Source organism: Mesorhizobium sp. P2_A12 (assembly GCF_056405075.1).
In genome coordinates, this window is record NZ_JBFUCU010000006.1 from 115,344 (window position 1) to 170,147 (window position 54,804).

The 54,804-nt window shown below is 63.2% G+C and carries 60 protein-coding genes and 1 tRNA gene (2 of these 61 running past the window's edge); 22 read left to right on the forward strand and 39 right to left on the reverse strand.

Annotation, left to right across the window (positions count from 1 at the left end; translation table 11 throughout):
- Window positions 1–662 carry the 3' portion of an aldo/keto reductase family oxidoreductase gene (locus AC1DZU_RS16125; protein ID WP_477286232.1) on the forward strand. 211 nt of this gene lie to the left of the window's left edge, so the window shows 662 of its 873 coding nt (coding positions 212–873); its start codon lies off the left edge, out of view; the stop codon is at window positions 660–662.
- A gap of 98 nt (window positions 663–760) precedes the next feature.
- Here AC1DZU_RS16125 and AC1DZU_RS16130 read toward each other — a convergent pair whose 3' ends face one another.
- Together AC1DZU_RS16130 and AC1DZU_RS16135 are read right to left on the reverse strand one after the other, a co-directional pair.
- Window positions 761–1,819: a glycerophosphodiester phosphodiesterase family protein gene (locus tag AC1DZU_RS16130; protein ID WP_477286234.1), complete on the reverse strand. Its 1,059-nt coding sequence runs from the start codon at window positions 1,817–1,819 to the stop codon at window positions 761–763.
- A 140-nt stretch (window positions 1,820–1,959) separates the two neighbouring features.
- Complete coding sequence (locus AC1DZU_RS16135; protein ID WP_477286236.1) at window positions 1,960–3,168, reverse strand: acyltransferase family protein; 1,209 nt, start codon at window positions 3,166–3,168, stop codon at window positions 1,960–1,962.
- A gap of 124 nt (window positions 3,169–3,292) precedes the next feature.
- Here AC1DZU_RS16135 and speB point away from each other — a divergent pair, with 124 nt between their 5' ends.
- The 4 genes from speB to AC1DZU_RS16155 all read left to right on the forward strand — a co-directional run bounded on the left by speB (window position 3,293) and on the right by AC1DZU_RS16155 (window position 6,504).
- Window positions 3,293–4,300: an agmatinase gene (speB, locus tag AC1DZU_RS16140; protein WP_477286238.1), complete on the forward strand. Its 1,008-nt coding sequence runs from the start codon at window positions 3,293–3,295 to the stop codon at window positions 4,298–4,300.
- 31 nt (window positions 4,301–4,331) lie between these two features.
- Window positions 4,332–5,258 carry an N-acetyl-gamma-glutamyl-phosphate reductase gene (argC, locus tag AC1DZU_RS16145; protein ID WP_477286240.1) on the forward strand — a complete coding sequence of 309 codons (927 nt, stop codon included), beginning with the start codon at window positions 4,332–4,334 and terminating at the stop codon, window positions 5,256–5,258.
- Window positions 5,255–6,097 (forward strand): aminoglycoside phosphotransferase family protein, encoded by an 843-nt coding sequence (locus tag AC1DZU_RS16150; RefSeq protein ID WP_477286486.1) that lies wholly within the window; start codon window positions 5,255–5,257, stop codon window positions 6,095–6,097. Before argC ends, AC1DZU_RS16150 begins: the two co-directional genes overlap by 4 nt.
- An 83-nt stretch (window positions 6,098–6,180) precedes the next feature.
- On the forward strand, window positions 6,181–6,504 hold the full coding sequence (locus AC1DZU_RS16155) for a hypothetical protein (RefSeq protein WP_477286242.1): 324 nt from the start codon (window positions 6,181–6,183) through the stop codon (window positions 6,502–6,504).
- Window positions 6,505–6,523: 19 nt separating this feature from the next.
- Here AC1DZU_RS16155 and AC1DZU_RS16160 read toward each other — a convergent pair whose 3' ends face one another.
- Window positions 6,524–7,615: a COX15/CtaA family protein gene (locus AC1DZU_RS16160; RefSeq protein WP_477286244.1), complete on the reverse strand. Its 1,092-nt coding sequence runs from the start codon at window positions 7,613–7,615 to the stop codon at window positions 6,524–6,526.
- Window positions 7,616–7,800: 185 nt separating this feature from the next.
- Here AC1DZU_RS16160 and AC1DZU_RS16165 point away from each other — a divergent pair, with 185 nt between their 5' ends.
- Window positions 7,801–8,016 carry a DUF2842 domain-containing protein gene (locus tag AC1DZU_RS16165; protein WP_457152663.1) on the forward strand — a complete coding sequence of 72 codons (216 nt, stop codon included), beginning with the start codon at window positions 7,801–7,803 and terminating at the stop codon, window positions 8,014–8,016.
- Between the two features lie 23 nt (window positions 8,017–8,039).
- Here AC1DZU_RS16165 and AC1DZU_RS16170 read toward each other — a convergent pair whose 3' ends face one another.
- Window positions 8,040–9,098, reverse strand: a complete 1,059-nt coding sequence (locus AC1DZU_RS16170; RefSeq protein ID WP_477286246.1) for a polysaccharide deacetylase family protein — start codon at window positions 9,096–9,098, stop codon at window positions 8,040–8,042.
- 91 nt (window positions 9,099–9,189) lie between these two features.
- Here AC1DZU_RS16170 and AC1DZU_RS16175 point away from each other — a divergent pair, with 91 nt between their 5' ends.
- Window positions 9,190–10,419 carry a GNAT family N-acetyltransferase gene (locus AC1DZU_RS16175; protein WP_477286248.1) on the forward strand — a complete coding sequence of 410 codons (1,230 nt, stop codon included), beginning with the start codon at window positions 9,190–9,192 and terminating at the stop codon, window positions 10,417–10,419.
- A 2-nt stretch (window positions 10,420–10,421) separates the two neighbouring features.
- Here the strand turns inward: AC1DZU_RS16175 and AC1DZU_RS16180 are convergent, their stop codons facing one another.
- On the reverse strand, window positions 10,422–11,135 hold the full coding sequence (locus tag AC1DZU_RS16180; RefSeq protein WP_477286250.1) for a GntR family transcriptional regulator: 714 nt from the start codon (window positions 11,133–11,135) through the stop codon (window positions 10,422–10,424).
- Between the two features lie 264 nt (window positions 11,136–11,399).
- On the opposite strand from AC1DZU_RS16180, the gene AC1DZU_RS16185 reads away from it, so the two are divergent.
- The 6 genes from AC1DZU_RS16185 to AC1DZU_RS16210 all read left to right on the forward strand — a co-directional run bounded on the left by AC1DZU_RS16185 (window position 11,400) and on the right by AC1DZU_RS16210 (window position 17,382).
- Window positions 11,400–12,488, forward strand: a complete 1,089-nt coding sequence (locus tag AC1DZU_RS16185) for an ABC transporter ATP-binding protein (RefSeq protein ID WP_477286252.1) — start codon at window positions 11,400–11,402, stop codon at window positions 12,486–12,488.
- 34 nt (window positions 12,489–12,522) lie between these two features.
- Window positions 12,523–13,812, forward strand: coding sequence for an ABC transporter substrate-binding protein (locus AC1DZU_RS16190; RefSeq protein WP_477286254.1), 1,290 nt, complete (start codon window positions 12,523–12,525; stop codon window positions 13,810–13,812).
- A gap of 247 nt (window positions 13,813–14,059) precedes the next feature.
- Window positions 14,060–14,971, forward strand: coding sequence for an ABC transporter permease (locus AC1DZU_RS16195; protein ID WP_477286256.1), 912 nt, complete (start codon window positions 14,060–14,062; stop codon window positions 14,969–14,971).
- Window position 14,972: 1 nt separating this feature from the next.
- Complete coding sequence (locus AC1DZU_RS16200) at window positions 14,973–15,791, forward strand: ABC transporter permease (RefSeq protein ID WP_477286259.1); 819 nt, start codon at window positions 14,973–14,975, stop codon at window positions 15,789–15,791.
- A gap of 2 nt (window positions 15,792–15,793) precedes the next feature.
- Window positions 15,794–16,540: an aspartate/glutamate racemase family protein gene (locus AC1DZU_RS16205; protein WP_477286261.1), complete on the forward strand. Its 747-nt coding sequence runs from the start codon at window positions 15,794–15,796 to the stop codon at window positions 16,538–16,540.
- Window positions 16,541–16,545: 5 nt separating this feature from the next.
- Entirely contained in the window at window positions 16,546–17,382 is an 837-nt protein-coding gene (locus AC1DZU_RS16210) for a GNAT family N-acetyltransferase (RefSeq protein ID WP_477286263.1), read from the forward strand.
- A gap of 45 nt (window positions 17,383–17,427) precedes the next feature.
- On the opposite strand, the gene AC1DZU_RS16215 is transcribed toward AC1DZU_RS16210, so the two are convergent.
- Window positions 17,428–19,737: a Wzz/FepE/Etk N-terminal domain-containing protein gene (locus AC1DZU_RS16215; protein ID WP_477286265.1), complete on the reverse strand. Its 2,310-nt coding sequence runs from the start codon at window positions 19,735–19,737 to the stop codon at window positions 17,428–17,430.
- 258 nt (window positions 19,738–19,995) lie between these two features.
- On the opposite strand from AC1DZU_RS16215, the gene AC1DZU_RS16220 reads away from it, so the two are divergent.
- From AC1DZU_RS16220 to AC1DZU_RS16235, 4 genes are all read left to right on the forward strand, one after another.
- Window positions 19,996–20,559, forward strand: a complete 564-nt coding sequence (locus AC1DZU_RS16220; RefSeq protein WP_023810258.1) for a polysaccharide biosynthesis/export family protein — start codon at window positions 19,996–19,998, stop codon at window positions 20,557–20,559.
- Window positions 20,560–20,567: 8 nt separating this feature from the next.
- Window positions 20,568–21,698 carry a glycosyltransferase family 4 protein gene (locus AC1DZU_RS16225; RefSeq protein WP_477286268.1) on the forward strand — a complete coding sequence of 377 codons (1,131 nt, stop codon included), beginning with the start codon at window positions 20,568–20,570 and terminating at the stop codon, window positions 21,696–21,698.
- Window positions 21,699–21,893: 195 nt separating this feature from the next.
- A complete protein-coding gene (locus AC1DZU_RS16230) occupies window positions 21,894–23,429 on the forward strand; it encodes an undecaprenyl-phosphate glucose phosphotransferase (RefSeq protein ID WP_477286270.1) in 1,536 nt (511 codons plus the stop codon).
- The gene (locus AC1DZU_RS16235) at window positions 23,426–24,733 is read left to right on the forward strand and encodes an O-antigen ligase family protein (protein ID WP_477286272.1); all 1,308 of its coding nucleotides are present in this window, start codon (window positions 23,426–23,428) and stop codon (window positions 24,731–24,733) included. The genes AC1DZU_RS16230 and AC1DZU_RS16235 overlap by 4 nt, the downstream gene beginning before the upstream one ends.
- On the opposite strand, the gene AC1DZU_RS16240 is transcribed toward AC1DZU_RS16235, so the two are convergent.
- From AC1DZU_RS16240 to AC1DZU_RS16260, 5 genes are all read right to left on the reverse strand, one after another.
- A complete protein-coding gene (locus tag AC1DZU_RS16240; RefSeq protein ID WP_477228830.1) occupies window positions 24,711–24,977 on the reverse strand; it encodes a hypothetical protein in 267 nt (88 codons plus the stop codon). The genes AC1DZU_RS16235 and AC1DZU_RS16240 overlap by 23 nt on opposite strands.
- A 123-nt stretch (window positions 24,978–25,100) precedes the next feature.
- Window positions 25,101–25,283 carry a hypothetical protein gene (locus AC1DZU_RS16245; RefSeq protein WP_477286275.1) on the reverse strand — a complete coding sequence of 61 codons (183 nt, stop codon included), beginning with the start codon at window positions 25,281–25,283 and terminating at the stop codon, window positions 25,101–25,103.
- Window positions 25,284–25,534: 251 nt separating this feature from the next.
- Window positions 25,535–25,611 (reverse strand) — tRNA-Pro (locus AC1DZU_RS16250).
- Window positions 25,612–25,707: 96 nt separating this feature from the next.
- Window positions 25,708–26,169, reverse strand: coding sequence for a YbaK/EbsC family protein (locus AC1DZU_RS16255; RefSeq protein WP_477286277.1), 462 nt, complete (start codon window positions 26,167–26,169; stop codon window positions 25,708–25,710).
- Window positions 26,170–26,342: 173 nt separating this feature from the next.
- Entirely contained in the window at window positions 26,343–26,627 is a 285-nt protein-coding gene (locus AC1DZU_RS16260; RefSeq protein WP_477286279.1) for a helix-turn-helix domain-containing protein, read from the reverse strand.
- A 284-nt stretch (window positions 26,628–26,911) separates the two neighbouring features.
- On the opposite strand from AC1DZU_RS16260, the gene AC1DZU_RS16265 reads away from it, so the two are divergent.
- Both AC1DZU_RS16265 and AC1DZU_RS16270 read left to right on the forward strand, forming a co-directional pair.
- The gene (locus AC1DZU_RS16265; RefSeq protein WP_477286281.1) at window positions 26,912–27,526 is read left to right on the forward strand and encodes a hypothetical protein; all 615 of its coding nucleotides are present in this window, start codon (window positions 26,912–26,914) and stop codon (window positions 27,524–27,526) included.
- 191 nt (window positions 27,527–27,717) lie between these two features.
- Entirely contained in the window at window positions 27,718–27,924 is a 207-nt protein-coding gene (locus tag AC1DZU_RS16270) for a hypothetical protein (protein WP_477286283.1), read from the forward strand.
- Window positions 27,925–28,002: 78 nt separating this feature from the next.
- Here the strand turns inward: AC1DZU_RS16270 and AC1DZU_RS16275 are convergent, their stop codons facing one another.
- The 7 genes from AC1DZU_RS16275 to AC1DZU_RS16305 form a co-directional block, all read right to left on the reverse strand.
- Window positions 28,003–28,305 carry a hypothetical protein gene (locus AC1DZU_RS16275; protein ID WP_477286285.1) on the reverse strand — a complete coding sequence of 101 codons (303 nt, stop codon included), beginning with the start codon at window positions 28,303–28,305 and terminating at the stop codon, window positions 28,003–28,005.
- A 91-nt stretch (window positions 28,306–28,396) separates the two neighbouring features.
- Complete coding sequence (locus AC1DZU_RS16280; protein ID WP_477286287.1) at window positions 28,397–28,936, reverse strand: MerR family transcriptional regulator; 540 nt, start codon at window positions 28,934–28,936, stop codon at window positions 28,397–28,399.
- Between the two features lie 131 nt (window positions 28,937–29,067).
- Window positions 29,068–29,391: an integration host factor subunit alpha gene (locus AC1DZU_RS16285; RefSeq protein ID WP_111545727.1), complete on the reverse strand. Its 324-nt coding sequence runs from the start codon at window positions 29,389–29,391 to the stop codon at window positions 29,068–29,070.
- Window positions 29,392–29,494: 103 nt separating this feature from the next.
- The gene (locus tag AC1DZU_RS16290) at window positions 29,495–30,466 is read right to left on the reverse strand and encodes a beta-ketoacyl-ACP synthase III (RefSeq protein WP_477286289.1); all 972 of its coding nucleotides are present in this window, start codon (window positions 30,464–30,466) and stop codon (window positions 29,495–29,497) included.
- Window positions 30,467–30,475: 9 nt separating this feature from the next.
- A complete protein-coding gene (plsX, locus tag AC1DZU_RS16295) occupies window positions 30,476–31,546 on the reverse strand; it encodes a phosphate acyltransferase PlsX (protein WP_095081177.1) in 1,071 nt (356 codons plus the stop codon).
- Window positions 31,547–31,659: 113 nt separating this feature from the next.
- The gene (locus AC1DZU_RS16300; RefSeq protein ID WP_477286292.1) at window positions 31,660–32,208 is read right to left on the reverse strand and encodes a YceD family protein; all 549 of its coding nucleotides are present in this window, start codon (window positions 32,206–32,208) and stop codon (window positions 31,660–31,662) included.
- Window positions 32,209–32,211: 3 nt separating this feature from the next.
- Window positions 32,212–32,754: a ubiquinol-cytochrome C chaperone family protein gene (locus AC1DZU_RS16305; protein WP_477286294.1), complete on the reverse strand. Its 543-nt coding sequence runs from the start codon at window positions 32,752–32,754 to the stop codon at window positions 32,212–32,214.
- A gap of 114 nt (window positions 32,755–32,868) precedes the next feature.
- On the opposite strand from AC1DZU_RS16305, the gene AC1DZU_RS16310 reads away from it, so the two are divergent.
- Window positions 32,869–33,384, forward strand: a complete 516-nt coding sequence (locus tag AC1DZU_RS16310) for an outer membrane protein assembly factor BamE (RefSeq protein ID WP_457152675.1) — start codon at window positions 32,869–32,871, stop codon at window positions 33,382–33,384.
- A gap of 213 nt (window positions 33,385–33,597) precedes the next feature.
- On the opposite strand, the gene AC1DZU_RS16315 is transcribed toward AC1DZU_RS16310, so the two are convergent.
- From AC1DZU_RS16315 to AC1DZU_RS16395, 17 genes are all read right to left on the reverse strand, one after another.
- Window positions 33,598–35,739 (reverse strand): sodium-translocating pyrophosphatase, encoded by a 2,142-nt coding sequence (locus tag AC1DZU_RS16315; protein WP_095081313.1) that lies wholly within the window; start codon window positions 35,737–35,739, stop codon window positions 33,598–33,600.
- 239 nt (window positions 35,740–35,978) lie between these two features.
- Window positions 35,979–36,728 carry an ABC transporter permease gene (locus AC1DZU_RS16320; RefSeq protein WP_477286297.1) on the reverse strand — a complete coding sequence of 250 codons (750 nt, stop codon included), beginning with the start codon at window positions 36,726–36,728 and terminating at the stop codon, window positions 35,979–35,981.
- Window positions 36,725–37,663 carry an ABC transporter ATP-binding protein gene (locus AC1DZU_RS16325; RefSeq protein WP_477286299.1) on the reverse strand — a complete coding sequence of 313 codons (939 nt, stop codon included), beginning with the start codon at window positions 37,661–37,663 and terminating at the stop codon, window positions 36,725–36,727. Before AC1DZU_RS16325 ends, AC1DZU_RS16320 begins: the two co-directional genes overlap by 4 nt.
- Complete coding sequence (locus AC1DZU_RS16330) at window positions 37,660–38,823, reverse strand: ABC transporter permease (RefSeq protein WP_477286301.1); 1,164 nt, start codon at window positions 38,821–38,823, stop codon at window positions 37,660–37,662. The genes AC1DZU_RS16325 and AC1DZU_RS16330 overlap by 4 nt, the downstream gene beginning before the upstream one ends.
- Window positions 38,824–38,878: 55 nt before the next feature.
- A complete protein-coding gene (osmF, locus tag AC1DZU_RS16335) occupies window positions 38,879–39,790 on the reverse strand; it encodes a glycine betaine ABC transporter substrate-binding protein OsmF (RefSeq protein ID WP_477286303.1) in 912 nt (303 codons plus the stop codon).
- Window positions 39,791–39,964: 174 nt separating this feature from the next.
- A complete protein-coding gene (locus AC1DZU_RS16340) occupies window positions 39,965–41,182 on the reverse strand; it encodes an MFS transporter (protein WP_477286305.1) in 1,218 nt (405 codons plus the stop codon).
- Window positions 41,179–41,679: a transcription antitermination factor NusB gene (nusB, locus tag AC1DZU_RS16345; protein ID WP_095081158.1), complete on the reverse strand. Its 501-nt coding sequence runs from the start codon at window positions 41,677–41,679 to the stop codon at window positions 41,179–41,181. Before nusB ends, AC1DZU_RS16340 begins: the two co-directional genes overlap by 4 nt.
- A 5-nt stretch (window positions 41,680–41,684) precedes the next feature.
- Entirely contained in the window at window positions 41,685–42,140 is a 456-nt protein-coding gene (ribH, locus tag AC1DZU_RS16350; protein ID WP_477286307.1) for a 6,7-dimethyl-8-ribityllumazine synthase, read from the reverse strand.
- Window positions 42,141–42,244: 104 nt separating this feature from the next.
- Window positions 42,245–42,520, reverse strand: a complete 276-nt coding sequence (locus AC1DZU_RS16355; protein WP_477286488.1) for a type II toxin-antitoxin system RelE/ParE family toxin — start codon at window positions 42,518–42,520, stop codon at window positions 42,245–42,247.
- Complete coding sequence (locus AC1DZU_RS16360) at window positions 42,520–42,780, reverse strand: CopG family ribbon-helix-helix protein (RefSeq protein WP_477286309.1); 261 nt, start codon at window positions 42,778–42,780, stop codon at window positions 42,520–42,522. The genes AC1DZU_RS16355 and AC1DZU_RS16360 overlap by 1 nt, the downstream gene beginning before the upstream one ends.
- A gap of 71 nt (window positions 42,781–42,851) precedes the next feature.
- Window positions 42,852–43,469 carry a riboflavin synthase gene (locus tag AC1DZU_RS16365; RefSeq protein WP_477286311.1) on the reverse strand — a complete coding sequence of 206 codons (618 nt, stop codon included), beginning with the start codon at window positions 43,467–43,469 and terminating at the stop codon, window positions 42,852–42,854.
- A gap of 65 nt (window positions 43,470–43,534) precedes the next feature.
- The gene (ribD, locus tag AC1DZU_RS16370) at window positions 43,535–44,653 is read right to left on the reverse strand and encodes a bifunctional diaminohydroxyphosphoribosylaminopyrimidine deaminase/5-amino-6-(5-phosphoribosylamino)uracil reductase RibD (RefSeq protein WP_477286313.1); all 1,119 of its coding nucleotides are present in this window, start codon (window positions 44,651–44,653) and stop codon (window positions 43,535–43,537) included.
- A 2-nt stretch (window positions 44,654–44,655) separates the two neighbouring features.
- Window positions 44,656–45,135 (reverse strand): transcriptional regulator NrdR, encoded by a 480-nt coding sequence (gene nrdR / locus AC1DZU_RS16375; RefSeq protein ID WP_095081151.1) that lies wholly within the window; start codon window positions 45,133–45,135, stop codon window positions 44,656–44,658.
- Between the two features lie 159 nt (window positions 45,136–45,294).
- On the reverse strand, window positions 45,295–45,930 hold the full coding sequence (locus tag AC1DZU_RS16380) for a hypothetical protein (protein ID WP_477286316.1): 636 nt from the start codon (window positions 45,928–45,930) through the stop codon (window positions 45,295–45,297).
- 75 nt (window positions 45,931–46,005) lie between these two features.
- Window positions 46,006–47,319, reverse strand: coding sequence for a serine hydroxymethyltransferase (gene glyA / locus AC1DZU_RS16385; protein WP_477228844.1), 1,314 nt, complete (start codon window positions 47,317–47,319; stop codon window positions 46,006–46,008).
- Between the two features lie 182 nt (window positions 47,320–47,501).
- Window positions 47,502–49,133: a Na+/H+ antiporter gene (locus AC1DZU_RS16390; RefSeq protein ID WP_477286318.1), complete on the reverse strand. Its 1,632-nt coding sequence runs from the start codon at window positions 49,131–49,133 to the stop codon at window positions 47,502–47,504.
- A 142-nt stretch (window positions 49,134–49,275) separates the two neighbouring features.
- Window positions 49,276–50,529, reverse strand: coding sequence for a L,D-transpeptidase family protein (locus AC1DZU_RS16395; RefSeq protein ID WP_477286320.1), 1,254 nt, complete (start codon window positions 50,527–50,529; stop codon window positions 49,276–49,278).
- A gap of 373 nt (window positions 50,530–50,902) precedes the next feature.
- Between AC1DZU_RS16395 and AC1DZU_RS16400 the strand changes: the two genes are divergently transcribed.
- Window positions 50,903–51,436, forward strand: a complete 534-nt coding sequence (locus AC1DZU_RS16400; protein WP_477286322.1) for a hypothetical protein — start codon at window positions 50,903–50,905, stop codon at window positions 51,434–51,436.
- Window positions 51,437–51,451: 15 nt separating this feature from the next.
- On the opposite strand, the gene AC1DZU_RS16405 is transcribed toward AC1DZU_RS16400, so the two are convergent.
- The 4 genes from AC1DZU_RS16405 to AC1DZU_RS16420 form a co-directional block, all read right to left on the reverse strand.
- Window positions 51,452–51,853, reverse strand: a complete 402-nt coding sequence (locus AC1DZU_RS16405) for a hypothetical protein (RefSeq protein WP_477286323.1) — start codon at window positions 51,851–51,853, stop codon at window positions 51,452–51,454.
- 189 nt (window positions 51,854–52,042) lie between these two features.
- Complete coding sequence (gene ldtR, locus AC1DZU_RS16410; RefSeq protein WP_013896002.1) at window positions 52,043–52,558, reverse strand: transcriptional regulator LdtR; 516 nt, start codon at window positions 52,556–52,558, stop codon at window positions 52,043–52,045.
- 238 nt (window positions 52,559–52,796) lie between these two features.
- Window positions 52,797–53,219 (reverse strand): DUF6163 family protein, encoded by a 423-nt coding sequence (locus AC1DZU_RS16415; RefSeq protein ID WP_477286325.1) that lies wholly within the window; start codon window positions 53,217–53,219, stop codon window positions 52,797–52,799.
- Window positions 53,216–54,259: an enoyl-CoA hydratase/isomerase family protein gene (locus AC1DZU_RS16420; RefSeq protein ID WP_477286327.1), complete on the reverse strand. Its 1,044-nt coding sequence runs from the start codon at window positions 54,257–54,259 to the stop codon at window positions 53,216–53,218. The genes AC1DZU_RS16415 and AC1DZU_RS16420 overlap by 4 nt, the downstream gene beginning before the upstream one ends.
- A 181-nt stretch (window positions 54,260–54,440) precedes the next feature.
- Between AC1DZU_RS16420 and AC1DZU_RS16425 the strand changes: the two genes are divergently transcribed.
- On the forward strand, window positions 54,441–54,804 hold the 5' end (the start) of the coding sequence (locus AC1DZU_RS16425; protein WP_477286329.1) for an NAD(P)H-binding protein. The gene runs 512 nt beyond the window's last position; 364 of the gene's 876 nt are visible here — the first part of the coding sequence; its start codon is at window positions 54,441–54,443; its stop codon lies beyond the right edge, outside the window.

A 54,804-nucleotide genomic window follows, 5' to 3' on the forward strand; every position in this document is an offset into this window, starting at 1 on the left:
TGATCCGCGAGGCGCTGGCCCCCTACCCAAAGGATCTGGTCATCGTCACCAAGATCGGCGCCCGGCGCGGCGCGGATGGCTCGTGGCTGCCGGCCTTCTCCGCCGAAGCGCTGACCCAGGCGGTGCACGATAATCTGCGCAATCTCGGCCTCGAGGTGATCGACGTGGTCAATTTGCGCATCATGTTCGACACCCACGGTCCCGCCGAGGGGTCGATCGAAGCGCCGCTCACCGTTCTGGCCGAACTGCAACGCCAAGGCCTGGTCAGGCATATCGGATTGAGCAACGTGACATCGACCCAGATCAAGGAAGGACGCCGGATTGCCGAGATCGTCTGTGTGCAGAACCAGTACAATCTGGCGCATCGCCGAGATGACACCCTGATAGACGACCTCGCTCGTGACGGCATTGCGTACGTGCCGTTCTTCCCGCTCGGCGGCTTCAACCCGCTGCAGTCTTCGACGCTGTCCGATGTGGCACAGCGCCTCGGCGCCACGCCGATGCAGGTCGCGCTCGCCTGGCTACTCCGGCGCGCGCCCAACATCCTGCTGATCCCCGGCACATCGTCGGTCGCGCATCTGCGGGAGAACCTCACCGCTGCCGAACTCAAGCTTTCGGACGATGTGCTCAGGGAATTGGATGGTATGGCGGCGGCCGCTTGACGGCGGACGAGGCTGGACCAGCCGTTGGTGGATTAGCGAACGCGGCGACGAGCAAATCTCCCCCCTCGTGGGGAGAGCGGCGGTTTCTGCCGGTGTTCCTAGTTGATGCTCGCCGTATTCGCAGGCTCAACCGGCCGCGCCTCGTCGGCATAAGGCACGCGGTAGCCATTCGCCGCCAGCCAGTCGATCGCCGCCTTCGGCTCGTCGGTCTGGATGATGGTGGCGCCGCGATCGGCCCAGAAGCCATATGTCTCGCGCGGCAGCCTGGCCTGGACCGCCAGCTCGTCGCCGCGGCCGCCGGCAAGGAAGCCGCCCGGCTTGTTGACGATGGCGTAGGTGTCGGCCCAGATGTGCCAGTTGCCACGCACCGCGGCCGCGCGCATGCGCGTGCTGAACAGCGGGCCGCCGGTCTCGGTCAGCGTCTCGGCGCCCGCCCGCCAGTTGATCAGCTCGGTCGCGCGCGGCGAGAAGGCGTGGTCGACCGTCTCGGCGAAAGCGGCATCATGCACCGCGTCGTCAGCAATGATCGGCATGAACTGGAAGCCGCCGCCGATGGCATCCATGGCGGCCTTGACCGTGGCAATCCGGGTGGAATTCCACAAGTTCTCCTTGACGATGACCTGTTCGGCCATGCCGAGATCGCGAGCCACCGCGATCATGCCGGAGAGGTCGCCGACCTCGAGCTTGTTGTCGAGGTTGATGAGGATCCTGTCCCTGGTCGCCAGCAGCATCTCGCGCAGCGTCGAAACTGTCTCATTGGTGACGGCGCCGGTCCCCTCAACCACCAATCGGCAGGTTCTCAGTTCGGCCAGCGTGTACTTCACCACCTCGCCCTTGCAGGTCGTGGTACGGTCGAGCCAGCTGTCATGCATGACGACGAACTCACCATCCTTGGAGCGCCTGATGTCGACCTCGACGATTTCGGCGCCCATGGCGATCGAGCCTTGCACGGCCGCGATCGAATTTTCCGCGTAGAGCGTCTTGCCGGCCTGCATGCTGCCGGCGCGATGCGCGGCGATCATGACGTGGTCGCGCCACTGGTTGGCATGCTCGAAGCGGTCGAGGATCTGCCTGGCGCGGGTTTCGTCGGCCAAGGCCTGGCCAGAGGCGGCCGCAAGTGCCGCGCAAAGCAGAAGGCTCAGCCAGATGGTCCGCATCGAGAATCGCTCCTTGCCGGATCGAGACCCGGATAGGCGATGCCCGTGACAGCCCGGTGAACGAAGCCGGCTAGCGGATGTCTTGCTTGAGCATGATCTTTTCCGAAAACCGGCTTCCACTTTTCGGGATCATGCTCGCGTCAGATGCGTTTCGACAGCCGGCGGAACCAGGCCATGGCCGGCATCTCGACGAAACGCCAGGTGATCCAGGAGGCGGCGATGGTGGCGACAAGCATGACGATGATCGCCACTGCCCCTGTCCAGCCGGCGCCGAAGCCGGTCGCCGGCAGGCCGCGCAGCACGATGTCGTCGATCAGGCCCAGGCCAAGCTTGCGCTCGACGAGCCCGGCGATGTTGATCAAGCGTGCCTGGACGAAGATGTGGACCATGTAGATCGAATAGGACAGCGCGCCGAGCGTCAGCATGAACGGCGTCCTCAGCAGGGCGCTGATCCAGCCGCCTTCATGCGCGAAGAGAAACAGCGCCAGCGCGAACACAAGGGGCGCCGCGATGCCGAAATCATTGTCGCCCGACAGCGAGACAAAAAGCACGATGACGGCGACCATGACGATCTCGGCAAGGGTCCAGGCCATGCGCGGGCCGCCCTTGGCCAGGGCCTGTCGCGCCCCTGCAATGGAATCATGCTGAAACCAGGCAAGCAACGCGCCCAGCGAGAAGCCGTACAGGCAGCGGATGAAGCCGAAATCGAAGGACACATCCATATGATGGGTCGAGAAGCCAAGCAGGAACAGCGGCGCGGTGACGGCAGCGCCGACGAACCATATCCAGGCGAACTCGCCGGCGACGAAGACCACGCCCGCAAACAGGAGATAGGCGAAGAACTCCGCCGAAATGCTCCAGCTTGGCGCATTCCAGGTCAGGTGATCCTCGAAGCCGACGCCTTGCAGCAAGAGAAGATTGGCAAGCAGGCTCCTGAGGTCGAAACCGCCGGTGAAGGGAGCTGCCCCGGTGCCGTGCAGTTGCGGCAGCACCAGCCGCAGCAGCTCGAAAGCGGCGAAAGCGGCAAGCATAAGCAGATGCAGCGGGTAGATGCGGCCGAACCGTACCAGGGCGAAGCGAGCCACCTCTTCCGGCTGGCTCAGCCGGCTGCCGTAGCTGCTGGCGATGACGAAACCAGAAAGAACGAAGAAGAAGTCGACGAAGAGGTAGGACGAACCGATGAAGGCGCTTTGCGAAATCGTCGAACCGGTCGGGAAGTGAAACAGCGCCACCAGCAGCGCGCAGATGCCGCGCCACGAATCGAGAACCAGGAAGCGTTCGCCGGCGATCGTGCCGCTGTGGGTCGACACCACGGCGCGGGGAGGATTAAGAAACGCGGTCTGCGTCATGATGATACAAATCCTGTTTTGCCATGGCACTTGAGGGGCGCCATTTCGTCTCCCCAAGCTGTGACTGGCATCTTCCGTGCCGGTTCTGTAGTTGTTGCACCCCGATGAAAAACAAGGACCCGTAATGGCGACCAACAACATCGACCATGCCTTCACCGCCCGCTCCAAAACGGGCGCTGCCCTCGAGCCGACCTATTCCGGCGCGCTGTCGTTCATGCGGCGCAAATACACGAAGGACGTGAAGGGCGCGGACGCGGTGATATGGGGCATTCCCTTCGACGCCGCCGTCACCAACCGGCCCGGCGCCCGCTTTGGGCCGCAGGCGATCCGCCGCGCCTCGGCGATCCTCGACAACGACCCGCAATACCCGTTTTCACGCGATCTGTTCGAGCATCTCGCGGTGGTCGACTATGGCGATTGCCTGCTCGATTCGGGCAACCACCAGAAGACGCCCGGCACGATCGAGCGCGAAGCGGCGAAGATCCTCAAATCCGGCGCCTTCCTGTTGTCGCTGGGCGGCGACCATTTCGTCACCTGGCCGCTGCTCAAGGCGCATGCCGCCATCCACGGCCCGCTCGCCCTGGTGCAGTTCGATGCCCACCAGGACACCTGGCCGGACGACGGCAAGCGCATCGACCACGGCTCCTTTATCGGCCGTGCCGTCAATGAAGGCATCATCGATCCGGACCGCTCGATCCAGATCGGGATCCGCACCCACGCGCCCGACACGTTCGGCATCAAGATCCTCTACGGCCACGAAATCGAGGAAATGCGGGCGTCCGATATCGCCTATGCCATCGTCGACCGCACCGGCGGCAAGAAGACCTATCTCACCTTCGACATCGACTGCCTGGACCCGGCCTATGCACCCGGTACCGGGACGCCGGTTGCCGGCGGGCCGTCCTCGGCAAAGATCCTGTCGACGCTGCGCCAGCTCAACCAGATCGACATTGTCGGCGCCGATGTCGTCGAGGTTGCGCCAGCCTATGATCACGCCGATATAACGGCGATTGCCGGCTCGATGGTGGCCATGCAGTATCTCGGCCTGCTGGCCGAGCGAAAGGCCCGGCTTGAAGAGCTGAACAATGGCAACCACAACGGTGCCGCAGTGAATCACGGTCAAGGCATATAGTCTAGAATTATCAGGGAATTTGATCAGGCAAATGAAACCGAAAATCTTCATCGACGGCGAGCATGGCACCACTGGCCTGCAGATCCGGGCGCTGCTTGCCGAGCGCGGTGACCTGGAAATCATCTCCGTTCCTGCCGAGCGCCGCAAGGAAACGGCGGCGCGCGCCGAGTTCCTCAATGCCGCCGATGTCGCCATCTTGTGCCTCCCCGATGACGCGGCGAAGGAAAGCGTCTCGCTGATCGCCAACGACACCACCAAGGTCATCGATGCCTCGACCGCGCATCGCGTCGCCGAAGGCTGGGCATATGGTTTCGCCGAGATGGACAAGGAGCAGGCAAAGACGATCGCCTCGGCAAAACGCGTCGCCAACCCCGGCTGCTGGCCGCAGGGACCGATCGCGACGCTGCGGCCGCTGGTCACCGCCGGCCTGCTGCCGGCGGACTTCCCGATCACGGTCAACGGCATTTCCGGCTATTCTGGCGGCGGACGGCCGATGATCGAGGACTATGTCGCCAAGGGCGAGGACGCCTCGGAGTTCCTGCCCTACGGCCTCACCTTGCAGCACAAGCACGTGCCGGAGCTCAGGGCCTATGCCAGGCTGTCGCATGATCCGATCATGCAGCCGGCGGTCGGCAATTTCGCGCAAGGCATGATCACGGTGGTGCCGCTGCAGCTTGGCGGTCTCGACCATGTGCCGACGGGTGCGGAGCTTCACGCGGCGATTGCCGACCATTTCGCCGCCATCGAGGGCGGTGTGGTTGAGGTCGCGCCCTATGCGCATCTGGAGCGCATGCCGGAGATCGATCCGGAGATCTACAACGGCACCAACCGAATGAAGGTCTACGTCTTCGCCAATGACAAACGGGCGCAGGCTCTGCTGCTGGCGGTCTATGACAATCTCGGCAAGGGGGCCTCGGGTGCCGCCGTGCAGAACATGGACCTGATGCTCGGCCTCTGATGGATGCGCCTGTCTTTCCGACGCGCTGGAGGGTCAGCGCGCCCGAACTCATTGCCGAGACCTTTTCGAGCCGCATCTGGAAGGTGCGCCGCGAGGACGGGTCGCCGGCGATCGTCAAGGCGCTCAAGCCTTTCGATGACGTCGCCGACGAATTGCGTGGCGAGCACTATCTCGCCTGGCGGCGCGGCGACGGCGCGGTCCGCCTGCTTGGCCGCGACGGCCACAGCATGCTGCTCGAATATGCCGGCGAAACCCTGCTGCAGCAGGTTCTCGGCGAACAGGGCGACAACGCCGCCACCGCAATCGCGGCCGATGTGATGGCAAAACTGTTTTCGCCTGGGAAAGACCCCTTCCCGGCCGAGCTGCAGCCGCTCCGCGAGCGGTTTGCCAGCCTGTTCAGGAAAGCCGCGAGCGACCGCGACGCCGGCCGTGACAGTCTCTATGTCGAGGCTGCGGCAATCGCCGATCGGTTGCTGGCCGATCCGCACGATACCAAGCCCCTGCATGGCGACCTGCATCACGACAACATCCTGCACGGACCGCGCGGCTGGCTGGCGATCGATCCGAAGGGCGTGCTTGGCGATCCCGGCTTCGACGCCGCGAACATGTTCTACAACCCGCTCGACCGGGACGATCTTTGCCTCGATCCGGAGCGGATCGCGGATATGGCCGAAGTCTTCGCCAAAACGCTGGGCCAGGCTCCGCGCGCCATTCTCGATCATGCCATCGCCTATGGTTGCCTGTCGGCCTCCTGGCATCACGAGGACGACAACGCGGTCGACGAGAACCGCGAGTTGTCAATCGCCGAGGCGATCCGGGCGGTGCGGCCAAGCTTCTGATCCAGCCAGTCAACCGGCGACGGTAAGGGCTTGTTCACCATGATGGGCTACTAGACGTTGCGTGGCTCCATCAGGGAATTGTCATGGTCAGCGCGATTTCGGGTTCCTCGCAGGCAACCCAGTATTCCTCGTCCAGTTCATCGAGCAATGCCGCCCAGGAGGCCGCGCTCGAAAAGCAGATCCAGGATTTGGAAGATCAGGCCAAGGCGATCAAGGATCAGGTCCAGGCCGCCCAGGGGCAGCAGGATATCGCTGTCGCCCAGGCCAAGCTTGATGCACTCAGGGCCGCCGACGCCGACAAAGCGGCGAAGGACGCTCAGAGCCAGTCAGCGCCATCCGCCGCAGCCTTGCGCCAGGCCGAATTCGACGGCGAGAAGACGACAGCGTCAAACGAATTCTGGATGTGACCGGCCGATCGGCTCGGGATCAAGTCCTGACCGCGATTTCGTGGGGCAAGGGATAGGCACCTTTGGTGCCGCGCCAATGCGCGGCGGCAAAGCCCAGCACGATGAGCGCAAACCCCTGATGGGTCAGTGCCATATGCAGCGGCACATGCATCAGCAGCGTACCGATGCCGATCGAAGCCTGCACCAAAACCAGCACGAACAGCAGCGTCGCGCGGCGGGCGTGGGTTGTTTCAGGAAGGCGCCGACGCGTGGCGATCATGTGCCACAAGGCCACAATGAACACCGTGTAGGCGCCGAGACGATGGACGAACTGCACCGTCTTGGGGCTTTCGAAGAAATTGCGCCACGCCGGCTCCAGGATCAGCAAATCACCAGGGATGAGCTTGCCGTCCATCAACGGCCAGGTGTTGTAGCTCAGGCCGGCGTCGAGCCCGGCGACCAGCCCGCCGAGATAGATCTGGATCAACGCCAGAAACACGATGAAACCGGCCAGCTTCTGCGTCGAGCGGTCGGCGGCGGGTTCGGAATGCGGCGCCAGCCCACGCGCCACGACCATGGTGGCGGTGAAGATCAGCGCCGCCAGCGTCAGATGGGTCGCCAGCCGGTATTGGCTGACCGAGACCCGGTCGACCAGGCCCGAGGCCACCATCCACCAGCCGATGGCGCCCTGCAGGCCGCCGAGCAAAAGGATACCCACCAATTTCGGCCCCAGGCCGCGTTCGATGCGGCGCGTCGCCCAGAAGAACAGCAGCGGCAAGGCAAACACCAGGCCGACGCTGCGGGCCAGGATGCGGTGCACCCATTCCCACCAGAAAATCGACTTGAACGCCTCGATGCTCATGCCCTTGTTGAGCTCGGCATATTGCGGGATCTGCTGATAGAGCTGAAATTCCTCTTGCCACTCGGCGTCGTTGAGCGGCGGTATCACGCCGTGGATCGGCTTCCACTGCGTGATCGACAGGCCGGCACCGGTGAGCCTGGTGGCGCCGCCGACCAGCACCAGCGCGAACAGCACCAGCACCACGACATAGAGCCAGCCGCGCAGCAGCGCCCGATTATACAGGTCGCGGTCGCGGGCCACGAAGGGCGCGGCAGCGGATATGGCAGCCATGGTCTTGTCTCGGCAGGTTGGTTTGGCGGATTGGTGGACCATCGCACCCTTGCTGGCAAGACCAGACGGCGCGGCACGCCGTCGCGCCGCGTCTCACCGGTTGCACAGGGTCGCGTCAAGGCCTATGCGAAGCCAAGAGCTTACCGGACCTCAGAGGTTCGGCAGCCTAGACCAGGAGGCCAACCATGCCCGTGCGCCTGAAAAAGCTGATCGGAGCGTTCCTGCTGGTGGCGCTGGTCATCATCTATGCGCTGGTCGCTTCGATCTTCGCGGTCGCCCGGCTGTCGGAGTCGAGCCCATGGGTGCATTTCCTGTTCTTCCTGCTCAGCGGCCTGCTGTGGGTGCTGCCGGCGATGGGCATCATCAAGTGGCTGATGCTGGAGCCGAAGGCGAAGCGCTGAACCGGAACCCGGCCCCGCCGCAGTCAGATCGTCACGAGCATCTTGCCGGCGTTGGCGAGCGGCGTGGTCACGCCCGACAGCATGGTGCGGATATGAGCGAGGCTCTGGTAGCGGCCGTTGACTGAAATGCGCGGCAAGGCATGCAGAAACCCGGAATGTTCGGCGCGCAGCACGCCATGGCGCGTAGTCACGGCGGAGGCATAGCCGGCGTCGCGGGCAAAACCCACTTCGCGGCAGCCCACCGCCCTGGCATAGCCATAGGGATAGGCGAAATGGCTGGGCCTTTCGCCCAGTTTGGCCTGCAGCATGTCACCGACGGCCCCAATCTCGTGCCGCGCATCGGTTTCGGAAAGCCGCTTCAGATTGCTGTGGTTGATCGTATGGGCGCCAATCGCCACCAGCGGATGCGCGGCGATGCTGCGGATTTCGTCCCAGTTCATCAATGTCCGCAGGCGCGGGCCGTCCGCGTCGACGCCATTCGAGCGAGCCAGGTCACGCAGCACGGCTTGCAGGTCCTCCTCGCGGACTTCGGAGGTGAGATAGACATGAAGGCGTATATTGGCCTGCACTTTCTTCGCCGGGGTCGAGCAGTCGATCACCAGCGGGCCATTCGGCCGCGTCAGGGTGAGGCTGTCGCGTATGTTGACGATGTCCTCGACCACATCCCACCACAAATCGGCGGTGCCGTTGATCAGCCCGGGCGCGACGTAGATGGTCATCGGCGCGCCGTGCTTCTCCAGCACCGGCAGCGCCTCCGTCATGTTGTCGCGATAGGCGTCGTCGGCGGTGATGGTTGCGAACTCGCCACCCTTGCCGCCTGCCTTGATGCGCTCGATGGCTTCGTCCATGGAAACAAAGGCATAGCCGCTCGCCTTCATGTCGGCGATCACGGCATCGAGGAAGCCAGGCGCGATGTTCAGATGGCGGTTGACGCTGTCGGGCTTTTCGGGCGTCGCGGTCACGCGGTGCAGCATCAGTATGGCGCCAATGCCGCCGATGAACGGCTTGGCCAGCGGTGCAAGACCGGAATAACGGGCGACGTTCAGCGCCAGTTTCCGGATTGCCTCGCCCCCGTCGATCATTCATTCACCTTTTGCGCCTAGGCTTAACCAAGCACGGAATGCGCCTATGCGGCTCCCCAAATCGCCATCAGTACGCCCTAAGGATTGAGGTATGGTTGACGCAACAGCGTCATTTGACGGCAATCGGCTCGCTGCGACCGAGGCGTCGCCGCGAACCTTGCCGGCAGACCAGGCCGGCCTGTCGATTTCAGTGATGTGCGCGGAAGGGCTCGCGGCCTATGCCGGGTTCTCCCGCTCGGCCCTGTTTGCGCCGGCGCAGAGTGCCAGCTGGGTCCTGAACTGGGCCGAGCAGGTCGGACCGGATCTGCTCGTTGCGACGCTGAGCGCCGAAGGCAGGCCGGTTTTTTCGCTGGCCCTTGAGGTCACCGCGAAAGGTCCGTTCCGCGTCGCCCGCTTCATGGGCGACCGCCACGCCAACGGCAACTTCGTCGCCGCCGATCCGCAATGGCTGGCCAGGGCGGATATCCCGGCCATCCGATCCCTGTTGGCGGCCATCGCCAAGGCACGCCCGGACATCGATCTCGTCACGCTCGAGCGGCTGCTGCCCGATCTCGACGGTGTCCCCAATCCACTCGCCTTGCTTGATCATTTTGCCAGCCCCAATATGTCGCTGGCCGTCGATCTCGGTGGTGGCTTCGATGCGCTGCTGTTGCGCGCCAGCGGCAAGCGCAAGCGCAAGAAGCACCGCTCGCAGATGCGCAAGTTCGAGGCTGTCGGCCGCCACCGGCGCATCGAGGCGCGCACGGCGGACGAGGTGGACAGGCTGCTCGATGCCTTTTTCGAGATGAAGGAATTCCGCTTCCGCAAGATGGGCATCTCCAACGTCTTTGGCGACGAGCAGGTACGCGCCTTCTTCCGCGCACTGTTTACGCACGCGCTTGCCGAGGACAAGCCTTCGTTCGTGCTGCACGGGCTCGAGGTTGCCGGCAAGCTCCGCGCCGTCACCGGGTCAAGCCGCTCCGGCAAGCGCCTGATCTGCGAGTTCGGAGCCATCGCCGAGGATGATCTCGGCAACACCAGTCCCGGCGACTTCCTGTTCTTCGACAACATCCAGGAAGCCTGTGAGACCGGTTTTGCCGTCTACGACTTCTCCGTCGGCGACGAGCCGTACAAGCGGCTTTGGTGCGATATCGAAACCCAGCATTTCGAGGTGCTGATCCCCTTGACGCTGAAGGGTCGCGCGCTGGCGGCGACGCTCCGGCAAGGCGCAAGGTTCAAAGCCTTCATTAAGAACAGCCCGGCGATCTGGAAGCTGACCAAGATGCTGCGCCGCAAGGTTGCCGGACAGGCAGCGCCCGCGACCGGCGAGAATGAGAGCTAGCTTCAGAAATTGAGGGCTTCCCGGAGCGCCGGGCCGGCTCGGACACGCAGATCGAGATCGGCCTCGATATGGTCGATGTGGTGTAGCATCAGCCGGCTCGCCAGCGCGCAATCGCCGTTCTCCAGCGCGCCGACAATCTCCGTGTGCTCGCTATGGCCGCAGGCCGATACGCCAGAACGCCCGTAAAGGGCGATGACAAGAGACGAGCGCGCCACCAATTCCTCCATGAAACGCTGCAGGATGGCATTGCCGGCCACGGAGGCGAGCAGCAGGTGGAAATCGCCCGACGCCTTGATTTCGGCACGCCGCGCATTGGGACCGCGCTCCGCGATGAAGCGGCCTTCCTCGTCGAGCTGCGCCCGAAAAACGGCGATGTCAGCGGCGGTGACGCGACCGCATGCGGCGATGGCTATGCCCGGCTCGATCAGCCGGCGTGAGGCGAACACCTGGCGCGCTTCCTCGGGCGAAGGATTGGCAACGAAGGCGCCACGGTTGCGCTCCGTGCGCACCAGGCCCTCGAAGGACAGCATCTGCAGCGCGGCTCGCGCCACGGTGCGGGAGACATCAAACAGCGTGCCGACCTCGCCTTCCGACAGCTTGGTGCCGGGCGCGAGCCGGCGGTCGACTATGGCGTCGCGCAGCTGGTCGTGGATCGCCTGGGCACGATCCTGCGTTGCACTGTCGGTGGCGGAGTAGATCTGGTCGGCAATGTTCATGGCGGAAAAGTTCCTGTCTCCTTCTAACGCGACTCGTCATCCGTGCACGAGAGGCAAATTGGACACGAAGGCAAAAAAGATTGCATACGATTTTTGTGCAAATCGCTCACAATCGCCCATAATTTGTGCAATGCACCAATCAGCCTGTTTCGTGGGCGGCAGACAAAAATCCCGGTTTTCTTAACAATTCAAATGCTTGGCCGGTCAACCCGAGATTGGCACGCATGATGCATTGGTTGATGCGACCAAAACGGGGAAGCCTGAATGTCCAAAGCCGCCGAAATCGACATTGTGTCCGTTTCGAAAGTCTATGGGATGACGACCGCCGTCCAGGACATCAGCCTGAAGATTCCGGCCGGCACCTATTGCTGCCTGCTCGGCCCCTCCGGTTGCGGCAAGACTTCGACGCTGCGCATGATCGCCGGCCACGAGAGCATTTCGTCAGGTGACGTACGCCTCGGCAACATCGTCGTCACCGACCTGCCTCCGGCCAAGCGTGGCACGGCGATGATGTTCCAGTCCTACGCGCTGTTCCCGCATCTGGACCTCATCGACAATGTCGCCTTCAGCCTGAAGATGAAGGGCATCGACAAGGAGCAGCGCCGCGCCAAGGCGCTGGATATGCTCAAGCTGATGCAGATGCAGGCTTATGCCACACGCCGCCCCGCGCAGCTTTCCGGCGGCCAGCAGCAACGCGTGGCGCTGGCGCGGGCACTCATCACCGACCCGGAGGCGCTGCTGCTCGACGAGCCGCTGTCGGCACTCGATCCGTTCCTGAAGATCCGCATGCGCGCCGAACTGAAGAAGCTGCAGATTTCGCTTGGCATCACCTTCGTCCACGTCACCCACAGCCAGGAGGAGGCGATGGCGCTTGCCGACCTGATCGTGGTGATGAATGACGGCCGCATCGAACAGGCGGCCCCGCCGCGCGACGTGTTCGAGCGGCCGGCCACGGCCTTCGTCGCACGCTTCATGGGCGACCATAACGTCATCTCCGGCCGCGTCACTGCCAGCCGAGACGGCATGGTCGCCTTCGATGTCAATGGCGGCGGCTCGCTGGCGGCCATCGGGAAACCACAGGAGGCGGGACAGCCGATCGACATCGCCATCCGCACCGACCATGTGCGCATCGGCGCCGCACCCTCGCCCGGCTTCGGCTTCACCGGCATCGTCTCCAACATCGAATATCGCGGCGCCACGGTGAAGTTGTCCGTCACCGGCGGCGGCATCGACGATTTCACCGTCATCATCGACGATTCCGACTTCTTCGCCAGACCCGTCGCCGTCGGCGACGGCGTACCGCTCGCCTGGGATTCCGAGGATGCCATCATCCTCGGCCGCCTTCATTCATGACGTCAACGAAGCAAAACAAGACAGGGGAATAGGCATGACAGACACCACGCAAACCAAGACCGGGATTTCGCGCCGCGCGCTGCTCAAGACAGGTGCGGCCGCGGTCGGCCTTGCCGCCGGCTCCGGCGCCATATCAGGCTTCCCGACCATCTGGGCGCAATCCAACATCACGCTGCGCCAGTTCGGCACCGGCGTGTCGAACCTCAATGCCATCGCCGACAAGTGCAAGGCCGACCTCGGCATCACGCTGGAAATGACGGCGACCGATTCCGATGCGGCGGCCCAGCGCGCCGTGACCCAGCCCGACAGCTACGACATCGCCGACATCGAATACTGGATCTGCAAGAAGGTGTTCCCCACCGGCGTGCTGCAGCCGATGGATGTCAGCAAGCTGAAATACTACGACGAGCTGGTGCCGCTGTTCAAAACCGGCAAGCTGACGCCCGACAGCGTGATTGCCCAGGGGACAGCGCCGCACACGGTCGGCTTCGTCGAGGCGCAGGACTCAAAGACCTTTGCCAAGGCGCCGACCAACTGGTTCACCATGGTGCCGACCATCTACAACGCCGACACCCTGGGCATCCGCCCCGACCTCGTCGGCCGCGACATTACCACATGGGCCGACATCATGGACCCGGCCTTCAAGGGCAAGACCGCGATCCTCAACATCCCCTCCATCGGCATCATGGATGCGGCGATGATCATGGAAGCCATGGGCAACATCAAATATGCTGACAAGGGCAACATGACCAAGGAGGAGATCGACAAGACCATCGACTTCCTGATCAAGGCCAAGCAGGGCGGCCAGTTCCGCGCCTTCTGGAAATCCTTCGACGAGAGCGTCAACCTGATGGCGTCGGGCGAAGTCGTCATCCAGTCAATGTGGTCTCCGGCCGTGGCGGCCGTGCGCTCCAAGGGCATTGCCTGCCGCTTCCAGCCGCTCAAGGAAGGCTACCGCTCATGGGGCGGCGGCCTTGGCCTCGCCGCCCATCTCAAGGGCGCCGAACTCGACGCGGCCTATGAATACATCAACTGGTACACGTCGGGCTGGGTCGGCGGCTATCTCAACCGCCAGGGCTACTACTCGGCCAACATGGTCTCGGCCAAGAAGTTCATGAGCGAGGACGAGTGGGGCTACTGGATCGAGGGCAAGCCGGCCAAGGGTGAGATCAAGGCGCCCGACGGCACCGTTATGGAAAAGGCCGGCGCGGTACGCGATGGCGGCTCCTTCGAGGAGCGCATGGGCAAGGTCGCCTGCTGGAACTCGGTCATGGACGAGGACCGCTACATGGTGAAGCGCTGGAACGAGTTCATCGCGGCGTAAGGGAACGCAGCGCCCCCTCCTCCTTCCCTTCTCCCCTTGTGGGAGAAGGTGGCCTCGCGAAGCGAGGTCGGATGAGGGGTGTTCCAGCTTGGCGATACGTCACCACCAAGACGATGCGGAGTTATCAAAGCCTCATGTCTTCCAACACCCCTCATCCGTCTTGGCGCTTCGCGCCAATCCACCTTCTCCCACAAGGGGAGAAGGCAAGGCCGCTCCGCCGCATCGTGAACCTGCACCGGGAACATTGATGACAGTCGCGCTCGAACGCCCCGCCATATCCGTAGCCAAGCCGGCCAGACGCCGCCGGCTTTCGCCCAGCGCCGTCACGCCCTACCTCCAATCGGCGCCGCTGGCGCTGATCCTCTGCGCGTTCCTGCTTTTGCCCATTGTCATGATCGTCGTCGTCTCCTTCTGGGACTACGACTTCGCGGCCATGTATCCGGATTTCCTGACCACCAACTATTTTGACGTGCTGGGCTCCTGGGTCACCTGGAAGACCTACCTCAACACCATCAAATTTGCTGTCATCGTCTGGGCGCTGACCTTGTTCATCGGCTTCTGGGTCGCCTATTTCCTCGCCTTCCACATCCGCACCACCGCCATGCAAATGGTGCTGTTCCTGATCTGCACCGTGCCGTTCCTGACCTCCAACATCATCCGCATGATCTCGTGGATCCCCGTGCTCGGCCGCAACGGCCTGATCAACTCGACGCTGGTGCAGTTAGGGCTGGTGCCCAAGCCCATCGAATGGCTGCTCTATTCCGAATTCGCGGTCGTCCTGGCCATGGTCCATCTGTACACGCTGTTCATGGTGACGCCGATCTTCAACACGCTGATGCGCATCGACAAGTCGCTGGTCGAGGCCGCCCGCGATGCCGGCGCGTCTGGCTGGCAGGTGCTGTGGAACGTGATCATTCCACTCGCCAAGCCCGGCATGGCGATCGGCACCATCTTCGTCGTCACCCTGGTGATGGCCGACTTCTCAACAGTCCAGGTGATGTCGGGCGGGCAGAGCGCCTCGGTGGCACTGATGATGAAGAACCAGATGTCGCTGCTGCAATATCCGGCCGCCGCCGCCAATGCGGTCGTGCTTCTGGTGCTGGTGCTCTTGATGGTTGCCGGCATCCTGCGCATCGTCGATATCAGGAAAGAACTGTGACGTGAGCCACGAAAACCGCACTCTGGAATTCTACGTGCTGGCGGCCTTCTTTACGCTGTTCGTGCTGTTCCTCTACGGGCCGCTGTCGGCGATCCTGATCCTGTCTTTCCAGGGCGAAACCGGCGGCCTCACCTTCCCGCTCAACGGCGTGTCGCTGCACTGGTTCGCCAATCTGTTCGAGCGCCAGGCGGTTGGCGATTTCGGCGGCAGCTTCAAGCGCTCGCTGGTTCTGGGCGTCATGGTGATGATCGTCACCGTCGCGGTGTCACTGCTCGCCGGCCTCGCCTTCCGCCATAAATTCCGCGGTGCCACCGCGCTGTTCTACCTGGCGGTCGCCAGCCTGGTCGTGCCCTCGATCATCATTTCGCTGGGCATCGGCGTCGTCTTCCAGCAGATCGGCTTTCGCCCGGCCTGGTACACGTCGGCTTTCGGCGCGCATCTGACCTGGACCCTTCCCTTCGGCGTGCTCATCATGTTCGCCGTCTTCAACCGATTCTCGCCCGCCTATGAGGAAGCCGCGCGCGATCTTGGCGCCTCGTCCTGGCAGACCTTCGCCCATGTCGTGCTGCCGATGATCGCGCCGAGCCTGATCGGCGTCGGCCTGTTCGGCTTCACGCTGTCCTACGACGAGTTCGCCCGCACTCTGATGACCTCCGGCACCTTCAACACGCTGCCGCTCGAGATCTACGGCATGACCACTAACGTCACGACGCCCGTTCTCTACGCGCTGGGCACGGTGACCACGGTGTTCTCCTTCCTGGTGATCCTGGCGACGCTTGGCGCCATCCTCTATGTCGGCCGCCGGCGGGCGCGTGCCTGAACATGCAGATCCTTGTGGTGAACCCCAACACGACGGCCAGCATGACCGAAACCATCGCTGCGGCGGCGCGCGCCGTTGCCGGTGCCTGGACGGAGGTTGTCGCCGTCACCTCCTCCACGGGGCCGGCTTCGATCGAAGGCTATTATGACGAGGCGCTCTCCGTGCCCGGCCTGTTGATGGAGATCGCCGCCGGTGAGCGTGTCGGTGCGCAGGCTGCAATCATCGCCTGTTTCGACGATACGGGCCTGGATGCCGCACGTGCCATGGCCAACATCCCCATCATCGGCATTTGCGAGGCAGCGCTGAGTATGGCGTCCTTCATCGCCCAGCGCTTCACCGTCGTGACCACCACCGAACGCTCCCGCGTGCCGGTCGAGGCACTGGTCCAGCGCTACGGCATGGAGCGACGAGCGCGTGTACGGGCCGCCGACATTCCAGTGCTTGCACTTGAAGATCCGGCATCGGGCGCGATCGGAAAGCTGCGCGACGAAATCGCCCGGGCCGTCGAGGAGGACAGGGCCGAAGCCATCGTGCTTGGCTGCGCCGGCATGGCGGATCTTGCCCACCGGCTGCAGGCCGAATTCGGCCTGCCTGTCATCGACGGTGTCGGCGCAGCACTGAAACAGGCCGAGGCGCTGGTTGCGCTCGGCCTTTCAACATCGAAGCGCGGCGCCTATGCGAGCCCGCTGGTCAAGCCCTACCGTGGCATGCTGAAATCCTTCTCCCCGGGAGCTGTCGCCGCGGAGTGAGCACAATGAAGCCGACCATCCGAACACTGTCACTGCATGAATTGGCGGTTCTCATCGACTGGGCGGCGGCGGAAGGCTGGAACCCTGGTCTTGAAGACGCGGCGATGTTCCAGGCTGCGGATCCCGCCGGCTTTATCGGCGCCTTCGTCGGCAACGAAATGGTCGCGGCAATCTCGGCAGTGGCCTATGGACGCGAATTCGGTTTCATCGGCCTCTACATCTGCCGGCCGGACATGCGCGGCAAAGGCTATGGCAAGGCGGTGTGGAACACCGGCATGGACAGGCTTGCAGGGAGGAGCATCGGCCTCGATGGCGTCGCCGAGCAGCAGGCCAATTACAGGCGCAAGGGCTTCGAACCCGCCTACGAGACCATCCGCTACAGCGGCCGCGCCGCAGGCCCTGCGGTCAGGGCCGATGGGTTGCGCCCGGTGAAGACCCAGCTCGTGCCCGACATCATCGCTTATGACGCACATTGTTTTCCGGCACCCCGGCGAGCCTTCCTGCAGCGATGGCTGCAGGCGCCGCATCATGGGCTGGCGGCGATCAGCTCGCGCGGCACCACCGGCTATGCCGTGGCTCGGCCGTGCCGCTCGGGCTTCAAGATCGGCCCGCTGTTCGCTGAGAGCAACGACACGGCGCTGCAACTGCTGGACGGACTGGCGGGTGCCTGCGAGGGCGGCGACCTGCACATCGACGTTCCCGCCACGAAGACCGATTTCATTGCGGCACTCGAGGCGGCCGGCTTTGCGCCGACCTTCAAGACCACCCGCATGTACAAGGGCCATGCCCCGGAGCTCGGCCTGCAGCGCCTGTTCGGCGTGACGACCCTGGAATTGGGATAAAACCAGGCGGACACTGAAGGCGTCCGCCTGGGATCTGCTGCTCTTTCAGGCCGCCGACCGCCGTCCCGGCACCGGATTGCCGGGCGGTTCGTGGCCGAGCGGCGTCACCAGCGTCAGGTCGGGATAGCCGCTTTCGATCAGCTTGACCGCGGCCTGCGTCACTTCATTGTCCGGCTCCAGCATGGACAGGAACACCTCGGTGGCATCGCCGGCCAGGCGGCTGATGCCTTGCGCGTCGGCCGGTCCGCATTCGACCACGACCAGATCATACGCAGTGGTCAGCGACTGCATGATGATCGGCAGCCGGTCGGCGGCGCGCATGGCGCGGACCGGATCGGCGGTGCCGACCGGAATGACATGACAGTCCGAATAGAGATCGGCATGGATGACGTCGCTGAACTGCGCTTCCGAAGCGAGCAGATTGGTGATGCCGGGGAAAAGGCCGCTGTCCAGCATCGGCCGCGAGGCGGCGCCTGAAGCGGTAAGGTCCAGCAACAGGACGCGCAGGCCGGCGTCGGCGACCTCGCGTGCCACCAGGACAGCCGATGCGGCAGCCTCGTCGCCCTCCGGCGAGACGAATATGGCGCGCGCCGCACCGCTGGCGATCAGCTTTTCGGCGGCCTTCTCAATGTCGATCTCGCCCAGGGTGGAATGCACCGGTTCGACCTTGGCAGCCGTCTCCGGCGCCGTCGCCGCTTCGGTCATCGCGACCATGTCGGGCACTTCGGCTGGATGCGCATAAGGCGCAACAGGCTCGGGCATCGCGGTGGCGTAGGGCATCGCGGCCGTGTAGGGCACTGCCCTATCGTCAGCCGGACCTCCTCCCGTCTGCGGCCGAAGGACCGGGTCCTTGAGGATGGCGGGCTCCTGGTGGACAGCCGGCATCGCGATCCTATCAGGCGCCTGAGCTACATGGGGCATCGCGACCTCATCGATGCGCTCGAAGCGGGAACCGGTCGCCGGCCGCATGGCACGGCCAGAAAACAGCTCCCGCAGGAGCGTTACGATAGCCATGATCAGCAGCGATGCGACGAAGGCGGCACTGACGATGGGCAGGACCTTCGGGAAATACGGCTCGGACGGCACCTGCGCCAGGGAAACCACCCTTGCATCGACAGGCAGATAGTTGCGATCCTTGCGCGACGCCGCGCTGAGGTAGTTCGCCTGGTACGATTCGAGCTGCTGGCGCTTGGCGGCCGCATCACGTTGCAAGGCGTCAAGCTCGACCTGCTGTTCGCCGGCGCGGGCCGATGCGGCCTTGAGAGTGTTGACGTCGGCGACGAGCTGGTTCTCACGAGCCTGCGCGGTCTGCGCCTGGGTTATCAGACCCTTCATCAGCTTTTGCGCCTCGTTGCGGATCTGGCCGTCGAGATCGACAAGCTGAGACTTCAACGCCCGGATGCGCGGATGATTGTCGAGCAAGGTGGTGGAAAGATCGGCGATGTTGGCTCTGAGCTCGACCTGCCGCTCGCGCAGACGCTGGATCAGATCGGAAGACAAGACCTCAGGCACGGCATCGAGCGAGCCGCCACCCTGCAACGCCTTGCGTACGCTGTCGGCGGTCGCTTCCGCCGAGGCGCGGTTGGCGCGCACACGCATCAGTTCGCTCGACAGTTCGGAAAGCTGCTGCGTGGCAAGCACCGAATTGTTGCCGCCCATCAAAAGGTCGGATTGCGCACGGTAGGTGGCAACCTTGGCCTCGGCATCCCTGACCTGCCGCTGCAGGTCGGCGATCTCCGGCGCCAGAAAGTCAGCGGCGGCGTTGTTCGATTCGAGCTTGGCGGCGCCTTGCCCCGCGATATAGGCGGCGGCGATGGCATCGGGTACGGCGGCCGCGAGCTTGGGATCCTCCGACGAGAACTCAATGGCAATGATGCGGGTCTTCTCGACGCTGTAGACGTTGAGCTTCTCATGCATTTTCTTGAGGACGCGCTCTTCCGTCGGAATTTCCATCGGGTCGCTCTTCAGGCCGACGAGGACCAGAGCGCGGCTCAACGGCGACATGTCGAGTGCTTCGTCGAACTCGGGCAGCTTCTCCAGACCAAGCTTTTGCGCGACCTGCTTGAGGATTTCGTTGGAGGAAATGATCTGGACCTGGGTGGCGACGCCCTGTTCATCCAGAATTGGCTTGTCGGCGTCGTTGTTGCTGGCCGGCCGCGTATAAACGGACTCACGCGGCGCAATCTCTACCTGGGTCTGTGCCTTGTAGTGACGCGTGGCAAACGAGGCGAGCGCGAAAGCCGCGCCGGTCACCACCAGTGCAACGACAAGGATGCGCAGCCAGTTCCTCGCCAGGCTGGCGAAGAGCTGCCTGAGATCGACGTCGACATCTGCGGCCGCGGACTGAACGGACATGCATCCCTACTCCGATACTGGGTTGGGACACACCGTAAACAACTATGGTAACTCAGCCGTTAAGATGGCCGTAAGTTTGCATTAGGGTTTACTGGCGGACGCCAAACAAAACCGCCAAAAAATCGAAAAACTCTCGCCGGCGCGCGCCGTGTCGGCCGCTCCCTTTACCGGCCATTAACCCTAACAGGATGATAACGGACCTCGATCCCTAGAGTTGCTGCGGGGCTGCGGCGACCAGTCGAAGGTACCTGTCCGGTCATGAAAAGCACTGCTTCCCTGTTTCGCGCGCTGCTTGCCGTATCGATGCTTGCCGGCTGTTCCAGCTACCGGCCGACGCCGGCCGCCTTCCACGAGGTGCTCGACCAGCCCTATCGTCTTGGCGCCGGCGACCGCGTCCGCGTCACCGTGTTCGAGCAGGACGGGCTGACCAACACCTACAGCGTCGACCAGTCCGGCTACCTCTCCTTCCCGCTTGTCGGCGCCGTACCGGCGCGCGGCCACACAGCGCAGCAGATGGAAAAGGAAATCGCCGACAAATTGCGACAAGGCTATCTGCGCGATCCCGACGTTTCGGTCGAGATCGACCGCTACCGGCCGATCTTCGTCATGGGCGAAGTGGGTGCCGCCGGCCAATACTCCTACGTCCCCGGCCTGACGGTGCAGAAGGCAATCGCCATCGCCGGCGGTTTCACCCCGCGCGCCAACCAGGAAAGCGTCGACATCACCCGCGACATCAACGGCAAAGTGATGACCGGCCGTGTGGTCACGTCCGACCCGCTGCTGCCGGGCGATACAGTCTACGTCCGCGAACGCCTGTTCTGACGACCCACGTGGTGGACAACCTCAGGATCGTCCATTGCTTTCGCTCACCCGTCGGAGGAATTTTCCGCCATGTGCGCGACCTGACCGAGGCGCAGGTCACTGCGGGACATTCCGTCGGCATCGTCTGCGATTCGACGACGGGCGGCGAGTTCGAGGAACGTCTGTTCGAGCAGATGAAGGATATGCTGGCGCTCGGCATCCATCGCACGCCGATGCAGCGCCATGTCGGCCCGGGCGACCTTGCGTCGGCCTGGCGCACTTACAGGATTATCAAGGAATTGCGGCCGGACGTGTTGCACGGGCACGGCGCCAAGGGTGGCGCCTATACCCGTCTGTTCGGCTCATTGTTGCGGGTATCAAGGTCTCGCGTAGCCCGCCTTTATTCGCCGCATGGTGGCTCTCTCCACTATGACGAGAACACGACCACCGGAAAGCTGTTCTTCGCGCTCGAGCGCTTCATGGCGCGCTTCACCGACCACCTGCTGTTTGTCTCCGACTATGAAAGGCGAACCTATCGCCGCAAGGTCGGAGAGCCGCAGATCCCTAACACCCTTGTCTACAACGGATTGCGCGCCGCCGAATTCGAGCCGGCGATCACCGGGCCCGACGCAGCCGATCTGCTCTATATCGGCATGATGCGCGACCTGAAGGGTCCCGACATCTTCATCGACGCGCTGGCCCTCGCCGGCCCCCGGCTCGGCCGCGCGTTGACCGCGGTGATGGTCGGCGCCGGCGACGACCTGCCCCGCTACCACGCCCGGGTGAAACGGCTCGGGCTTGAGGGCCACGTCCGCTTCCTGCCGCCGATGCCGGCCAGGGAAGCCTTCGCGCTGGCGGCACTCGTCATCGTTCCCTCGCGCGCCGAAGCCATGCCCTATATCGTCCTGGAGACGCTTGCCGCGGGAAAGCCGATGATCGCCACGTCGGTCGGCGGCATACCGGAGATCTTCGGCTCCGGCTCCCCCGCCCTGATCCGGCCTGACCCGGTCGAGCTTGCCGACAAGGTGAGCCAGGCGCTGGGCGACCTCGCCGCCTATCGCAAGCTGATGCCCGATGGCGCCAGCCTCAAGGCACGCTTCGGCGCCGATGTGATGGCCGCCGACATCGAGAAGGCCTACTTCGCCGCGCTCAACAAATAAAGCGCGTCGCGTTGAAACGGATTCAGGCCATGCGCTTAAGTCTTTGTTTTAGGATATCGTTGCCCCAGACCGGTGCCGCTTTTGCGCGACATGCACTAGGCCTCAAGCCCCAGGCCGTTTCAAAGCCACTTGTTGTTTCAAGGGTTTCTTAGCTCTCTTTTGCTATTCACCGTAGGGAAGCTTGCGGAAAGCCCCATGAACGAGATCGACCCCGCGCGCCGCTTTTCACCAGAGGCGGTGCGTAAATTCGACGGCCCGGCCGAAGGCGACACGCCCGGCGGCATGAACGATGTCGCCCGCCAGGTCGCGTCGCAGTACAGGCGCGATACGATGTCGCCGATCATGGTGAGCGGCGTGCTGCGCATGGTCGAATTCGGCATGCTGCTTCTGTCCGGGCTCGGCGTCTATTTCTACTATGTCGGGTTCTTCAACTATCTCGCCTGGCAATACCCGCTGACGATCGCCGCGTCGTCGTTCCTTGCCGTGGTGCTGCTCGACGTCACCGACTGCTACCAGATCGTGGCCCTGATGCGGCCTATTGCCAATTTCGGCCGCGTGCTGCTGGTCTGGGCCGGCACTTTCGCCCTCATGGCGCTGACGGCATTCATCATGAAGATGTCGGAAGACTATTCGCGCCTCTTGTTCGGCACCTGGTTCGTCGTGGGCTTTGTTCTCATCTTCGGCCTCAGGCTTGTGATGTCGAAGCTGATCCGGCGCTGGGCGCGCGATGGCCGCATGGAGCGGCGCGCCGTTATCGTGGGCGGTGGCAAGGCGGCTGAAATGCTGATCCGCTCGGTCGAAAAGCAGCCCTACAACGATATCCGCATCTGCGGCATCTTCGACGATCGCGGCGACAAGCGCTCACCGCCCATCGTCGCCGGCTATCCCAAGCTCGGCACCATTTCAGAGCTGATCGAGTTCGCCCGCATCGCTCGCATCGACATGCTGATCGTATCGCTGCCGCTGACCGCCGAATCGCGCGTGCTGCAGCTGCTGAAGAAGCTGTGGGTGTTGCCGGTCGACATCCGGCTGTCGGCGCATTCCAACGCGCTGCAGTTTCGCCCGCGCGCCTATTCCTACATCGGCTCGGTGCCGATGCTCGATATCTTCGACAGGCCGATCAACGACTGGGATTCGGTCGCCAAGCGCGCCTTCGACATCGTCTTCAGCCTGATCGGCATTGTCGTGTTCTCGCCGGTGATGCTGGCGACCGCTATCGCCATCAAGCTCGACAGCAAGGGGCCGGTGCTGTTTCACCAGAAGCGGCACGGCTTCAACAACGAGATCATCGAAGTCTACAAGTTCCGCTCGATGTATACGGACAAGGCCGACCCGACCGCCAAGCAGACGGTGACCAAGAACGACCCGCGCGTCACCCGCGTCGGCCGCTTCATCCGCAAGACCTCGATCGACGAGCTGCCGCAGTTCTTCAATTCGCTGCTGGGTTCGCTGTCGCTGGTCGGCCCGCGCCCGCACGCCATCGCCGCGCAGTCGCACAACCTTCTCTACAACGAAGTGGTCGACGGCTATTTCGCGCGTCACAAGGTCAAGCCCGGCGTCACCGGCTGGGCGCAGATCAATGGCTGGCGTGGCGAGATGGACACCAACGAGAAGATCCGCATGCGGACGGAGTACGACCTCTATTACATCGAGAACTGGTCGCTGCTGTTCGATTTGCGGATCCTGTTCCTGACGCCGGCCCGGCTGCTGAACACGGAAAACGCCTATTGAGCGCGATTTCCCATGAGCTGCCGCAGGCCCCGGTCAACGCCAAGCTGATCGCGCTGATTTCCTCGGCGGCGGTGTTCGTCGGCATATTCCTGTCCGGCTTCGTCATCAGCGAACCAGCGCCCTATGAACTCTACATGGCCGGGCTGATCGCCATCTGGGCTCTCTTCGGCCTCAGGCTCTCGCGCGCGGCAATGCCACTGCTGGTGCTGCTGGTGACGATGAACATCGGTGGCATGATGGCGATGACGCAGATGGCGGATCTCGCCAACACGCCGCTCTATCTCGCCGTCTCGCTGTTTCTCGCCTTCACCGCGGTGTTCTTCGCTTCGGTGACCGCGGTGCAACCCGGTCTCTACCGGCTGATCTTCTTCGCCTATGTCGTGTCGGCGGTGATAACCTCGCTGCTCGGCATAGCGGGCTATTTCCACGCCTTTCCGGGCGCCGAGATGTTCACCAAATACGACCGTGCCGCCGGCGCCTTCCAGGACCCGAATGTGTTCGGCCCGTTCCTGGTGCTGCCCGGCATCTATCTGCTCTATCTGCTCCTGACCGGACCGGTCACGCGCATGCCGCTGCTGGCGGTGCCGCTGTTGATCATCACCGCCGGCATCTTCTTTTCCTTCTCGCGCGGCGCCTGGGGCATGTTCGCCGTTTCGGCTGTCCTGCTCACCGGCTGCCTGTTCCTGCAGAGCGCCAGCGGCATGTTCCGGCTGCGCGTGGTGGTGATGACGGTTGCCGCACTGTCGCTGCTGGTCGTCGCCATGGTCGTCATCCTGCAGCTGCCCGGCGTGTCGGAGATGTTTTCCAACCGCGCTCATCTCGAACAGAGTTACGACACCGCCCGCCTCGGCCGCTTCGCCCGCTACGCAATCGGCTTCCAGATGGCGCTCGAACATCCGTTCGGCATCGGCCCGCTGGTCTTCGGCACGATTTTTGGCGAAGACACCCACGACATCTGGCTGAAGATGCTGATGGACTATGGCTGGCTCGGCTTCGTGTCGTTCCTGACGCTCGTCGCCTGGACGATAGCAGCGGGATTCCGCATCCTGCTGCGCGACCGGCCGTGGCAACCCTATTTGTTGTGCGCCTATGTCGCCTTCATCGGCAATATCGGGCTCGGCACCTTCATCGACATCGACCACTGGCGCCACGTCTACCTGCTGCTCGGCCTGATCTGGGGAGCCATCGCGCTGGAATACAGGCACCAGCGGCTGTTGCGGCCGGACCCGGTTCAAGCCCAAGGTAGAAAGCGAGCTGTGGAACGCGGTTGGTTTGCGAGCGTCAAGGATCTTGAGCGCTCGTAAGTTCCTGTATTTTCTCCAGGAGGTTTTTGACCAGCAGCTGGTAGACCTGCGTGAGTTCCCCTGGCGATAATTCGACTCTGATGTCGTACTGCCCGGAATAATTCACCTGCAGATTTACTGTCCCGAACAGCGTCGTTGCGCCATCGCGTATGTCGGTCGCCACGATCATGTTTTGCAATGACTGGTCGAGCAGAATGACGCCGGGTTCACCGGGATGATTGTGTCTTGTCGTCCTGATCTTCACGTCAACCTCCTTTTCGGACCTTTCAAGAAAAGCGCAGAGCCAGCCGAGATTACCGCAGTTCCCTGTTCGATGCTGCGGCGGTGCACTTGGTATCCGGGATGGCAGACGGGGACTTTGATAATATCAATTGGCGGGTTTGGGCGGCTCTCTGTCGTCGTGGTTCAAAATTGAGGCGATCCGCCTAAGGTTGGACATCGCCTCATCGATCAGTCGCCAGGATAGCTGTCCTTGTGCCGCGTCTCTAGCGCTCGCCAGATCGCCTCTTACGATCTGCATTATTTCCTGGGCGGCTTCTTTCTTGTCCATACGACCATTCCTGCAGTCGATGAAGGCAGTCTTGACTGCTACAATGTCACGACGGCAGGCGGGTCCACAACGGAACTATGCGGCTGCCGCCGGGTTGCTCCCGCGGCGGGCACAATAGAAAGCATCCGCATTTCGGGTTTCTTGGTGGTTGAGCAGGCCGGATACGGAAATCGATCGAGCGCCTTTCGTTCCGAAGACGGAAAAGGCGCCAGAAGGCGCCTCGACAAGAACCAGGGATTTCAAGGAAAGAATGGTCGGAGTGGCCGGATTCGAACCGACGACCCCTTGACCCCCAGTCAAGTGCGCTACCGGGCTGCGCTACACTCCGGACCGGTCGCGATGTATCGTGATAACCCCGCCCGGGTCAACCAAAATTCGGCGACTTTCGCGCCGATGCGATCGCGGGTGCCGGCGAGCCCCCAAGCTAGCCCTGGCAGACATCGACCCATTCGGCGCCAATGAGATCGACCATGCGCTGCGGGCCGAGCCGCACGGCGGCGTTGGTGGCGCCGGCGGCGGGCACGACCTCGTCGAATTCGCGCAGCGAGATGTCGCAATAGACCGGCAGCGGCGCCGGCAGGCCGAACGGGCAGACGCCGCCGACCGGGTGGCTGGTTGCTTCGATAACCTCCGCGGCGTCGAGCATGCGCGGCTTGCCGCCGAACTGGTCCTTGAACTTGCGGTTATCCAGCCTGGCGATGCCGCTGGTCACCACCAGCATGGTGCGATCGCCGACGCGCAGGCAGATCGTCTTGGCGATCTGCGCCGGCAGCACGCCATGCGCCTCCGCCGCCAGCGTCACTGTAGCCGAACTCGCTTCCGTCTCGATGACTTCGATGTCGGGCGCGCGAGCGGCGAAGAAGGCACGAACGGATTCCAGGCTCATATCGAAAACCCATAGTTCAGAACTTGATGGACAGCGGATCGGATCGCCGCGCGTATAAACACGTGCGACATACAAATCGGCAAGCCCCGGTTGCGGCAAGGCGGCTGCCGCACCACAAAAACAAACCCGCCAAGGCTATCCTTGGCGGGTTGTCGGGCATGCCTGTTGTTGAATTATGCCAGGGATCGACCTTGCGCGGCCGGCGTGTGCACAGCCGAAGCGATCAAAGCGTCCTGGGGAAGTCGAAGCGCGGACACAATACGACGCAGCTTCAACGGATCGGTCACCTTACCGCTCTCGATATCCTCAATCTCGTCGGCAGCCAGACCGCATGTCAGGGAAAGCTTTTCCACACTGTAGCCGCGGGTCTCCCGCATCGCTCTGAGAGTGCTGTAATCCGGCCCGATCTCATTGGCTACCGATTCGGAGAGGGCTTCGCGTTTTGCAGTGTTGGGCATTGGCAACTCCGTAAGCTGAAAGAGTTTGATCAAATGACGAAGTTGCCTGAGACGATCGGGAACATGCCCGCTCGCCAGCGATTTGCCAAGTACCAATCTGACCGTCACGCTATCGTGAAGCAGGCGCCTTGCGCGGCCGGATCGCGCACACGTCGCGATCAAGTTGTTTTGACCGTGCAGTCGCGCTTTGTCCGGCAGTTTCGGCGCGCCCGTTCGTTATTCCCTGAGTCGCTGGCCTGAAAACCATCCGGTTCCAGCCAGCCATTCCCGGAAGGATTTCTGCAATGAACTTGAAGACAATCATCGTCGTGCTCGGCACGATTTCCAGCCTTTCCGCTGCCGGTGTCGGCGGTGCTCAAGCGGCGGACACGCTGCGCGTGCGCGGCACTGTGGCCAGTTTCGAGCCATCGCTGCTGACCGTGAAAACCCACCAGGGTGATACCTCCGCCATCAAGCTCAATGCCGGCTGGAAGATATCAGGCGTCGCCAGCGCATCCGTGAAGGACATCAAGCAAGGCGATTTCCTCGGCATCGCCTCCGTATCGAAAGCCGATGGCGGCAGCGGCGCGCTGGAGGTGGTGGTCTTTCCGGCAGCCTTGAAAGGCACTGGCGAGGGCGACCGCCCCTGGGACCTGCAGCCCAACAGCCGCATGACCAACGGCACCGTGGCCGACGTAACCGACGTAAACGGCCGAGCCGTCACGCTGACCTATGACAATGGGCAGACGAAGAAGATTTCGATACCCGACACCACACCTGTCGTGACCTTCGCGCCGGCCACGCCGACCGACCTCAAGCCAGGTGCGACGGTTGTCGTCACCGCTGAGCGTGAGGCTGACGGCACGCTGAGTTCCGGCCGTGTGGTGGTCGGAAACAATGGCGTGGCCCCGCCAATGTAGGCAAAACAGGCGGGAAAGCATGGCCTTTCGGCCCTGGCGATGATGATGGTGGAAGCCCGATTTGCTTAGAAACAGTCCAGAAACAAAATTCTACAGTCGGGAAATATCGAGGAAAAAATTCAGGAGCGTAATCCCATTCGCGGCGATCGGGTCATCGACCCGATCGACATGCTAAAAAAGGAAAACGACCCATGAAGAAGTCCCTCCTCTCGGCCCTCGGGCTTGCGGTTGCGCTTGCTTTCACGGCGCCAGTGATCGGCGCGACGAATGCGGATGCTGCCCCGGCCTCGATGGCAAAGCATCATCATCGTCATCACCATCATCCCTACCATCCCGTCCATCACCGGCATCACTACCATCATCATCACCACATGAAGCCGATGATGAAGAAGGCCTAGGCATACCAGACTGCCAACGAGAAGACCGGCCTTGGCTTCTTGTCCAAGGTTGGTCTTCTCGTGGCAAGGCGAGACAATTTAGCGTCGGCTGAACAGCAGGCTGGCGACGAGACCGACCATCACAAGGCCGACCGCGGCGGCCGCGGCCGGATGGTCGCGCGCCGATTTCTCGACGACCCTGCCCTGCTTGCGGATGGCTGGCATCGCATCGCGCAGACGCCCTGCAAGATCGGCATAGGTGTCGAGCGCGGCATCGCGACCGTCTTCGTAGTAGGCGCCGCCGCGCCTGGACACCGCCTTCTTCAGGCTGGCCAATTCCCTGGTGAGAGCCGCGACCTGCTTGTCGAGGTCGATGTCCGAGAGGGTCGAATATGATGCCATGACGTGTTTCCTTGCATTGCTAAAGGAAACGTAACGCCCGACGCCAAGGCGGGTTCCGGATTTCGAGAGGCCGATATTGCTCTGAAGGCGGTCAGCGCACCTGATCGAGCAGGCGCTTGCATTCCAGGAGGTCGAACAGCGCTTCCTGCAGCAAGGCGCGATTGTCGCGCGAGAGTTTCGACGCGTCCGGCTGAACCGGACCGTCCTCATCGCCCTTGCCCAGGCCGAAAAAGCGGCGGCTCGGCTTGACGCGCGGGTGGCCAACCAGTTCGTCATCCATGCCGCGCGGCTGGGCCGCAGGCGTCAGCGGCACTTGATCCGCCTGCCGCCGCTGCGAGATCGCCTCGACGGCGGCCATGTCGCCATTGCCGATGGCGACCAGGAAATGATTGCCGTTCTCGCGCAGCAGCTTCTGCACGCCCTTGATGGTGTAGCCCTGGTCGTAGAGCATATGGCGGATGCCCTTGATCAGTTCGACATCCTGCGGCCGGTAGTAACGGCGGCCGCCACCGCGCTTCATCGGCTTGATCTGGTTGAAACGCGTTTCCCAGAAGCGCAGCACATGCTGCGGCAGGTCGAGATCTTCGGCGACCTCGCTGATGGTACGAAAGGCGTCGGGGCTCTTGTCCATGGGCGAATCCTCACGCTGGACGATGATCCGGCTTACCTGCCGAATCGGGCTTTATTTCAGCGGTTTGTGAAACAATATTCAAGCCCGGCGTCATGGCGGGGCGCCGTTTTCAACCGCTGAGATGACCGAGGCTACTTGCCGCCCTTGGCCTTGCCGCTTTGATGCGACCGCAAGATGCGGCTCTTCAGCACGTTCGACGACTTGAAGGTCATCACCCGGCGCGGCAGGATCGGCACCTCTTCGCCAGTCTTGGGATTGCGGCCAATGCGCTCGTTCTTGGAACGGACGTGGAATGTCGCGAAGGACGACAGCTTCACCGTCTCGCCACGGACGATCGCTTCGCAGATCTCGTCCAGCACCGCTTCGACAAGTTCGGCCGATTCAGTGCGCGATAAGCCGACCTTCCGGTAAACAGCCTCGGCAAGGTCGGCGCGCGTAAGTGTCTTTCCCCCCATGCGACCGTCCCATCAGCTCAAAACATTAAATTCGGCACAACAACGGCAGAGCCTAAGTAATTGATCCGGCAAGGTCAAGGACCGAAACCGGACCGTTCGGCACTTACCAGCGAACCAGAACAGCACCCCAGGTGAAGCCGCCGCCCATGGCCTCCAGAAGCACGAGATCGCCCTTCTTGATGCGCCCGTCGGCGACGGCCACCGACAGCGCCAGCGGCACGGAAGCAGCCGAGGTGTTACCGTGCAAATCCACCGTCACCACCACCTTTTGCTCGGCTATCCCGAGCTTCTTGGCGGAAGCGTCAATAATTCGTTTATTGGCCTGGTGCGGCACGAACCAGTCGAGGTCATCGGCCGATATGCCGGCTTGCGAGAACGTCGCCTCGATGACGTCGGTGATCATCCCGACCGCATGCTTGAAGACTTCACGGCCCTCCATCCTGAGATGGCCGACCGTGCCCGTGGTCGACGGCCCGCCGTCGACAAAGAGCTTCTCCTTGTGGATACCGTCGGAACGCAGGCTGGCCGCCAGGACGCCACGATCGGCGATCACGCCAGTCCCCTCGCCGGCCTCTAGGATCATGGCACCGGCGCCGTCGCCGAACAGCACGCAGGTCGAGCGGTCGCTCCAGTCGAGGATGCGCGAGAACGTTTCCGAGCCGATCACCAGGACGCGCCTGGCCAGGCCGCCACGGATGTAGAGATCGGCGGTTGTCACCGCATAGACGAAGCCGGAGCAGACCGCCTGCATGTCGAAAGCAAAACCGTGATGCATGCCGAGCCGGTTCTGGATCTCGACGGCGGTCGCCGGGAAAGTGTTGTTGGGCGTCGAGGTGGCCAGCACGATCACGTCGATGTCGGCGGGCGTCAGCCCGGCATCGACAAGTGCGGCACGCGCCGCCGCTTCACCCAGCGAAGCCGTCGTCTCGTCATCACCGGCGATATGGCGCTGGCGGATGCCGGTGCGCTGGGCGATCCATTCGTCGGAGGTTTCCACCATGCCTTCGAAATCGGCATTCTTCATAATTCGGCGGGGCAGCGCGGCGCCCGTGCCGCGCACGACTGATCTGATCAAAGTTCTTTCCTATTCCTTTGCGTCGATAACGACGTCGGATTTCCTAGATGTCTGAGTATGCGGATTGCGCGCATGAAACAGGTCCAGATCCGCCTCGATGCGGTCGAGCAGATTGTTGCGAACCATATCGTAGGCCAATTCGATCGCCGCGGCGAAACCATCCGAATCGGCTCCGCCGTGGCTCTTCACAACGATCCCGTTCAATCCCAGGAACACGCCACCATTCGAGCGCCCGACATCCATCTTTTCACGCAAGCGGTTGAAGGCGCCCTTGGCGAAGACGTAGCCGATCCTGGCCATCAGGGTGCGGCTCATCGCGGCGCGCAGATAGCCCGCTATCTGGCGCGCCGTTCCTTCCGCCGTCTTCAGGGCGATATTGCCGGCGAAGCCCTCGGTCACCACAACGTCGACCGTACCCTTGCCGATATCGTCGCCTTCGACAAAGCCATGATAATTCATCGAGGCCATGTTGGCCTCGCGCAGCATGCGCCCCGCTTCCTTGACTTCTTCCTGGCCCTTGATCTCCTCGACACCGACATTGAGCAGGCCAACCGTCGGTCGCGTGATGCCGAAGACCGAGCGCGCCATGCCTGTGCCGAGAATGGCGAAATCAATAAGCTGATGGGCGTCGGCACCGATGGTGGCGCCGACGTCGAGCACCACGCTTTCGCCACGCGTCGTGGGCCAAAGCGCTGCAATCGCCGGCCGTTCGATGGTGGCCATGGTGCGCAGGCAGAATTTCGACATCGCCATCAGCGCACCGGTATTGCCGGCGGAGACACAGGCGTCCGCCGACGCTGCCTTGACCGCTTCGACGGCCTTCCACATCGACGACTTCCAGCGGCCGTGGCGCAGCGCCTGGCTAGGCTTGTCGTCCATCCTGACCGCGATCTCGCAGTGGAAGAATTCACTGATCTCGGCCAGCTTCGGGAATTTGGCCAGTTCAGGGCGCACCACCTCTTCACGTCCGAAGATGACGAAGCGGATGTCGGGACGGCGGGTCGCGACCGTCATGAGCGCCGGAATGACCACGGCTGGTCCGTGATCGCCGCCCATGGCATCGATGGAAATCCTGATCACGCGGTATTCATCTCACGGTTAGGCGGCAGGTCGCTTTAGTGGTCGCGAAGGTTCGGCGAAAATAGCGGTTTTGGGCTGCCGCACAACCGACTTTTCCGTCGCGGGCATGGTTTTCAGGATTTTCCCAGCAAGGATCGCAGTTTTTGCTGAAATTCATTCTCCGCCGGTTCGCTCTCGCCGCCGGCATCCAGAGACGCGCCCTGCTTGCGCGGATATAGGTCGATCGCCAGTCCGAAGAACTGTTCGGCGAGCGCCCCGACATCGATCGTGTCGCCGGAAAATGTTTCGGGAGCGTCCGGTCCGTCCGCGTCGAGCAGGATCTCGCCGCCGTCATCGAAACCCTGCCGTCCGAGCTTGGAGTCCTCGGGCAGCAAAAGCGCTTCGACCGGCTCGTCGATATGCGCTTCGACAGGATCGAGTGTGACGATGCAGGCCTGGGTGATGTCGGCTTCGACGCGACCGCTGACCTTCACGCCATTGCGCTTCCATGACGTCACCAGAAGCTCGGCGCGATAAGCTTCGACCGAAAGCAGCCCGTGCTCCTCGGCCAGCGCCGCGCGCTGCGCGGCGTCAGCCTCGATCACCACCGGCAACCCCTTGTGGGGCAGACGGGCGATGTTCGCGCGAAACGTTACCGGGCTTTGCGGGTCAATGTGTTTCATCGATCAACCTCCGTTGGCGACGGGAAACGCCACCGTGCCGGAGACTATCGATTCGGATGGCTGGGTGGCCAGCTGATCGCGGGCGTCGGTGACATAATTGGCCAGCAGCGACGCTTCCGGCCAGGCGCCGGTGTCGGGCCGGACATTGCGGGCAAGGGCCGCGGTGAGCCCGTCATGGTCGTTTCTTTCCAGGGCATCGTCATAAGCGGCGGTTCGGCCATAGAACATTTTTGCCAGCTTTTTCATGCGTTTGGGCACGCCGACATCGCCAATACCCAATTCCCTCAGCGAATGATCGACATCGAGGAAGAACTCGTCGATCAGCACCTGCGCAACCTCTTGCGCCACGCCTTCCTCGCCGTGCAACCTGTGCTGGAACAGGAACATGTGCAGCGACACCATCTCGAAGCGGCCAAGCGGCGTATCGGGCACATTCCAATGGGAATAAAACACAGTCTGCCGCGCCGCCGCCACGATTTGTGCGTAAAGCGCCTCGGTGATAGCGCGGTTGGCATGGCGTTCGCGGCCAAAAAAGCGCTGGAACATTGGGGATGGTCTCCCGGGGACCGTTTGTTGAAATGGCCTTGTTGCATCGGCCTGCAAGCTGGTTTACCGGTTTTGCGGCCCAGCGCAAGTTGCGGCCAGCTAATGGAGTTGTTGTTGCGCGCGCTGAATTTCAAGTCGACCTTCTCGTCCCGGCCCGCCGGTGCGATCTCGCTGCTCGTGATTGTTTCGGCTCTGTCCGCCTGCCACACCTCCAAGATGATCGGTGACCTCAGCCCGAGTGAAACCCTCACCCAGGGCTACGTCATCGACCAGCAGGCGATCGACCTGGTGCCGGTCGGCTCGAGCCGCGAGCAGGTGCTTCTGGCGCTCGGCACGCCATCGACGACGGCAACCTTCGACAACGAGGCCTTCTATTACATTTCGCAGACGCGCAAGCGCTATGTCGCCTTCGACAAGCCGCACCTCATTGACCAGCATGTGCTGGCGGTCTATTTCGGCCCCGACAGTCGCGTCACCCAGATCGCCAATTACGGCTTGAAGGACGGCAAGGTGTTCGACTTCATCTCGCGCACCACGCCGACCGGCGGCAAGGACCAGAACTTCCTCAGCCAGATCATCAACGGCGCCAGCAAGCTGGCCCCCGGCATCCCGGGCGGCGGCACTCCCTGATCTCAGACCTGCCTTCCCTCGAGGAGAGCAGCACCATCTCAGGCGACCAAAAACCCGCGGGAGCGATCCTGCGGGTTTTTGTTATGGGAGATCAGTGGGCAAGGCTCGCAGCGAGGCCTCGCCAAAGGGACGAACTGAAGGGCGGCCGGTCATCGGCGCAACAAAAAACCCGCGGGGATCGCTCCCCGCGGGTTTTGTCTTGGGGCCAATGGCTCAGCCGTGCGCGAGCACGGCCAGCAGCAGCAACGCGACGATGTTGGTGATCTTGATTGCCGGGTTGACGGCCGGACCGGCGGTGTCCTTGTAGGGATCACCGACCGTGTCGCCGGTCACCGAAGCCTTGTGCGCTTCGGAACCCTTGAGGTGCTTGACGCCGTCCTTGTCGACAAAGCCGTCTTCGAAGGACTTCTTGGCGTTGTCCCAGGCGCCGCCGCCTGAGGTCATCGAGATGGCGACGAAGAGGCCGTTGACGATGACGCCGAGCAGCGAGGCGCCGAGGGCGGCAAAGGCGGACGCCTTCGAGCCCGAGATCAGCAGCACGCCGAAATAGACGACGAGCGGCGCCAGCACCGGCAGCAGCGACGGGATGATCATCTCGCGGATCGCCGCCTTGGTTAGCAGATCGACAGCGCGAGCGTAGTTCGGCTTCGACGTACCGGCCATGATGCCCGGATCCTCGCGGAACTGCTTGCGCACCTCCTCGACGATGGCGCCGGCCGCACGGCCGACGGCCGTCATGGCGATGCCGCCGAACAGATACGGGATCAGGCCGCCGAAGATCAGGCCGGCAACGACGTAGGGGTTGGAGAGATCGAAGGAGATCTCGCCCATGCCCTGGAAGTACGGATATTTGTCGCCATTGGCGGCAAAGAACTTCAGGTCGTTCGAGTAGGCGGCAAACAGCACCAGCGCGCCGAGACCGGCCGAACCGATGGCGTAGCCCTTGGTCACCGCTTTGGTGGTGTTGCCGACCGCGTCGAGAGCGTCGGTGGAGTGGCGCACTTCCTTGGGCAGACCGGCCATTTCGGCAATGCCGCCGGCATTGTCGGTGACCGGGCCGAAGGCGTCGAGCGCAACGATCATGCCGGCGAGGCCGAGCATCGTCGTGACCGCGATCGCCGTGCCGTAGAGGCCGGCGAGCTGATAGGTCGAGATGATGCCGGCGACGATGACGATCGCCGGCAGCGCCGTCGATTCCAGCGAGACCGCAAGGCCCTGGATGACGTTGGTGCCGTGACCGGTCACCGACGCCTGGGCGATGGAGTTGACCGGGCGCTTGTTGGTGCCGGTGTAGTATTCGGTGATCACCACGATCAGACCGGTCACCACGAGCCCGACCAGGCCGCAGATGAACAGGTTCTTGCCGGTGATGGCCATGCCGGCAACCACGCCGATCTCGCCCCAGCCCAGGGTAACCGAGGTGGCGACGCCGAGGCCGACGATGGACAACAGGCCGGTGACGATCAGGCCCTTGTAGAGTGCGCCCATGATCGAGCCGTTGGAACCGAGCTTGACGAAGAAGGTGCCGACGATCGAGGTCAGGATGCAGGCGCCGCAGATGGCGAGCGGATAGAGCATCGCCGCCCCCAGAACGGCGGTGCCGCCGAAGAAGATCGCGCCGAGGACCATGGTGGCGACGACGGTCACCGCATAGGTTTCGAACAGGTCGGCGGCCATGCCGGCGCAGTCGCCGACATTGTCGCCGACATTGTCGGCGATGGTGGCCGGGTTGCGCGGATCGTCTTCGGGAATACCGGCTTCGACCTTGCCGACCAGATCGCCGCCGACGTCGGCGCCCTTGGTGAAGATACCGCCGCCGAGACGGGCGAAGATCGAGATCAGCGAAGCGCCGAAGCCAAGCGAAACCAGCGAGTCGATGACGATGCGGTCATTGGGCTGAAGGCCCATGAAGTGGGTGAGTATGAGGTAGTAGATCGACACGCCGAGCAGCGCCAGGCCAGCGACCAGCATGCCGGTGATGGCGCCCGACTTGAATGCGATGTCGAGACCGGCGGCGAGGCTGTTGGAGGCCGCCTGCGCGGTACGCACATTGGCTCGCACCGAAACGTGCATGCCGATGAAGCCGGCGGCGCCCGACAGGACGGCGCCGATCAGGAAGCCAACCGCGGCGGTGATGGAAAGCAGCCACCAGGCGAGTATGAGCACGACGACGCCGACGAGGGCGATCGTGGTGTACTGGCGCGCCAGATAGGCCTGCGCGCCCTCGCGGATGGCCGCGGAGATTTCCTGCATGCGTGCATTGCCCTGATCGGCCGCGAGGACCGAACGTGTCGCCCAGATGGCGTAGAGGACAGAAAGCAGACCGCAGGCGATGACGGCGGAAATAATTGTCATTGCCGGATTTTCCTCGATTGATGGCCCAAAAGAACCCCTCCCTGGGCCGTTGAGACAAAGACCGGACCCGTGCACGGAATCCGCCTCTTCGCAGCGGTGTATGCGAAACAGGGCTGCGAACGTCAAGATATTGTTCGGTTTTTGCCCGGCTTTCGCCCAAAAGGCATAGGGCCACGAGACCGCGGCCATCGGCATTGTCCTATTAGATCGATTGAAATCGATCTCGACGCGGCACGTGGCTACTCGACTTCGCGGCCCATGCGGCGCGCCGTGTAGCGTTCGACCGCCGAAAGCCCGTCATAGATCAGCACGGCAAGGGCTGCCACGATCAGGCCGCCCTGCAGGATGAAAGCGAGGTTGTTGGACAACAGGCCGGCGATGATCACCTCGCCCAGCGTCTTGGCGGCTACCGTCGAGCCGATGGTGGCGGTGGCGAGGCCGATCACCACCGACAGCCTGATGCCGCCAAGGATGATCGGGGCGCTGAGCGGCAGTTCGACCTTGGTGAGCCTTTGCCAACCGGTCATGCCGGCGCCGCGCGCCGCCTCCATGACATTGGCCGGCAATGTCGTCAGGCCGGTCAGCGCATTCTCGAAGATCGGCAGCAGGCCGTAGAGAAACAACGCGATCAGCGTCGGTTTTTCGCCGAAGCCGACCGCCGGCACGGCGAGCGCCAGCACCGCCACCGGCGGAAAGGTCTGGCCGATGTTGACCAGGCTGCGCGACAGCGGCAGGAACTCGGCGCCGGCGGGCCTCGTGACCAGGATGGCCAGCGCGACAGCGACGATGGTTGCAGCCACAGTGGCGATCAGAACGATGCGTAAATGCAGCAAGGTCAGCGTCAGCAAGCTGCCCTGATTGTAGATCACCGGCGCATTGTTCTCGGTCAGCGGCTTCAGCAGCGGCTCGAACCAGCCGGGATTGGTGACGAAGGCAACGAGCAGCACCACCAAAGCCAGCCTGAGCAGCGAGGGAAGCCAGGCCTTCATGCCGGCCTCGCGGCGCGCTTGACCAGACCGTCGACGGTGACGCGGCCAAGCGGCTTGCCGTCGGCGCCCTTGACCGGCAGCGCCGGCCTGCCCGACCACAACAGTTCGGCCAGCGCATCGCGCTGGCTGGCGTCGCCCGGGATCGCCTCGCCTTCGGCGGAGCCCTTCTCCACGGCGTCGCGCACGCGGCCGAGCGAAAGCAATCGGAACGGTCTTTCGCTGGCGCCGACCAGGGTCTCGACGAAGGCACTGGCCGGATTTGCCAGGATCTCCGCGGGTTTAGCGTACTGCACAAGCTTGCCGGCATCCATAACGGCGATCTTGTCGCCCATGTGCACGGCCTCTTCCATGTCGTGGGTGACGAGAATGATGGTGGTGCCGAAGCGCTTCTGGATCGACAGCAGATCTTCCTGCGCCTTGTTGCGGATGATCGGATCGAGCGCGCCGAACGGTTCGTCCATCAACAGCACGTTGGGCTCGGCGGCGAGCGCGCGGGCAACGCCGACGCGCTGCTGCTGGCCGCCGGACAGTTCGTGCGGGTAGCGTGGCCCGAAGGCTTCGGGATCGAGTTGGTAGAGCGTCATCAACTCGTCGACACGGGCCTTGATGCGGGCCTTGTCCCAGCCGAGCAGCACCGGCACTGTGGCGATATTCTGCGCCACCGTGCGATGCGGAAACAGGCCGTGGCCCTGGATGGCGTAGCCGATGCTGCGGCGCAGTTCGTAACCGGGCAGCGAGCGATTGTCCGCGCCGTCGAGCTTGATGACCCCAGCCGTCGGCTCGACCAGCCGGTTGATCATGCGCAGCAGCGTCGTCTTGCCGGAACCCGACGTGCCGACAATGACGCAAACCGTGCGCGGCTCGATGACCATCGAGACGTCATCGACGACCGTTGTCGCATCGTAGCGCTTGGTAATGCCTTCGATCTCGATCATGCCGTTTCAACCCTGCGCTTGGTGGCGGTCATTTCGATCACTGCGTCGAGGATGATGGCGGCGGCGAAGGCGAGCGCGACCGTTGGCACGGCGCCGAGCAGCACCAGATCCATCGCCGTCTGGCCAACCCCCTGGAAAACGAAAACGCCGAAACCACCGCCACCGATGAGCGCGGCGATGGTGGCGAGGCCGATGTTCTGCACCAGAACGATGCGGATGCCGGTGAGGATCACCGGAAATGCCAGCGGAAACTCGACGCCGAACAGGCGCTGCCGGTCGGTCATGCCCATGCCGCGCGCCGCGTCGTTGGCGGCGCGCGGCACGCCGGCGAGCCCGACCACGGTGTTGGCCACCACGGGCAGCAGTGAATAGAGGAACAGAGCGACGAAAGCCGGTGCTGTGCCGATGCCGCGAATCCCAAGCGCGGCAGCCCCCGGCACATGCGTGGCGACCCAGCCGAGCGGCGCGATCAGCAGGCCGAACAGCGCGATCGAGGGAATGGTCTGGATGATGTTGAGCACGTTGAGCACGCCGGCGCGCAGCCTTTCGACGCGATGGCAGAGGATGCCGAGCGGCAGGCCGATGATCACAGCCGCGGCCAGCGAGCCGAGCGCCAGCGTCACATGCTTGGAGCCTTCGGCCCAAAAACTGTCGGCGCGGTTGGCGTATTCCTTGAGGATCGACAGGTTATCCCAGCTTCCAGAAATCAACAGCAGGCCGATCGCCAGAGCCGCCACGACAAGCACGCCGATCCGTGCCAAGGGCGACAGGTCCAGCCGTGTCAGCACATCGGCCAGCAGAAGCGCGAAGGCGAAGATCAGTATCCAGAAACCGGAGGCAGGCGACACTCTCGCAAAGGTGTTGCCGGCCGGCGTGAGAAATGTGCCGGCGACTCCGATCAGCAGCGCCAGCGCGGCAAGCACCACCACGCTGGCGGCAAGGCGCAGGACAAGCGGTGTCCTGAACAGCGCGACAAGTGCGGCGGCAACAATGATGGCGAGCAGCAGCGCCCCAGTCGCCGTCGGCAGCGCCTCGAGAATCGAGCGCGCCTGGCCGGGAACGATGCGGTTGGCGCGGAACGTGGCAAAGGGCGCAGCGAAAGCCGCGTAAGCTACTATCGCGGCGATGACCACGCCAAGCTTGTCGAACCGGATCTGCACGCCCTCCCCCGTCAGTCGATCCGGCGCGCCMCGGATGCGGCGCGCCGGAATCGTCCTACTTCAGGAAGCCGTTCTTTTTCAGGAAGTCCTCGGCGACGCCCTTGACCGGCTCACCGCCGACCTGCACGCGGCCGTTCAGCTCTTGCAGCGTCACGAGGTCGAGCTTGGCGAAGACCGGCTTCAGCAGCGTCTCGATCTCGGGATGTTCCTTCAGCACCTTTTCGCGGATGATCGGCGCCGGCTGGTAGACCGGCTGCACGCCCTTGTCGTCCTCGAGCACGACCAGGCCGGACGGTGCGATGCCGCCATCGGTGCCGTAGACCATGGCGGCATTCGCCCCGCTGGTCTGATTGGCGGCGGCTGCGATGGTTGCCGCCGTGTCGCCGCCGGAGAGTGTGATCAGCTGGTCCGGCTTCAGCGTGAAACCATACGTGGTCTGGAAGGCCGGCAGTGCGGCCGCCGAATTGACGAACTCGGCGGATGCCGCCAGCACCACCTGGCCGCCGCCCGTGACATACTTGCCGAAGTCAGTGAGCGTGGCGAGCTTGTTGGTCTCGGCGACCTCCTTGCGCAGCGCGATCGCCCAGGTGTTGTTGGCAGGCGACGGCGACAGCCAGACGATCTTGTTGGCGTCGTAGTCGAGCTTCTTGGCCGTCTCATAGGCCTTGGCGGCATCCTTCCAGACCGGGTCGTCGGCCTTCTCGAAGAAGAAGGCGGCGTTGCCGGTGTATTCGGGATAGATGTCGATCTCGCCAGCGGTGATCGCCTTGCGGACAACCGGTGTGCCGCCGAGTTGGATACGGTCTGATGTCTTGATGTTGTTGGCGTTGAGAACGAGCTGGATGATGTTGCCGAGCACACCGCCCTCGGTGTCTATCTTCGAGGAGACAACGACCTGGGCACTGGCGGAAGCCGCCGTGATGCCAAGCGCCAATGCCGCGCTGGCCAAAACCTTGACTGAAAACATTGTGAAATCCCTTGCTGTGAACCGGAATGCGGCGGCCGCATATGAGCATGGCTTCAACGGCCAGTCGGGGCACACGGTTTCATAACATCTGGCACAGGCGCAATAATTTTGTTCGGGCGCGGCAGATTCGACCGCACCATACTGACAGGGCGTGTCAGGCATGCGGCGACCGGGTCAGGCGTCGGCTTTGCGCAGACCCGTCAGCTTGAGCGCGCCGAGGGCGGCGAAGCACAGAACGGTGACCGGGAAGACCATCCAGTTCAGCATGGTCCAGCCCCAGGCGTTGTAAACCATGCCCGACATCAGCGATGCGCAAGCGACAGAGCCAAACAGGACAAAGTCGTGGAAGCCCTGCACCTTGCCCTTCTCCGACGGCCGGTAGCTGGCCGCCACCATCGCCGTGGCGCCGATGAAGCTGAAATTCCAGCCAAGGCCGAGCAGGATCAGCGACGTCCAGAATTGCCACAGCGCCAGGCCCGACAGAGCGACGATGGCGCAGCCGATGAGCAGGATCAGGCCGGCAGCGACGATGCGTTCGGCGCCGAAGCGATGGATCAGCGAGCCGGTGAAGAAGCTCGGCGCGAACATCGCCATGACGTGCCAGGAAATGCCGAGCGTCGCATCGTCCTCCGACAGGCCGCAGCCAACCATCGCCAACGGCGCGCCGGTCATGACAAAGCTCATCAGCGCATAGCTGCCGACGGCGCAGAACAGCGCGGCGACGAAGCGCGGGTGGGTAACGATTTCGACCAATGGTCTGGCGTCGCTGTCGGCGATCTCGACTTTGCCCGATACCTTTGCAGGCAAGCGCAGGAACGACAGGATGATGGCGCCGACCGCCGCCAGCGGCAGGATGGCGGCGAACGAACCGGCAAACATCACCGGCGCGAACGATTCACGGGTGAAGATGACGATCTGCGGCCCCAGGACCGCGGTGACGATGCCGCCGGCCAGCACGAAGGAGATGGCGCGCGCCTTGAACTGCGGCGGCGCGTTGTCGGCGGCGGCAAAACGGAACTGCTGGACGAAGGCGCCGCCGACGCCGATCACCAGCAGGCCGAAGGCGAACAGCCAGAAACTGCCGTGGAAAAGCGCTGCTGTCGCGACCAGCCCGCCAAGCGCAGTGACGATCGTGCCGGTCATGAAGCCGCCGCGCTGGCCCATGCTGCGGATGATGGCCGCAGCCGGCAACGCGCCGAGCGCCACGCCGATGTTGAAGCCGGTGATCGGCGCCGTTGCCAGCGACTTGTCGGGACCAAGCAGATACTGCCCGGCCAGCCCCCCCATGGATATGGCGATGGGAGCCGCAGAACCAATGATCGCCTGCGAGGCAGCGAGGATCAAAGTGGTACGCCGCGCATCCTTGCCTGCCTCGATGGCGATTGCCGTCATGATGCGTCCTTGCCGCGCCCCTCGCCACGCACCCGGCGAGACACACGGTCAAGCACAGCATTGACCAGCTTCGGCTCGTCTTCCTCGTAGAAGGCCTTGGCGATGTCGACATATTCGGAGACGATGACGGCGACGGGGACATCCTCGCGCTTCATCAGCTCGTAGACGCCGGCACGCAGAATGGCGCGCAACGTCGAGTCGAGCCTCGACAGCGGCCAGTCCTCGGTCAGGGCCTGGCGGATGATCGGATCGACCGTCTTCTGATTCTCGACGACACCGGCGAGGATGGCGCGAAACCATTGTGCGTCGGCCTCGCGATAAAGCGCGCCGTCGACTTCCTTGCCGAGACGAAACGCTTCGTATTCGGCGGTGATCTCGAAGACGCCGCTGCCGGCGACATCCATCTGATAGAGCGCCTGCACGGCGGCCAACCGGGCAGCGCCGCGCTTGTTGGCCTGGCGCACCGGTGGTCGGTCGTTGTCTCCGGATTGCGTCACGCCGATCAGGCTCCAAGCCGTTTCTTCACGGCGATCATGGACAGCGCGGCACGGGCGGCAAAGCCACCCTTGTCGCCCTCCGTGCGCCTGGCGCGAGTCCAGGCCTGTTCGTCGTTTTCGGTGGTCAGTATGCCGTTGCCGATGCAGATCGATTCCTGCACGGACATATCCATCAGGGCGCGTGCGGATTCATTGGCGACGATATCGAAATGATGCGTCTCGCCACGGATGACGGTGCCAAGCGCGACAAAGCCGTCATAATCGGTGCCCTCACCCTCGGCGGCATCGAGCGCGAAGGAGATCACGGCCGGAATTTCCAGCGCGCCCGGCACGGTGACGACATCGTACTTGGCGCCGGCTTCGTCGAGCGCACCCTTGGCGCCTTCGAGCAGCGCGTCCGCCAGATCATCATAGAAGCGAGCTTCGATGATCAGCAGCTTGAGTTTCTTGTTCCTTGGCATTTTGCGTCACGTCTCCGGCGGAGCCGGTGACTTAGGCCGAAGCCGACGAGTTCGCAAGCTTTGTCCGAAGGACAGGTCCAATTTCCGAACTGCGGCTCAATGCCCTACTGATCCTCTCGCGTGTGCCAAAGACGCAGCACGTAGATAGTCGATTTCTGGATCTCGTAGCGCATTTCATAATTGCCCACCAAAAGACGGCGGACTTCACGTGACTCGAACTCTTCCAGTCTCTCGCCGATCCGCGGATGTTCGATCAGTCGGGCGGGCGCAGCAGTCAGAGATTGTACCGTACGTGCCGCTGCCCGGTTATTTGCCGGTGCGAGAAAATCGTGAAGGCGCACCAGATCGGACAAGGCCTTGCTGGTCCACTTCAGCTTCATCAGCGTGGTGACGGCAGTGGGTTTTCCTTGTCCAGGCTGTCTGCCCATGCCTGCACTGCCTGATGGTCGATAACGCGGCCAGCATCGACATCAGCAAGTGCTTCGAGCGTCAGTTGCCGCCGCTCTTCCTCCTGGTCAACCCAAGCGGCAAGGGCCTGCTTGACGATCCAGCCTCGCGGCCGCTCAAGGCGGGCCGCCAATTGGTCTACCTTTTCCGCCAGCAAAAGAGGCACATGCGCCGTGATCACTTTGGTGTCCATCACAACCTCCTAATCGGCATTAATCATAGTGATTAAAACTGATTAAGTCGAGGATGAAGGAATTTTGCGCGTCAAAGCCCCTCTTTCGCGGCCTCCACCAGCCGCGCCGCGTAGCGGGCCATGGTGTCGATCTCGAGATTGACGCGGTCGCCAACCCTGCGTTCGCCCCAGGTGGTCACGGTCAGCGAGTGGTGGATCAAAAGCACGTCGAAGCGCGTGCCTTCCACCTTGTTGACGGTGAGCGAGGTGCCGTCGAGCGCGACGGAGCCTTTCGGTGCAATGAACTTCGCCAGATCGCGCGGCGCTTCAAGGGTAAAACGCACCGCGTCCCCTTCATCCCTACGCTCGATGATCTCGGCCATGCCGTCGACATGGCCCGAAACGATGTGACCACCAAGTTCGTCGCCGATCTTCAGCGCTCGCTCCAGATTGATCCGCGTGCCCGATTTCCAATTCGTCGCCGTCGTCAGCCTGAGCGCCTCTGCCCAGGCCTCGACCTCAAACCAGCGCGCGTTCGTGCCGCTGTCGGGCAAGGCGGTGACCGTCAGGCAGACACCACCGCAGGAGATCGAGGCGCCGATGGCGATGGTTTCGGGATCGTAGGCGGTGTCGATGCGTAGCCCCACCCCTTCCCTCAGCGGCTTGACGGTCGCGACGGTGCCGACATCGGTGACAATTCCAGTAAACATCGGTGATCCTTCCGTTTGACCATGATCTTGTCCGAAAACCGGGCCCCACTTTTCGGGATCATGGTCTAAATGTCTCTGATCCACTCGGCGTAGCCGTCTTCACCGAAACGCATGTCGCGGAGCTTTCGAAATCCTGCCGGGATATGGTCGGCATCGATGGGCGATGCAATGCCGTCGGCGCCGATTGCTTCCGATCCCTGAAACAGCACGATGCGGTCGACGAGCCCCTCGGCCAGGAAAGCGCTGGCAACCTTGGCGCCACCCTCGACCAGAACACTGGCCATGCCGAGCGCGGCCAGATCCTCGAGCAGTTCCGGCAGTGCGACGCCTCCCTCATGCGTTTCGGTGCCGATGAAGCGCACCCCGGCGCGTTCCAGCATGGTCCGCCGCTGCGGATCGGCCTCCAGGCAAGCGGCGACATAGAGCGGCACCCGGTCCACCCCAGAAACCAGCTTCGAGGCCTCCGGCAACCTGATCTGCCGGTCGAGCACAATGCGCGCCGGCGACCGGTTCTCCAGCCCCGGCAAGCGAACCGTCAATGCCGGGTCATCCTCAAGGGCGGTGCCGATGCCGACCAATATGCCGTCGGCCTCGGCCCGCATCAGATACACTTCGCGACGGGCGACATCGCCGGTGATCGACACTTGCCCGCCGCCTTGCCTGCCGATCTTGCTATCGCTGGAAAGCGCAAGCTTGAGAATCACTTCGGGGCGTTTTCTCAACGACCTGATCAAATAACCGGCCATCTGTTCGGCTGCTTCCGCCGCCAACACCTTCTCGAACACCTCGACCCCGGCGGCGCGCAGGATCGCATAGCCCTTGCCGGACACGCGCGGATCGGGATCGCTGGCGGCGCCGACGACGCGCGCGACACCGGCGCTGACCAGCGCATTGGCGCAAGGCGGCGTGCGGCCGTGGTGGGCGCAAGGTTCCAGCGTGACATATGCGGTGGCGCCTCGCGCCAGCGCGCCGGCCTCGGCCAGCGCCTCGGTCTCGGCATGCGGGCGGCCACCGACAGCGGTGACGCCGGTGCCGACGATCATCGGGCCATCGCCGTCGTCGCGCACGATCAGCGTGCCCACGGAAGGGTTGGTCGCGGTGCGCCCGGCATGCTTTCGCGAAAGGCGGAGCGCCGCTGCCATGAAACGGCGATCAAGGCCGGCCTGTCTGTCGCTTGCGGTCATGCTCAGCCGGCGTCCTCTTCGCCCTTGATTTCGTCCCCCTTGAGCTCGCCGAGCAATTCGTGGAAATCCTTGGCCTCGCGAAAATTGCGGTAGACCGAGGCGAAGCGGACATAGGCGACATCGTCGAGCGACTTCAGCGCGTCCATGACCAGCCGGCCGACCTCGCCGGAGGCCACTTCGGTCTCGCCGGAGCTCTCGAGCTGGCGCACGATGCCGGTCACCGCGCGGTCGATCCGCTCGGGATCGACATTGCGCTTGCGAACGGCGATCTCCACCGAGCGCAGCAGCTTGTCGCGGTCGAACGGCACTTTGCGACCGGATTTCTTGACCACGACGAGGTCGCGCAGTTGCACGCGCTCGAAGGTCGTGAAGCGGCCGCCGCAATCGGGGCAAACGCGCCGCCTGCGGATCGCGGCGCCATCCTCGGCGGGGCGCGAATCCTTCACCTGCGTATCTTCTGACTGGCAATAGGGACAGCGCATGGAGAAGCCTTTGGTTGGCGAATCTGGTGAAGCGAAAGGCTTAGAGGTTTTTGCAACGATGGCAAAGCAGCCCGTCGCCCCTCAGAGCCGCTCGCCCTGAGAGATAGCGAGCTGCAAGCAAGATTGCCAGCGCCGCCAAGCAGCCGGACAGCGATGCCGTCAGGGAGCAACGTCGGCGGTCGCAAACCCGCACGATGCGCCGAGGCTGCGATAGGCCTTGGTGAAGCCGTCCATCGATATGCTTCCAACCGCCGCGTCGCCAAAGGAGACATCAAGCACCGATGCACGGCGCATGACGCGCAAGAGCGCCAGGCTGGTCTTCGCCTGATTGTCCACGGTCCAGCTGAGCCGGCCGCCCACGGCGGCGTCGGAATGGAGCTTGGCGGCGACGTGGCCCTTGTCATCGCCGAAGGTTGCCGCGACCGACTTGCCCGTTGGCAGCGCCATGTTGTCGACCGCAATGGTCAGGGACGGATAGGCAGCCGGCGGCAGCGCATCGCCGTTCGTGATGATAAGCGTCAGAGTGCCGCTTTCGCCGCCGGAGCCGACAAAGGCGGTCGAGGCGGCACAGGTCTTGCGGATATCCTCGCCGGTATCGACTTCGTCGACCAGGGTCGACCATCTGCCGAAGGTTTCAAGCTTGGGCGCCGCCGGGGCGGGTGCCGCGGGTGCGGCCTGGGCGGGTGCCGGTTGCGCAGGAGCGGTTTGCGCCGAGGCGATGCCGGAGAGCGGCAAGACAACCAAGGCGGCCAGGACGCCGGCGATGGCAAGGTCGGCGAGACGAACAATTCGCATCAACAAGGCTCCTGTCGCAGCCTTGCCGCGACGACGCTTGTCCGTCGCGGCAAGGTTATGAGACCTCCTATCTCGTCAGCCGAGATAGGGATAGAGCGGGAAGCGGTCGGTCAGCGCCACAACCTTGGCCTTGACCGCCGCTTCGACAGCGGCATTGCCCTCGTCGGAATTGGCGACCTTGAGACCATCCAGCACTTCGGCGATCAGCTTGCCGATTTCGCGGAACTCGGCCTGGCCGAAGCCGCGCGTGGTGCCGGCCGGGGTGCCGAGGCGCACGCCCGAGGTGACGAAAGGCTTTTCCGGGTCGAACGGAATGCCGTTCTTGTTGCAGGTGATGTTGGCGCGGCCGAGCGCTGCCTCGGCGCGCTTGCCGGTGGCGTTCTTGGGCCGCAGGTCGACCAGCATCAGATGGTTGTCGGTGCCGCCGGAGACGATATCGAGGCCGGTTTCCTTGAGGCTGGAGGCGAGCGCCTTGGCGTTTGCGGCGACGCTCTCGGCATAGACCTTGAAGCTCGGCTTCAGTGCTTCGCCGAAGGCGACCGCCTTGGCGGCAATGACATGCATCAGCGGGCCACCCTGCAGGCCGGGGAACACCGCAGAATTCATCTTCTTGGCGATGTCCTCGTCATTGCACAGGATCATGCCGCCGCGCGGGCCGCGCAGCGACTTGTGCGTGGTGGTGGTCACCACATGGGCATGCGGCAGCGGCGACGGATGCACGCCTCCGGCGACGAGACCGGCGATGTGCGCCATGTCGACCATCAGATAGGCGCCAACCGCGTCGGCGATCTCGCGAAAACGCTTCCAGTCCCAGACACGCGAATAGGCGGTGCCACCGGCCAGGATCAGCTTCGGCTTGGTCTCATGGGCGGTCTTCTCGATGGCGTCCATGTCGAGCAAATGGTCGTCCTGGCGCACGCCATAGGAAACGACCTTGAACCATTTGCCGCTCATGTTGACCGGCGAACCGTGGGTCAGGTGGCCACCCGAATTGAGGTCGAGGCCCATGAAGGTGTCGCCGGGTTGCAAGAGCGCCAGGAACACCGCCTGGTTCATCTGGCTGCCGGAATTCGGCTGGACGTTGGCGAAGTTGCAGCCGAACAGCTTTTTGGCACGCTCGATGGCAAGTTCCTCGGCGACGTCGACGAACTGGCAGCCGCCATAGTAGCGCTTGCCCGGATAACCCTCGGCGTACTTGTTGGTCATGATCGAGCCCTGCGCCTCGAGCACGGCGCGCGAGACGATGTTTTCAGAGGCGATCAGTTCGATCTCGTGACGTTGGCGACCGAGTTCGTTGCGGATGGCGCCGAAAATCTCCGGGTCGGCATCTTCCAGCGTGGTTTCGAAGAAGGATTCAAATTTGTTCGACACTGCCGCTGCTGATGCCATGGCCTGAAATCCTTGGGTTCGGGGCAATTTTGATTTATGCATATCGATGTCCCAAAACCGCTGCACACTTTTGGGCGACATGCATTCGCCGCGCCATTAACACAGTTGTTTTCGCCCCGCCACGTTTGCGGCGCGAAATTTGCTGGCCGGTTTGCGCCAGCGAGGCAACGAGCGTGCTATTTTCACGCCTGCCGTCCCTTCAGCAAGGCCTCGGTAAGCGTGATCTCGGTGAACAGCGCCCGCGCCGCATGGTCGTTGATCTCGCCGCTGCGCAGCATGGCGCGCACGGCGCCGCGCTCGGCCTCGATGCCTGCGAGCCTGAGCTCGAGTTCCAGCCGGCCGGCCTCCCGCGCTTCGGCCCGCGCCTCGTCGGCTTCGTCGGAAGCGGCGATACGACGACGATAGGCTGCGACAATCCCGTCTGCCGCGGCAAGCCGGGCGCCGGGCACCTCGCCTCCCTCTTCGGTATCGGTCGCGGCGAGCAACTCGATGCGGGCGATTGCCGCCTTGGCCGCACCGACACGCGCCAGGCGCTCCTCCGCGGCACCGGCATGCTCGACCAGCCCCCTGGCGATCGTCGGCAAGGCGAGACTGGCGAAGACCAGCGAGCAGATGATGACACCAGCGGCGAGGAAGATGACGAGGTCGCGCGCCGGAAACGGCGACCCGTCCGGCATGGCGAGCGGCAGCGACAGGATGCCGGCCAGCGTGATCGCGCCGCGCACGCCGGCCACCGACCCGGCGAGCCGCACGCGCAGGCCGAACGGCTCAGCCTTGCGCTTGCCCAGACGCGCCGCGATGCCAGCCGCGATATCGCCGATCCAGATCCACAGGAAGCGCAGGGCGATCAGGCACAGCGTCAGTGTGATGACGGTCGCGACCGGCTGGATGATCGGGTGCATGCTCATGAGTTCCGGCGGCACATGGCGGATGATGTCGGGAAGCTGCAGCCCGAGCACGATGAAGAGAGCACCGTTGAAAATGAAGGAAAGCGTCGTCCATAGCGACATCGTCTGGATGCGGGCAGAGACGCCGAGGAACCGAAACACGCCGGAACCGCCGGTGAGGAGGCCGGCGGTGACCGCCCCGAGGATGCCGGACGCTCCGATGTGCTCGGCGCCGAGGTAGGCGATGAACGGCAGCAGGATCATCACCAGCACCTGCGCCTCGGCCGGCACGCCGCCGATGCGGTTGAGCAATTGCAGCACTTTGGCGGCGACGAACAACGCCGCCACGCCGATCAGGATGCCGGCGCCAACGGCATAGAGGAAACTCAGCGATGCGGCGGCCAAGGAAAAGCTGCCGGTCAGTGCCGCCACGACGGCAAAGCGGAACATGACCAGCCCGGAAGCGTCGTTGAGCAACGACTCGCCTTCCAGAATGTGCATCAGCCGCGCCGGAACCAGATTCCTGTCGACGATCGAGGACACGGCCACCGCATCGGTCGGCGACAGCACCGCGGCGAGCGCGAAGGCGACGACCAGCGGGATGCTCGGCACCAGCCAGTGCAAGGCGTAGCCGAAGCCGACGATGGTGAAGAACACCAGCCCGATAGCAAGGTCCAGTATCGGTCCGCGCAGCGCGATCAATTCACGCTTCGGCGCGCCGTAGGCATCGCCGAACAGCAGCGGCGGAATGAACACCAGCAGGAACAGTTCCGGATCGATCTCGACATGGATGCCGCGCACCGGCCAGGCGAGTGCGGCACCCATGGCAATCTGCAGCACCGGCAACGGCACCCGTACCAGGCGCACCAACGCGCCGGAAACGGCGACGAAGACGAGCACAACCAGAATGAAGACGGCGACATCCATGGTCCGGTTCCAGACTTGTCCGCCGACCATGCGCAAAGCCGGCCGATCCGTCCAGCCGCCCTCCCGCGAAAAGGCGCAGGCAATCCGAGCAACGAAAAGGCCGCCTTAACCGGCGGCCTCTTCTGGTAAAAAAATCAGTTAGTTAAAGCGAAGAGGTGATCTGCAGCTCGTTGGCGCCGTCGAGCGCGTAGACGTCGTCACGGAACTGCACGACGCCCGGGCCCGTCGACCAGGCCGAGAGATAGAGGAAATGCACCGGCACCGGGTTGGTCACCTGGACCGGCGTGTTTTCGCCGGTCTTGATCGCCGCCTCGAAATGCTGACGGTCCCAGCCGGGCGTGTCGCGCAGGATCCAGGTGACGAGATCGCGCACATTCTGCACGCGCACGCAGCCCGAGGAATCGAAACGCATCATCTTGCCGAACAGGCTCTGCTGCGGCGTGTCGTGCATGTAGACGCCGTCCGGGCTCGGGAAATTAATCTTCACCGACGCCATGGCGTTGCCCGCGCCGGGATCCTGGCGGAAGCGATACTTGGCGGCGTCGTCGGTCGACCAGTCGACATTGAGCGGGTCGACCTCGCTGCCGTCCGGAGCGAACAGCCGGATATGGCTGTCCTTCAAATAGTTGGGATCCTTCCGCATCAGCGGAATGATGTCCTTGCGCACGATCGAGACCGGCGCGTTCCAGTACGGATTGACGATGATCTCGTTGATCTTGGAATTGACGATCGGCGTCTGGCGATCGATCTTGCCGACGATCGCGGTGTGGCGAAGTACGACGCGGTCATTCTCGACGGCTTCGATCTGCGCCGCCGGAATGTCGACCAGCACGTAGCGGCTGCCAAGCGTGCCAGCCTTCTCCTTCAGCCGCTGCAGGTTGGTCTGCAGCTGGCCAAGCCGGATTTGCGCCGAAACGTTTATCGCCAAGTAGGTGTACTTGCCCATGGAGCCGTCGGCGGGCAGGCCGTGACGCAACTGGAAGCGCTTGACTGCCGAGTCGACATAGGAATCGAAGGACGTCGAAATGCCGGCACTTTGCGACAGGTCGCCAGAGACCATCAGCCGCTTGCGCAACGGCACGACATCGGGATCATCGACGCCAAGCTGCAATTTCTTGGTCGCGGGGACCTCTACCCAGCCGCCCTGGCTGACGATGTTCTGATATTGCGCCACCGCCTGCTCGGTAAAGGCGACGGTCTGCGGGCTGAAGATCGGCAGCGTCGAGGCCACCTTGCCGCCCTCGCTGGCGCGGGCGTCGAATTGGTCGTCCCAATTGCCGCGCGCCGAGGATTTCAGGATGTCACCGATGACATCCTGCGCATTGGCGCCGCCGGCGACCATCGCGGCTGCGAGCGCGGAGGCTCCGGAAAGGAAAAAGCGGCGGCTGGTTCTCATGGACATTCCAGACATTCTTGTAGCGTTCGATCTGCTGCATTCGGTTTTCAGGGCGATGTTGCCCGCACTCTAAAGTTGGCAATCTTAACAATTAGCCAACCATGTCCGTATCGGTTCGGCCACAAACGCTTGAGCCGCGACACGGGTTCCGGGTGAACGCACGGCCTTCACCACAACATCACCGGCATCCTCGGTTCCATTTGAATATGGCGGCAACGTGGCCTTGGCTCGCGATTCGCGTCGGGCGATGCAGCGAAATGAAAAGCCCGTGCTTTTTCGGCACCGATCCGCGGTCGCCGGCCGCGATATCGACCGGTTACCACGAGCCCTTGATGCTACACTGACAAGCTAGTCCAACACGAGGAACGAGACCATGCCTGGTGTCCTTTCAGTCGTCGCGGCCTTCGCCTTGGCCGCAGGTCCGAACGGCAGCACCCCGACGCCGGAGGAAACGGTTGCCTATTTCGTGCACGGCCTGGAACAGGGCGCGATCCCCAAATACGGGCAGCAGACCGACGAACCGCTGAAGCAGGTGTCCCGATCGCCGGCGATCTTCACCAGCACGGGCCCGAACGAGGTCGGCGACAGGACCGAAACGCTGAGGTTCATCGTGACCCGGCTGGACGACTGCACCTACAGAGCCGAACAGCAGTTCGAGGAGGACGGCGCCATCTACTACCGCCTGAGCTACGAACTGCGGCTTGGCGGCGTAACCGGCCTGTCGTTCGACAATCCGCCGGCAACCATCGCGCTGAAGGGGCTGGTGAAGACATGCACGACAGACACCGAGGGCAGTTGCGACCTGACGCGCGAGTCCGAAGCAATCGGTCCGTTCTTCGGCGAACCCGGCCAGGCCGAACAGGCGCTTGCGTATTTCCACGAGAAATTCTGCCCGCAGCAGCCGTGATCCTATCTCACGATCTCATTGTGGATTTTCAACATTTGGGGCCGGACTTGGCTGCGACCTTAATTCCGAACATCTTTGCAGCACCTCGCGCTGAGGATAGCGCAGGACCTTGTTATCCTCCAGTTTGAGCAACAGTTCCCGTCTCTTGTCTGTGCTCTCACCATCAGTACACGACATGTCGAGGATGACCACATCCAGGCGGTTGATCTTCTGAATTTTGTCCAACTTGCAGCCGACCTCCCACATCTCGACCGCCTTGTCGGTAAACGTCACCATCGAGTCATTGTTGTCGCATGGGGCGCTGCCTTCCGCGGCGAAAGAATCCTTCCACCACTCCTCGGCGAAAGCCATTTGCGGGACCAACAAAAGCACTGCGGCAACCGAGCAGATCTTCGAGCGTTTTCCCAAACCCATCATGCGCCCCCTCCGGGCCGTGACATTAGGCACTGCTGCAGCGAAAGCAAACCTGGCGGAATAGTGCCGACCGGGCGCCTGGGCTTCTGAATCAGGAAAAGAAAAGGGCCGATGCCTCTCGGCACCGGCCTTGACCAGAGGTCGACATTTCGGCCGCGCTTCTGTGGCGCGGGCCAGATCCGATGCGCCGGCTTACATCCGGTAGGCGATGGTGTCGTTCCAGAAGCGATCGAGCCGCTGCAGCGCGCGGTTCATCTGCTTGAACTCGTCGGTGTTGATGCCGCCAACCTGCTCGATCGAGCCGACATGGCGCTCATAAAGACCGGCGACGACGTCCGCCACCTCGTTGCCCTTCGGCGTCAGCGAGACTCGAACCGACCGGCGGTCGATGCGCGAGCGCTGGTGGTTGATGAAGCCGAGATCGACCAGCTTCTTCAGATTGTAGGAGACGTTGGAGCCGAGATAGTAGCCGCGCGAACGCAGCTCGCCGGCGGTCAACTCCGAATTGCCGATGTTGAACAGCAGCAACGCCTGGATGGCATTGATGTCGGAGCGGCCGTTGCGGTCGAATTCGTCCTTGATCACGTCAAGCAGGCGGCGGTGCAGCCGCTCTACAAGCTGCAGCGATTCCATGTACAGCGAGCGGATAGCCTCGCGGCGGTCGTCGGATACGTTGGCGGTCTTCGCCGCCGGACGCGAATTGATCATTGTCTTTGCCTCTCGTTTGTCGCCCTGGTGATTTTTTGTTTTTCACCTTGATCGCGACACTATCGAATACTCATAAAATTCGACTTAAACGCTAGGGCTAACAAGAGCTTACCGGTAAGAGGTTTCGAAAGAGGCTTAACGAACGGTCTCCCGCGCAAGGATAATTAACCTAAAGATTTAGCCAACAATTGCGGGGCTGAATTGAGGCAGCCGCCAGGGCGCCAATGGGCTCAAGGGGTTAGTGCCGAACCGGTCGTTTCTGCAGCCAGATGATCACGCGAAAAGCGATATAAAGCAGCGCCACGACCGCATGCGAGACGACGATGAGCATGCGGTGGCCGAAAAGCTCGGGAAATCCAGCATACATGACAGTCTCGGTCACCGCGCAGATGAACCAGATCACCGGCCCCCAGGACGCCAGCATCCACAGGCCGGCGGCGGCGAAGGGGAAAAACACGGCGAGCACCACCGCCGCCACCTGCCAGTGCACCGGCATCAGGTCGAAGCGCCACAATGAGCCCGGATAGAAGCCGATCAGCTTGATCCAGTAGAGAATGCCGAACAGCAGGCAGTAGCCGGCGACGACGCGCTGGAACCAGGCGAAGATCAGCTCCACGCCCGAGGGCTGCAGCACGACGCGTCTGGAGGTCACCTCGCTCACAGGTCGAGCTCCCGGTCGCCGAGCGAGGTGAAATAGGCGTCGACATCCGCCTCGCTGACCGCACCAAGGTTCGCCGGCCGCCATCGCGGCTTCGAGCCCTTGTCGATGATGGCGGCGCGGATGCCTTCGTAGAAATCGTGGCCGGCCAGCATCCGGTTGAGGATGCGGAACTCCATCTTCATGCAGGCGTCCATGGACATGGTCAGCCCGGCGCTGATCTGGCGCCAGGCGACGCGCAGGCTGGTCGGAGAACGCGTCCGGATCGTCGCCAGCGTCTTGGCCGCAAATTCGTCGTCGTCTGCCGCCCGTTCCAGGCTGTCGATGACAGCCTTGAGGGACGGTTGCGAAAAATGACGCACGATCGCCTCCAGCGTCGGCCTGTCGGTTTCACGTTTTGCCTGGACGAAGAAACCGCGCAGCACCGATTCCGGATCGCCGGTCAGCTTCAGCCGGTCGAGGAAGCCGCCCTGGTCGGCGGCCTTGATTGTGTGGGTGGCGAGCCCTGACCACAGCGCGTCGCCATAGCGGATGCGATTGCCGGTCAGCGCCAGATACATGCCGAAGGAGCCGCCGAGATCGGGCAGCAGACGGCTGGCGCCGACATCCGGGAAAAATCCGATGCCGACTTCCGGCATGGCGAACTGGGCATTTTCGGTCATCACCCGGTGCGAGCCGTGGAAGGAGATGCCGACGCCGCCGCCCATGACGATGCCGTCGATCAGCGCGACGTAAGGTTTCTTGAAGCTGTTGATGCGGGCGTTGAGCCGGTATTCGTCGGCGAAGAACTCGACCGGCGGCTTTCCAGCCCGGCCAGCCTCGTAGATATGCAGGATGTCGCCGCCCGCCGAAAACGCCCTGCCCTCGGCCTTGACGATAACGACATCGACGCCCTGGTCGGTCTCCCAGGCGCAAAGAGCAGCGTCGAGCGCCCGGATCATGCGGTGCGTGACGGCATTGAGCGCCTGCGGTCGCGTCAACGTGACGACGCCGGCCCGGCCCAGATGTTCGAAGCGGATCTCGTCGCCTCCGCCAAAATCCATCGTGAAAGAATCCCTCCCCCGCGCCGCCGGGATTGAAGTGCTAAAGCGTGGCGCATGGGTGCGTCAATGCCAAGCCCGACCATCGTGCGCCTGTTTGGATCTCGGGAGAGGTAAGGCGCCATCCTTTGCGTCGCGGCCAAATGGGTGCAACTTGTCCGTCTGTGAGGCTCAGGACGAACGCATGATCCTTGTCACGGGAGCGTCGGGATATGTCGGAGGCAAGGTGCTTACGGCGCTCTCGCGCCAGGGCTTGCCGGCGGCCGGCATGGTCAGGAACGCCGGCACGCGTGCGGCAGTTGCCGGAACGCCGTTGCGGGTCGCGGACTACGATGATCCGAAAAGTTTTTTGCGGGCATTCGAAGGCGTCTCGACGCTGCTGCTCGTCTCGAGCGACGGAGACGGCCGGGACGTCCTTCGTCACCACGCCAATGCCATAGAGGCGGCTGTTTCCCGAAACGTACCGTCAATCGTCTTCACCAGCATCATCGATATCGATGCGGACTCGCCGTTCTATTTCACGCCCGTCTACCGGGACGCGGAGCGCA

Bases quoted from the DNA above. Each gene is read 5' to 3' on its own strand.
- AC1DZU_RS16130 (WP_477286234.1), bottom strand. From the start codon at position 1,819: ATGCGGACCATCTGGCTGAGCCTTCTGCTTTGCGCGGCACTTGCGGCC.
- AC1DZU_RS16135 (WP_477286236.1), bottom strand. From the start codon at position 3,168: ATGACGCAGACCGCGTTTCTTAATCCTCCCCGCGCCGTGGTGTCGACC.
- speB (WP_477286238.1), top strand. From the start codon at position 3,293: ATGGCGACCAACAACATCGACCATGCCTTCACCGCCCGCTCCAAAACG.
- argC (WP_477286240.1), top strand. From the start codon at position 4,332: ATGAAACCGAAAATCTTCATCGACGGCGAGCATGGCACCACTGGCCTG.
- AC1DZU_RS16155 (WP_477286242.1), top strand. From the start codon at position 6,181: ATGGTCAGCGCGATTTCGGGTTCCTCGCAGGCAACCCAGTATTCCTCG.
- AC1DZU_RS16160 (WP_477286244.1), bottom strand. From the start codon at position 7,615: ATGGCTGCCATATCCGCTGCCGCGCCCTTCGTGGCCCGCGACCGCGAC.
- AC1DZU_RS16165 (WP_457152663.1), top strand. From the start codon at position 7,801: ATGCCCGTGCGCCTGAAAAAGCTGATCGGAGCGTTCCTGCTGGTGGCG.
- AC1DZU_RS16170 (WP_477286246.1), bottom strand. From the start codon at position 9,098: ATGATCGACGGGGGCGAGGCAATCCGGAAACTGGCGCTGAACGTCGCC.
- AC1DZU_RS16175 (WP_477286248.1), top strand. From the start codon at position 9,190: ATGGTTGACGCAACAGCGTCATTTGACGGCAATCGGCTCGCTGCGACC.
- AC1DZU_RS16180 (WP_477286250.1), bottom strand. From the start codon at position 11,135: ATGAACATTGCCGACCAGATCTACTCCGCCACCGACAGTGCAACGCAG.
- AC1DZU_RS16185 (WP_477286252.1), top strand. From the start codon at position 11,400: ATGTCCAAAGCCGCCGAAATCGACATTGTGTCCGTTTCGAAAGTCTAT.
- AC1DZU_RS16190 (WP_477286254.1), top strand. From the start codon at position 12,523: ATGACAGACACCACGCAAACCAAGACCGGGATTTCGCGCCGCGCGCTG.
- AC1DZU_RS16195 (WP_477286256.1), top strand. From the start codon at position 14,060: ATGACAGTCGCGCTCGAACGCCCCGCCATATCCGTAGCCAAGCCGGCC.
- AC1DZU_RS16205 (WP_477286261.1), top strand. From the start codon at position 15,794: ATGCAGATCCTTGTGGTGAACCCCAACACGACGGCCAGCATGACCGAA.
- AC1DZU_RS16210 (WP_477286263.1), top strand. From the start codon at position 16,546: ATGAAGCCGACCATCCGAACACTGTCACTGCATGAATTGGCGGTTCTC.
- AC1DZU_RS16215 (WP_477286265.1), bottom strand. From the start codon at position 19,737: ATGTCCGTTCAGTCCGCGGCCGCAGATGTCGACGTCGATCTCAGGCAG.
- AC1DZU_RS16220 (WP_023810258.1), top strand. From the start codon at position 19,996: ATGAAAAGCACTGCTTCCCTGTTTCGCGCGCTGCTTGCCGTATCGATG.
- AC1DZU_RS16230 (WP_477286270.1), top strand. From the start codon at position 21,894: ATGAACGAGATCGACCCCGCGCGCCGCTTTTCACCAGAGGCGGTGCGT.
- AC1DZU_RS16245 (WP_477286275.1), bottom strand. From the start codon at position 25,283: ATGGACAAGAAAGAAGCCGCCCAGGAAATAATGCAGATCGTAAGAGGC.
- AC1DZU_RS16255 (WP_477286277.1), bottom strand. From the start codon at position 26,169: ATGAGCCTGGAATCCGTTCGTGCCTTCTTCGCCGCTCGCGCGCCCGAC.
- AC1DZU_RS16260 (WP_477286279.1), bottom strand. From the start codon at position 26,627: ATGCCCAACACTGCAAAACGCGAAGCCCTCTCCGAATCGGTAGCCAAT.
- AC1DZU_RS16265 (WP_477286281.1), top strand. From the start codon at position 26,912: ATGAACTTGAAGACAATCATCGTCGTGCTCGGCACGATTTCCAGCCTT.
- AC1DZU_RS16270 (WP_477286283.1), top strand. From the start codon at position 27,718: ATGAAGAAGTCCCTCCTCTCGGCCCTCGGGCTTGCGGTTGCGCTTGCT.
- AC1DZU_RS16275 (WP_477286285.1), bottom strand. From the start codon at position 28,305: ATGGCATCATATTCGACCCTCTCGGACATCGACCTCGACAAGCAGGTC.
- AC1DZU_RS16280 (WP_477286287.1), bottom strand. From the start codon at position 28,936: ATGGACAAGAGCCCCGACGCCTTTCGTACCATCAGCGAGGTCGCCGAA.
- AC1DZU_RS16285 (WP_111545727.1), bottom strand. From the start codon at position 29,391: ATGGGGGGAAAGACACTTACGCGCGCCGACCTTGCCGAGGCTGTTTAC.
- AC1DZU_RS16300 (WP_477286292.1), bottom strand. From the start codon at position 32,208: ATGAAACACATTGACCCGCAAAGCCCGGTAACGTTTCGCGCGAACATC.
- AC1DZU_RS16305 (WP_477286294.1), bottom strand. From the start codon at position 32,754: ATGTTCCAGCGCTTTTTTGGCCGCGAACGCCATGCCAACCGCGCTATC.
- AC1DZU_RS16315 (WP_095081313.1), bottom strand. From the start codon at position 35,739: ATGACAATTATTTCCGCCGTCATCGCCTGCGGTCTGCTTTCTGTCCTC.
- AC1DZU_RS16320 (WP_477286297.1), bottom strand. From the start codon at position 36,728: ATGAAGGCCTGGCTTCCCTCGCTGCTCAGGCTGGCTTTGGTGGTGCTG.
- AC1DZU_RS16325 (WP_477286299.1), bottom strand. From the start codon at position 37,663: ATGATCGAGATCGAAGGCATTACCAAGCGCTACGATGCGACAACGGTC.
- osmF (WP_477286303.1), bottom strand. From the start codon at position 39,790: ATGTTTTCAGTCAAGGTTTTGGCCAGCGCGGCATTGGCGCTTGGCATC.
- AC1DZU_RS16340 (WP_477286305.1), bottom strand. From the start codon at position 41,182: ATGACGGCAATCGCCATCGAGGCAGGCAAGGATGCGCGGCGTACCACT.
- ribH (WP_477286307.1), bottom strand. From the start codon at position 42,140: ATGCCAAGGAACAAGAAACTCAAGCTGCTGATCATCGAAGCTCGCTTC.
- AC1DZU_RS16355 (WP_477286488.1), bottom strand. From the start codon at position 42,520: ATGAAGCTGAAGTGGACCAGCAAGGCCTTGTCCGATCTGGTGCGCCTT.
- AC1DZU_RS16360 (WP_477286309.1), bottom strand. From the start codon at position 42,780: ATGGACACCAAAGTGATCACGGCGCATGTGCCTCTTTTGCTGGCGGAA.
- AC1DZU_RS16365 (WP_477286311.1), bottom strand. From the start codon at position 43,469: ATGTTTACTGGAATTGTCACCGATGTCGGCACCGTCGCGACCGTCAAG.
- ribD (WP_477286313.1), bottom strand. From the start codon at position 44,653: ATGACCGCAAGCGACAGACAGGCCGGCCTTGATCGCCGTTTCATGGCA.
- nrdR (WP_095081151.1), bottom strand. From the start codon at position 45,135: ATGCGCTGTCCCTATTGCCAGTCAGAAGATACGCAGGTGAAGGATTCG.
- AC1DZU_RS16380 (WP_477286316.1), bottom strand. From the start codon at position 45,930: ATGCGAATTGTTCGTCTCGCCGACCTTGCCATCGCCGGCGTCCTGGCC.
- glyA (WP_477228844.1), bottom strand. From the start codon at position 47,319: ATGGCATCAGCAGCGGCAGTGTCGAACAAATTTGAATCCTTCTTCGAA.
- AC1DZU_RS16390 (WP_477286318.1), bottom strand. From the start codon at position 49,133: ATGGATGTCGCCGTCTTCATTCTGGTTGTGCTCGTCTTCGTCGCCGTT.
- AC1DZU_RS16395 (WP_477286320.1), bottom strand. From the start codon at position 50,529: ATGAGAACCAGCCGCCGCTTTTTCCTTTCCGGAGCCTCCGCGCTCGCA.
- AC1DZU_RS16400 (WP_477286322.1), top strand. From the start codon at position 50,903: ATGCCTGGTGTCCTTTCAGTCGTCGCGGCCTTCGCCTTGGCCGCAGGT.
- AC1DZU_RS16405 (WP_477286323.1), bottom strand. From the start codon at position 51,853: ATGATGGGTTTGGGAAAACGCTCGAAGATCTGCTCGGTTGCCGCAGTG.
- ldtR (WP_013896002.1), bottom strand. From the start codon at position 52,558: ATGATCAATTCGCGTCCGGCGGCGAAGACCGCCAACGTATCCGACGAC.
- AC1DZU_RS16420 (WP_477286327.1), bottom strand. From the start codon at position 54,259: ATGGATTTTGGCGGAGGCGACGAGATCCGCTTCGAACATCTGGGCCGG.